Annotated in this window: 45 protein-coding genes; 33 read left to right on the forward strand and 12 right to left on the reverse strand. The window is 72.7% G+C overall.

From position 1 onward, the window contains the following. Positions 1–158 precede the first annotated feature (158 nt). The 3 genes from ACIRB4_RS23295 to ACIRB4_RS23305 are packed head-to-tail and all read right to left on the reverse strand — an operon-like array spanning position 159 to position 4,577. On the reverse strand, positions 159–1,154 hold the full coding sequence (locus tag ACIRB4_RS23295; protein ID WP_403294031.1) for a serine/threonine-protein kinase: 996 nt from the start codon (positions 1,152–1,154) through the stop codon (positions 159–161). Further along, the gene (locus ACIRB4_RS23300; RefSeq protein ID WP_403294033.1) at positions 1,154–1,843 is read right to left on the reverse strand and encodes a hypothetical protein; all 690 of its coding nucleotides are present in this window, start codon (positions 1,841–1,843) and stop codon (positions 1,154–1,156) included. The genes ACIRB4_RS23295 and ACIRB4_RS23300 overlap by 1 nt, the downstream gene beginning before the upstream one ends. Before the next feature lie 34 nt (positions 1,844–1,877). Beyond that, positions 1,878–4,577 (reverse strand): FHA domain-containing protein, encoded by a 2,700-nt coding sequence (locus ACIRB4_RS23305; RefSeq protein WP_403294036.1) that lies wholly within the window; start codon positions 4,575–4,577, stop codon positions 1,878–1,880. 89 nt (positions 4,578–4,666) lie between these two features. Here ACIRB4_RS23305 and ACIRB4_RS23310 point away from each other — a divergent pair, with 89 nt between their 5' ends. From ACIRB4_RS23310 to ACIRB4_RS23320, 3 genes are all read left to right on the forward strand, one after another. Continuing rightward, positions 4,667–5,293: a TetR/AcrR family transcriptional regulator gene (locus tag ACIRB4_RS23310; RefSeq protein ID WP_403294037.1), complete on the forward strand. Its 627-nt coding sequence runs from the start codon at positions 4,667–4,669 to the stop codon at positions 5,291–5,293. A gap of 166 nt (positions 5,294–5,459) precedes the next feature. Then, positions 5,460–6,131, forward strand: a complete 672-nt coding sequence (locus ACIRB4_RS23315) for a ThuA domain-containing protein (RefSeq protein WP_403294039.1) — start codon at positions 5,460–5,462, stop codon at positions 6,129–6,131. A 138-nt stretch (positions 6,132–6,269) separates the two neighbouring features. Then, positions 6,270–7,661 carry an NADP-dependent succinic semialdehyde dehydrogenase gene (locus tag ACIRB4_RS23320; RefSeq protein ID WP_403294040.1) on the forward strand — a complete coding sequence of 464 codons (1,392 nt, stop codon included), beginning with the start codon at positions 6,270–6,272 and terminating at the stop codon, positions 7,659–7,661. Between the two features lie 57 nt (positions 7,662–7,718). Here the strand turns inward: ACIRB4_RS23320 and ACIRB4_RS23325 are convergent, their stop codons facing one another. Both ACIRB4_RS23325 and ACIRB4_RS23330 read right to left on the reverse strand, forming a co-directional pair. Further along, the gene (locus ACIRB4_RS23325; RefSeq protein ID WP_403294041.1) at positions 7,719–8,738 is read right to left on the reverse strand and encodes a PHP domain-containing protein; all 1,020 of its coding nucleotides are present in this window, start codon (positions 8,736–8,738) and stop codon (positions 7,719–7,721) included. 48 nt (positions 8,739–8,786) lie between these two features. Beyond that, positions 8,787–10,865, reverse strand: a complete 2,079-nt coding sequence (locus tag ACIRB4_RS23330; RefSeq protein ID WP_403294042.1) for a SpoIIE family protein phosphatase — start codon at positions 10,863–10,865, stop codon at positions 8,787–8,789. 255 nt (positions 10,866–11,120) lie between these two features. Between ACIRB4_RS23330 and ACIRB4_RS23335 the strand changes: the two genes are divergently transcribed. Both ACIRB4_RS23335 and ACIRB4_RS23340 read left to right on the forward strand, forming a co-directional pair. Then, positions 11,121–14,480 carry an ATP-binding protein gene (locus ACIRB4_RS23335; RefSeq protein WP_403294043.1) on the forward strand — a complete coding sequence of 1,120 codons (3,360 nt, stop codon included), beginning with the start codon at positions 11,121–11,123 and terminating at the stop codon, positions 14,478–14,480. 8 nt (positions 14,481–14,488) lie between these two features. Beyond that, positions 14,489–14,689, forward strand: coding sequence for a hypothetical protein (locus ACIRB4_RS23340; protein ID WP_356892300.1), 201 nt, complete (start codon positions 14,489–14,491; stop codon positions 14,687–14,689). A 165-nt stretch (positions 14,690–14,854) separates the two neighbouring features. Here the strand turns inward: ACIRB4_RS23340 and ACIRB4_RS23345 are convergent, their stop codons facing one another. Next, a complete protein-coding gene (locus ACIRB4_RS23345; protein ID WP_356892302.1) occupies positions 14,855–15,310 on the reverse strand; it encodes an Lrp/AsnC family transcriptional regulator in 456 nt (151 codons plus the stop codon). 153 nt (positions 15,311–15,463) lie between these two features. Between ACIRB4_RS23345 and ACIRB4_RS23350 the strand changes: the two genes are divergently transcribed. The 3 genes from ACIRB4_RS23350 (at position 15,464) to ACIRB4_RS23360 (ending at position 19,615) form a co-directional block, all read left to right on the forward strand. Beyond that, entirely contained in the window at positions 15,464–16,543 is a 1,080-nt protein-coding gene (locus tag ACIRB4_RS23350) for an asparaginase (RefSeq protein ID WP_403294046.1), read from the forward strand. A 291-nt stretch (positions 16,544–16,834) separates the two neighbouring features. Beyond that, on the forward strand, positions 16,835–18,271 hold the full coding sequence (locus tag ACIRB4_RS23355; RefSeq protein WP_403294047.1) for an aspartate ammonia-lyase: 1,437 nt from the start codon (positions 16,835–16,837) through the stop codon (positions 18,269–18,271). Positions 18,272–18,391: 120 nt separating this feature from the next. Continuing rightward, positions 18,392–19,615: an acyl-CoA dehydrogenase family protein gene (locus tag ACIRB4_RS23360; RefSeq protein ID WP_403294049.1), complete on the forward strand. Its 1,224-nt coding sequence runs from the start codon at positions 18,392–18,394 to the stop codon at positions 19,613–19,615. 30 nt (positions 19,616–19,645) lie between these two features. Here ACIRB4_RS23360 and ACIRB4_RS23365 read toward each other — a convergent pair whose 3' ends face one another. After that, complete coding sequence (locus ACIRB4_RS23365; protein WP_403294050.1) at positions 19,646–20,158, reverse strand: thermonuclease family protein; 513 nt, start codon at positions 20,156–20,158, stop codon at positions 19,646–19,648. 177 nt (positions 20,159–20,335) lie between these two features. On the opposite strand from ACIRB4_RS23365, the gene ACIRB4_RS23370 reads away from it, so the two are divergent. The 7 genes from ACIRB4_RS23370 to ACIRB4_RS23400 all read left to right on the forward strand — a co-directional run bounded on the left by ACIRB4_RS23370 (position 20,336) and on the right by ACIRB4_RS23400 (position 29,432). Continuing rightward, on the forward strand, positions 20,336–21,601 hold the full coding sequence (locus ACIRB4_RS23370; protein WP_403294051.1) for a hypothetical protein: 1,266 nt from the start codon (positions 20,336–20,338) through the stop codon (positions 21,599–21,601). A 59-nt stretch (positions 21,602–21,660) separates the two neighbouring features. Beyond that, positions 21,661–22,113: a hypothetical protein gene (locus tag ACIRB4_RS23375; RefSeq protein WP_403294052.1), complete on the forward strand. Its 453-nt coding sequence runs from the start codon at positions 21,661–21,663 to the stop codon at positions 22,111–22,113. 101 nt (positions 22,114–22,214) lie between these two features. Then, on the forward strand, positions 22,215–24,479 hold the full coding sequence (locus tag ACIRB4_RS23380) for a tetratricopeptide repeat protein (protein ID WP_403294054.1): 2,265 nt from the start codon (positions 22,215–22,217) through the stop codon (positions 24,477–24,479). Between the two features lie 48 nt (positions 24,480–24,527). Next, on the forward strand, positions 24,528–26,066 hold the full coding sequence (locus ACIRB4_RS23385; protein ID WP_403294056.1) for a phytoene desaturase family protein: 1,539 nt from the start codon (positions 24,528–24,530) through the stop codon (positions 26,064–26,066). A 167-nt stretch (positions 26,067–26,233) separates the two neighbouring features. After that, on the forward strand, positions 26,234–27,271 hold the full coding sequence (gene tdh / locus ACIRB4_RS23390) for an L-threonine 3-dehydrogenase (RefSeq protein WP_403294313.1): 1,038 nt from the start codon (positions 26,234–26,236) through the stop codon (positions 27,269–27,271). Between the two features lie 48 nt (positions 27,272–27,319). Beyond that, complete coding sequence (locus ACIRB4_RS23395; RefSeq protein ID WP_403294057.1) at positions 27,320–28,519, forward strand: glycine C-acetyltransferase; 1,200 nt, start codon at positions 27,320–27,322, stop codon at positions 28,517–28,519. A 4-nt stretch (positions 28,520–28,523) separates the two neighbouring features. After that, positions 28,524–29,432, forward strand: coding sequence for a LysR family transcriptional regulator (locus tag ACIRB4_RS23400; protein WP_403294059.1), 909 nt, complete (start codon positions 28,524–28,526; stop codon positions 29,430–29,432). A gap of 128 nt (positions 29,433–29,560) precedes the next feature. On the opposite strand, the gene ACIRB4_RS23405 is transcribed toward ACIRB4_RS23400, so the two are convergent. Further along, on the reverse strand, positions 29,561–31,384 hold the full coding sequence (locus tag ACIRB4_RS23405) for a serine hydrolase (RefSeq protein ID WP_403294061.1): 1,824 nt from the start codon (positions 31,382–31,384) through the stop codon (positions 29,561–29,563). 170 nt (positions 31,385–31,554) lie between these two features. Here ACIRB4_RS23405 and ACIRB4_RS23410 point away from each other — a divergent pair, with 170 nt between their 5' ends. From ACIRB4_RS23410 to ACIRB4_RS23420, 3 genes are all read left to right on the forward strand, one after another. Beyond that, positions 31,555–32,664, forward strand: coding sequence for an NAD(P)H-dependent flavin oxidoreductase (locus ACIRB4_RS23410; RefSeq protein ID WP_403294062.1), 1,110 nt, complete (start codon positions 31,555–31,557; stop codon positions 32,662–32,664). Then, on the forward strand, positions 32,661–34,235 hold the full coding sequence (locus ACIRB4_RS23415; protein WP_403294064.1) for an acyl-CoA synthetase: 1,575 nt from the start codon (positions 32,661–32,663) through the stop codon (positions 34,233–34,235). Before ACIRB4_RS23410 ends, ACIRB4_RS23415 begins: the two co-directional genes overlap by 4 nt. A 68-nt stretch (positions 34,236–34,303) precedes the next feature. After that, positions 34,304–35,410, forward strand: a complete 1,107-nt coding sequence (locus ACIRB4_RS23420) for a calcium:proton antiporter (RefSeq protein WP_403294066.1) — start codon at positions 34,304–34,306, stop codon at positions 35,408–35,410. Here ACIRB4_RS23420 and ACIRB4_RS23425 read toward each other — a convergent pair. Further along, positions 35,400–37,787, reverse strand: a complete 2,388-nt coding sequence (locus ACIRB4_RS23425) for a penicillin acylase family protein (protein WP_403294067.1) — start codon at positions 37,785–37,787, stop codon at positions 35,400–35,402. The genes ACIRB4_RS23420 and ACIRB4_RS23425 overlap by 11 nt on opposite strands. Positions 37,788–37,953: 166 nt before the next feature. On the opposite strand from ACIRB4_RS23425, the gene ACIRB4_RS23430 reads away from it, so the two are divergent. Further along, positions 37,954–39,489, forward strand: coding sequence for a fatty acyl-CoA synthetase (locus ACIRB4_RS23430; protein ID WP_403294069.1), 1,536 nt, complete (start codon positions 37,954–37,956; stop codon positions 39,487–39,489). Here the strand turns inward: ACIRB4_RS23430 and paaK are convergent. Continuing rightward, a complete protein-coding gene (paaK, locus tag ACIRB4_RS23435; protein ID WP_403294071.1) occupies positions 39,477–40,769 on the reverse strand; it encodes a phenylacetate--CoA ligase PaaK in 1,293 nt (430 codons plus the stop codon). The two genes, ACIRB4_RS23430 and paaK, sit on opposite strands and share 13 nt — an antisense overlap. Before the next feature lie 308 nt (positions 40,770–41,077). Here paaK and ACIRB4_RS23440 point away from each other — a divergent pair, with 308 nt between their 5' ends. The 6 genes from ACIRB4_RS23440 to ACIRB4_RS23465 all read left to right on the forward strand — a co-directional run bounded on the left by ACIRB4_RS23440 (position 41,078) and on the right by ACIRB4_RS23465 (position 47,820). Continuing rightward, positions 41,078–42,508 carry a family 2B encapsulin nanocompartment shell protein gene (locus ACIRB4_RS23440; protein ID WP_403294073.1) on the forward strand — a complete coding sequence of 477 codons (1,431 nt, stop codon included), beginning with the start codon at positions 41,078–41,080 and terminating at the stop codon, positions 42,506–42,508. 46 nt (positions 42,509–42,554) lie between these two features. After that, complete coding sequence (locus ACIRB4_RS23445; protein WP_403294075.1) at positions 42,555–43,985, forward strand: family 2 encapsulin nanocompartment cargo protein terpene cyclase; 1,431 nt, start codon at positions 42,555–42,557, stop codon at positions 43,983–43,985. A 55-nt stretch (positions 43,986–44,040) separates the two neighbouring features. Next, a complete protein-coding gene (locus tag ACIRB4_RS23450; protein WP_403294076.1) occupies positions 44,041–44,898 on the forward strand; it encodes a geranyl diphosphate 2-C-methyltransferase in 858 nt (285 codons plus the stop codon). Between the two features lie 226 nt (positions 44,899–45,124). Then, the gene (locus ACIRB4_RS23455; RefSeq protein WP_403294078.1) at positions 45,125–46,348 is read left to right on the forward strand and encodes a cytochrome P450; all 1,224 of its coding nucleotides are present in this window, start codon (positions 45,125–45,127) and stop codon (positions 46,346–46,348) included. 16 nt (positions 46,349–46,364) lie between these two features. After that, positions 46,365–46,901 (forward strand): cupin domain-containing protein, encoded by a 537-nt coding sequence (locus ACIRB4_RS23460; RefSeq protein WP_403294080.1) that lies wholly within the window; start codon positions 46,365–46,367, stop codon positions 46,899–46,901. Positions 46,902–47,034: 133 nt separating this feature from the next. Further along, positions 47,035–47,820 carry a GNAT family N-acetyltransferase gene (locus ACIRB4_RS23465; RefSeq protein ID WP_403294082.1) on the forward strand — a complete coding sequence of 262 codons (786 nt, stop codon included), beginning with the start codon at positions 47,035–47,037 and terminating at the stop codon, positions 47,818–47,820. Positions 47,821–47,829: 9 nt separating this feature from the next. Here the strand turns inward: ACIRB4_RS23465 and ACIRB4_RS23470 are convergent, their stop codons facing one another. Then, entirely contained in the window at positions 47,830–48,633 is an 804-nt protein-coding gene (locus ACIRB4_RS23470; protein ID WP_403294084.1) for a pentapeptide repeat-containing protein, read from the reverse strand. A 420-nt stretch (positions 48,634–49,053) separates the two neighbouring features. Between ACIRB4_RS23470 and ACIRB4_RS23475 the strand changes: the two genes are divergently transcribed. Both ACIRB4_RS23475 and ACIRB4_RS23480 read left to right on the forward strand, forming a co-directional pair. Then, on the forward strand, positions 49,054–50,229 hold the full coding sequence (locus ACIRB4_RS23475) for a Cmx/CmrA family chloramphenicol efflux MFS transporter (protein WP_403294086.1): 1,176 nt from the start codon (positions 49,054–49,056) through the stop codon (positions 50,227–50,229). A gap of 79 nt (positions 50,230–50,308) precedes the next feature. Beyond that, positions 50,309–50,821 (forward strand): EF-hand domain-containing protein, encoded by a 513-nt coding sequence (locus tag ACIRB4_RS23480; protein WP_403294088.1) that lies wholly within the window; start codon positions 50,309–50,311, stop codon positions 50,819–50,821. Between the two features lie 26 nt (positions 50,822–50,847). Here ACIRB4_RS23480 and ACIRB4_RS23485 read toward each other — a convergent pair whose 3' ends face one another. Then, positions 50,848–52,476 carry an acyl-CoA synthetase gene (locus ACIRB4_RS23485; protein WP_403294089.1) on the reverse strand — a complete coding sequence of 543 codons (1,629 nt, stop codon included), beginning with the start codon at positions 52,474–52,476 and terminating at the stop codon, positions 50,848–50,850. Positions 52,477–52,651: 175 nt separating this feature from the next. Here ACIRB4_RS23485 and ACIRB4_RS23490 point away from each other — a divergent pair, with 175 nt between their 5' ends. From ACIRB4_RS23490 to ACIRB4_RS23515, 6 genes are all read left to right on the forward strand, one after another. After that, positions 52,652–53,452 (forward strand): crotonase/enoyl-CoA hydratase family protein, encoded by an 801-nt coding sequence (locus ACIRB4_RS23490; protein ID WP_403294091.1) that lies wholly within the window; start codon positions 52,652–52,654, stop codon positions 53,450–53,452. Positions 53,453–53,601: 149 nt separating this feature from the next. After that, positions 53,602–54,570, forward strand: a complete 969-nt coding sequence (locus ACIRB4_RS23495) for a Zn-ribbon domain-containing OB-fold protein (RefSeq protein WP_403294093.1) — start codon at positions 53,602–53,604, stop codon at positions 54,568–54,570. After that, on the forward strand, positions 54,567–55,640 hold the full coding sequence (locus tag ACIRB4_RS23500; protein ID WP_403294094.1) for a thiolase domain-containing protein: 1,074 nt from the start codon (positions 54,567–54,569) through the stop codon (positions 55,638–55,640). Before ACIRB4_RS23495 ends, ACIRB4_RS23500 begins: the two co-directional genes overlap by 4 nt. Next, positions 55,633–56,799, forward strand: coding sequence for a thiolase domain-containing protein (locus ACIRB4_RS23505; protein WP_403294096.1), 1,167 nt, complete (start codon positions 55,633–55,635; stop codon positions 56,797–56,799). Before ACIRB4_RS23500 ends, ACIRB4_RS23505 begins: the two co-directional genes overlap by 8 nt. 76 nt (positions 56,800–56,875) lie before the next feature. Further along, positions 56,876–57,118 carry a DUF397 domain-containing protein gene (locus ACIRB4_RS23510; RefSeq protein ID WP_403294098.1) on the forward strand — a complete coding sequence of 81 codons (243 nt, stop codon included), beginning with the start codon at positions 56,876–56,878 and terminating at the stop codon, positions 57,116–57,118. Between the two features lie 48 nt (positions 57,119–57,166). Next, positions 57,167–57,577, forward strand: a complete 411-nt coding sequence (locus tag ACIRB4_RS23515) for an ACT domain-containing protein (protein WP_403294099.1) — start codon at positions 57,167–57,169, stop codon at positions 57,575–57,577. Positions 57,578–57,671: the final 94 nt, after the last annotated feature.

Consider the following 57,671-nt stretch of genomic DNA (forward strand, 5'->3'; position numbering starts at 1 on the left):
AATCCACACCGAACCCGGAAGGCCCTCACCCATTCAAGATCCCTCAGCCGAGACCTGCATCACCCGTCCACAACCTCCCGGGACAGAACACCTAGACCGAGGACAAGCCCTAGACCGAGGGCGCCAAGCCTTCGAGGAACCCCGCCGACCCCGCCCCGCTAGAAGCGCTCCCTGAACACCGGCCGCGCCCACTTCGGCGGCTCCGGCGGAGTCTCGGGCGGGCGCGGGCCGTGCGTCTCCTCCTGGTGTACGGGCCCGGGACCGCCGGCCCGCCGCAGGGACGCCCGTAGCTCGGCCACGAACTCCAGGCACGTCCCGTACCGCTCCTCCGGCGTCTTCGCTAGCGCCTTCGCGAGCACCGCGTCGGCCTCCTCCGGAAGCCCCGGCCGCTCCGCGGACAGCGGTGGCGGCGGATCGTACTGATGGGCCCAGAGCAGCGCCATGTCGTCGTCCCTGCGGAACGGCGGCACGCCCGTCAAGGTCTCGAACACCACACACGCCAGGCTGTACACGTCGCACCGGCCGTCCACCGGCTTCCCCGAGATCTGCTCGGGCGCCACGTAGTCGAGCGTGCCCACGAACTGCCCGACCGTCGTCAGACCGGTCAACGACAGCGACTTCTTCGTCAGACCGAAGTCGGTGAGGTACACATGCTCCGGATGGTCCCGGTCGGTCCCCTCGGCGACCAGGATGTTCCCCGGCTTCACATCGCGGTGCACCAGGTCGTGCGCGTGCGCCGCGTCCAGCGCCGAAGCCACCTGTACGGCGATCCGCCCGGCCTTCGCCGACGGCAGCGCGCCCTCGCGGTCCAGGAGCGCCCGCAGGTCCTGCCCGGCGACGTACCGCATCGCGATGTACAGCACGCCTTCCGTCTCGCCCGCCTCGAAGACGGGCACGATGTGCGGATGGTCGATCGCGGCGGCCACCCGCGACTCGTGCGCGAACCTCTTGCGGAAGGTGTCGTTGCGGGCGAGTTCGGGCGCCAGAAGCTTGAGCGCCACGGTCCGCTCCAGTCTCACGTCCCGCGCCCGGTACACGACCGCCATCCCGCCGCGCCCGATCTCGCCCAGCACCTCGTAGCCGGCGATCCGCTTGCCGATGAGCCCCGACTCGCGGCCGGCGGGCAGGTCCGTGTCGCGGGTGGCCCCGGCCATCAGTTCTCGTCCTCACCCGGCATCGAGAACCGGTCCACCACCTGCGTGGGCGGCGGACCGGCGGGCTCCGCCGCCCGCTGCCCGCCCTCCTGCTCGATCCGCGGCACCACCTGGGTCGGATCGTGCCCTGCGGCCGCGGGGCGTGGCTCCCCGGCCGGGAAGGACGAGACCACCGACGGCGCGGCCGAGGCCGCGTACGTGCCGAGAACGGTCCCGTCGCAGTACACCCACCGCTCGTGCTCGGCGTCGTACAGCCAGAGCGACTCGCCGTCGACCACCATGCCCACCCGCAGTCCGCGCGTACGGCGCCGGAACGACTCACCGTCGACGCGCCCGGCCGCCAGCTCCTCCGCCGCCCGCCGGTAGCGGCCGAGCGACTCCTCGACGCGGGCGATCAGCGGCCGGGGGTCCGCCGTCCTGGCGAGCGGCCGGCGGGCCGCCGGGGGATCCACGGGCACGGAGACAAGCAGCCGGGCGTCGACCCAGGCGGACCAGCCGTTGGAGCACACGATCCGTCCCCAGTCGCCGAGCCGCTCCGCCAGCTCCACCGGCAGGAACGGGTCGAGCGGCTCCGTCGGCAGCCCCGGATCGGGCGCCTCCCAGGCGGGCAGCCCGTCGCGCGGCACGACATGCGTCGGCCGGAAGTCGGAGACGTACTCCGGCACCGGGGGAGTGACCGTGAACCCCATGCGCCACCTGCCTTTCCGAAGCGTTCGAGAAGGGCTACTTCCGCATGATCACCGGCTCGCGGCGGCGCAGCAGCCGGGCGACGACGAACCCCAGGACGAGACAGAGCACCACCAGCATTCCCATGTCGAACACCCACGCGCCCAGGGTGTGGTCGAGCAGCGGATCGGACGTCTTCTCGCTCGGTGCGGTCCGCCCGATGTCGATCGTCGCGCCCATCGCGGCGAACGCCCACCGCGCCGGCACCAGCCACGCCAGCTGCTCCAGGACGAGCGATCCGTGCACGGTCAGCAGCGCCCCGCAGAACACCACCTGCACGATGGCGAGCAGCACGAGCAGCGGCATGGTCACCTCCTCCTTGCGCACCAGGGCGGAGACGAACAGACCGAGCATCATCGCGGTGAAGGAGAGCAGCGCCACCGCCAGCGTCAGCTCCACCAGCGGCGGGAACAGCACACCCTTGCCGTCCGGCACGTTCAGCGGCACACCGATCAGCGCGACCAGGGTGAGCACCACCGCCTGCACGACCGTGATCAGACCCAGGACGATGACCTTCGACAGGAGGTACGCGGAACGCGACAGGCCGACGGCTCTCTCCCGGCGGTAGATCGTGCGCTCCTTGACCAGCTCGCGCACCGCGTTGGCCGCTCCCGTGAGCACCCCGCCGACACAGAGGATGAGCAGCACGTTCATCGTGGACTCGGGGTTGAGGCTGCCCTCGGACAGCGCCCGGGCCATCGCCCCCATCACGAACGGCAGGGCGACCATGATGGCCAGGAACGTGCGGTCGGCGCTGAGCGCGGCCGCGTAGCGGCGTATCAGGGTCCGGAGCTGGGCGCCCCAGCTCTGCGCCTTCGGTGGCGGGCCGGGCTCCGGCGGGGCGCCGGAGCGGGGCAGGGCGGTCCGGTCCATCACGTCGGAGACGTAGCGGCGGTGGAGGTGCGAGGAGCTGTACCGCCCCGCCCAGTCACGGTCGCGCTCGTTCTCGAACGCCTCGAACGCCTCCGGCCACTGCTCGTAGCCGAAGAAGCCGAGGCTCTCGCCGGGCGGCCCGTAGTAGGCGACCCGGCCGCCGGGCGCGAGCACGAGCAGCCGGTCGCAGACGTCCAGGCTCAGCACGCTGTGCGTGACGACGATGACCGTACGGCCGTCGTCGGCGAGCCCGCGCAGCATGTGCATCACCGAGCGGTCCATGCCCGGGTCGAGGCCGGACGTCGGCTCGTCGAGGAAGAGGAGCGAGGGCTTGGTGAGCAGCTCCAGGGCCACGCTGACCCGTTTGCGCTGGCCGCCGGAGAGACTGTGGATGGGCTGGTCCGCCCGCTCGGCCAGACCGAGTTCCCCGATGACCTCCTCGACCCGCGCCCGGCGTTCGGCCCGCGCGGTGTCCTCGGGGAAGCGCAGCTCGGCGGCGTAGCCGAGGGCCCTGCGGACGGTGAGCTGCAGGTGCAGGATGTCGTCCTGCGGGACGAGTCCGATGCGCTGGCGCAGCTCGGCGTAGTCGCGGTAGAGGTCCCGGCCGTCGTACAGGACCGTGCCGCGGTCGGCGGGCCGCTGACCGGTGAGCGCGCCGAGGAGGGTGGACTTGCCCGCGCCGGAGGGCCCGACCACGGCCAGCAGGCACTTCTGTCCGACCGGGAAGGAGACCCCGTCGAGGAGGGTCTTGCGCCCGTGGTCGACGGTGACGGCGAGATCCTGCACGTCGAGGGAGACCTCGCCGGTGTCCGTGAACTCGACGAGCTTGTCCCCGATGAGGCAGAAGGCGGCGTGCCCGATGCCGACGATGTCGTCCGGGGTCACCCGGGCGTCGACGACGGGAGCGCCGTTGAGGAAGGTGCCGTTGTGACTGCCGACGTCGTGGATCCAGTACGTGCCGTCCGCGCGGGCGCGCAGCTCGGCGTGGTGGCGGGAGACGACCAGGTCGTCGATGACGAGGTCGTTGTCGGGGGCGCGGCCGATCCGTACGGTCCGGGTGGGGAGGGGACGGACGGACGTCGGCTGCCGGAACGTTCCGGTGGCGGCGGGGTGCGAGACGGACGAGGGCCGGGGCGGTGTCCGCGGCGGCGCGGGCGCGGGCGGCTCGGGGGCCGGCACCGGCGGGGGTACGGGCGACGGATGCGGCCCCGGTCCCGGCGGCCCGGGCGGCGGTGGCTCGGCCTCGCGAGCGGGGGGCTGGGGCTCGCGTACGGGCGGCGGAGGCTCGCGCCCGGGGGCCGGAGGGCCGGCTTCCTGCACGGGCGGCGGGGGCTCGGGGGCGCGTACGGGGGGCGGTGGCTCGGGGGCGCGTACGGGGGGCGGTGGCTCGGGTTGGCGTACGGGCGGCGGTGGCTCGGGGTCGCGTACGGGGGGTGGCGGCTCCGGCTCCCGTACCGGCCTCGGGGGTGCCGGCTCACGTACCGGCGCCGCGCCGGAGGAGCCGGCGGAGAGGACGGCGCGGGGGCCGTCGCCGGGGTGGGCGAACCGGATGACCGTGCCGGGGCCGACCTCGCGTAGCGCGCGGACGCGGCGGCTGTCCGCGAACGTGCCGTTCGTACTGCCCTCGTCCTCCAGCGTCCAGTGGCCGCCCTCCGCCCGCAGCACCGCGTGGTGCCACGACGCCCGGGCGTCCGCGAGCACGATGTCACTGGTGGGGTCGCGCCCGATGCGGTAGACCCGGCTTGGACTCATCACTGTCGCGTCCCCGTCGATCTCGAGGACCAGCTCGGGTGCGGCGGCGGGCACGACGGGCCGCTCTCCCATGCGTGAATCTTATCCTCCGGAGCCGCTCCGTGCCTGGGCGAGGCGCCGGTATCGTGGGCGGGTCGATCGTGGACAAGGAGGGCCCACCCGTGCCGAAGGGTGTCACCAAGCGTCGGCCCAGGACCCGGGCCGCCCTGCTGAAAGCGGCTCTGGAGACCTTCGCCGAGCACGGTTTCCACGCCACCACCATCGAGCAGATCTGCGAGCGCGCCGGCTACACCCGGGGTGCGTACTACTCGAACTTCGCGAGCAAGGAAGAGCTCTTCCTCGCCCTCTTCGACGAGCACAGCGAGCGGACCGTGCGCCGGCTGGCGGAGGCGGTCGACGCGCTCGCCGCCGAGGAGTACACCCTGGAGCGGGTGGCCGAACTCGCCTCACGCGTCGAGCCCGACGAGCGGGACTGGTACCTGATCAGTACGGAGTTCACCCTGCACGCCATCCGCGATCCGCAGGCGGCCTGGGTTCTCGCCCGCCACGACGCGCGGCTGCGGGCCGAGATCGCCCGCGGCCTTAAGGACGTGCTGCGCCGGGCGGGACGCGAACTGACCGTGGACGCCGACCGGTTCGCCCGCGTCCTGATCGCCCTGCGCGAGGGCGGACTCGCGCAGAGCTACGTCGAGCCCGAGGAGGTACCGCCGGGCAGCCTCGAACGGGACTTCCTCGCCCCGCTGTTGGAGGCGACGACGCGCACCACGCAGGAGAACGACAGGACGTGAGCGAGTCCGTCACCGGCTCGGAGGGCACGGTGCCGCCGTCCTGATCCGCGCGCGGCGCGAGGAGGGTGGACGGGCCTTGCGGAGGGAGAGGGAGCTGGTTACGGTCCTCCACACCGGAGAAAGCGCTTACTCCCTGCTTGCTGCCTCGTGCCCAGGAGCCTGCCTCGTGCCGACAACGGACGTCCTCGTCTACACCCGCACAGCGGGCTACCGCCATGACTCCATTCCGGCCGGCGCGGCCGCCCTCGGGGAACTGGCCCGCGCCGCGGGGTTCGCCGCGGAGCTGACGGAGGACCCGTCGGTGTTCACTCCGGCGCGCCTGGAGCGGTGCGCGGCCGTGGTCTTCCTGTCGACGACCGGCACGGTCCTGACCCCGGAGGCCCGTACGGCCTTCGAGACGTACCTCCGAGGCGGCGGGGGCTTCCTCGCGATCCACGCGGCGGCCAACGCCGAACCGGACTGGCCCTTCTACGGGGACCTCCTCGGCACCCGGTTCGCCGGCCACCCGGAGATCCAGCCGGGCGTCGTGTGCGCGGAGACCCACGACCACCCGGCCATGGCCGCGCCGCCCACGCGGTGGGCGTGGACGGACGAGTGGTACAACTTCACGTCGAACCCGCGAGGAGCGGGCGTACGCGTCCTGGCGACGGCGGACGAATCCACGTACCGAGGCGGCACACTGGGCGCGGACCACCCCCTGGTGTGGTGCCGTGAAGTGGGCCGCGGCCGCGTCTTCTTCACGGCGCTGGGCCACGCCGCCGAGGCGTACGAGGACGACACCTTCCGCGCCCACCTCTCCGGAGCGCTCACCTGGACGACGGTCGCCCGCCACCCCTGACGCCCCGCCCGTCACCTCTGACGGCCACGCCCGACACTCCTGACCGCCCCGCCCTTCACCCCCGCGCACCGCCCCCGATTGCGTCACGCCTCCGCACGCGGGAGGGTTCCCGTGGGGAGGACGGCAGGAGGAGACGACATGGGTATCGCCACCGTGAATCCCACGACGGGCGAAACACTGCGCACCTACGACACCCACGGGCACGAGGAGGTCGAACGCCGCGTCGCCGCCGCGTACGACACGTTCCGGCACTACCGCACCACCTCCTTCTCCGAGCGCGCCCGGCTGATGCGCCGGGCCGCCGATCTGCTCGACGAGGACGCCGAGGACGTCGCCCACACGATGACGACCGAGATGGGCAAGCCGATCGCCGCCGCCCGTGCCGAGGCGGCGAAGTGCACCAAGGCCATGCGCTGGTACGCCGATCACGCCGAGGAGCTCCTCGCCGACGAGCATCCGGCCGAGGCCGACGTCCGCGACTCCGGCGCCGACTCCGCCCGTGTCCACTACCGGCCGCTCGGCACGATCCTCGCCGTGATGCCGTGGAACTTCCCGCTGTGGCAGGTGATCCGGTTCGCCGCGCCCGCGCTGATGGCCGGCAACACCGGCCTCCTCAAGCACGCCTCCAACGTCCCCAGGACCGCCCTCTACCTCGGTGACCTCTTCCGCCGCGCCGGCTTCCCCGAGGGCTGCTTCCAGACCCTGCTCATCGGCTCCGGCTCCGTCGAGGCCGTCCTGCGCGACCACCGGATCGCCGCGGCCACGCTGACCGGCAGCGAGCCGGCGGGCCGCTCGGTCGCCGCGATCGCGGGGGACGAGGTCAAGAAGACCGTCCTGGAGCTCGGCGGCAGCGACCCGTACATCGTCATGCCCTCCGCCGACCTGACGCGGGCCGTGAAGACCGCCGTCACCGCGCGCGTGCAGAACAACGGCCAGTCGTGCATCGCCGCCAAACGGTTCATCGTCCACCAGGACGTCTACGACCACTTCGCCGAACGGTTCACCGCCGCCATGGAGGCCCTGGTCGTCGGCGACCCGCTCGACGAGTCCACCGACGTCGGCCCCCTCGCCACCGAGCAGGGCCGCGACGGCCTGGAGGAGCTGGTCGACGACGCCGTACGGAAGGGCGCCACGGTCCTGTGCGGCGGCGGCCGCCCCGAGGACCGGCCGCGCGGCTGGTTCTACCGCCCCACGGTGCTCACCGGCATCACCCCGGAGATGCGCATCCACCAGGAGGAGGCGTTCGGCCCGGTCGCCACCCTCTATCCCGTGACCGACATCGAGGAGGCCGTCGCCGTCGCCAACGACTCGCCGTTCGGACTCAGTTCGAACGTCTGGACGCGCGACGACGAGGACATCGCGTTCTTCGTGCGCGACCTCCAGGCCGGCGGCGTCTTCGTCAACGGCATGACCGCCTCGCACCCGGCGCTTCCGTTCGGCGGCGTGAAGCGCTCCGGTTACGGCCGTGAGCTCTCCGGCCACGGAATCCGCGAGTTCTGCAATGCGACCACGGTCTGGCAGCGCTCCTGATCTTGGTGGCGCGCGCGCCTGACGACTCCCGGCGCGATCCCGAACGGCTCGGGCCCCTCATTCCCCTCGGGTCCAGGCCAGCAGCTCCTCCGCCGACCAGGTGTTGATGACCCGCTCCACCGGGACCCCGCACTCCTCCGCCCGCGCGCACCCGAAGATCTGCCACTCCAACTGCCCCGGCGCATGGGCGTCCGTGTCCACGGCGAAGTGGACGCCCGCCTCCACCGCCAGCCGCAGCAGCCTCCGCGGCGGGTCGAGGCGCTCCGGACGGCTGTTGATCTCCACCGCCGTCCGGGACTCGGCGCACGCGGCGAAGATCCGCTCCGCGTCGAACGTCGACTCCGGCCGCTGCCGCCCTCCGCTCACCAGCCGGCCCGTGCAGTGCCCCAGAACGTCCATGAGCGGATTGCGTACCGCCTTCTCCATCCTCCGCGTCATCGCGGGCGCGGCCATCCGCAGCTTCGAGTGCACCGAGCCGACCACCACGTCGAGCCGTTCGAGGAGCTCCGGTTCCTGGTCGAGCGAGCCGTCCACCAGGATGTCGCACTCGATCCCGGTCAGCAGCCGGAAGGGAGCCCACTCCTCGTTCAGCCGGGCCACCACGTCCAGTTGCTCGCGCAGCCGCTCGGGCGACAGGCCCCGCGCCACCGTGAGCCGCGGCGAGTGATCGGTGAGGACGGCCCAGTCGTGGCCGAGCGCCGCCGCCGTACGCCCCATGTCCTCGATCGTGCTGCCACCGTCCGACCAGTCGGAGTGCAGATGGCAGTCGCCGCGCAGCGCCGCCCGCAGCGTCTCGCCGCCGCCGGCCGACGGGACGGAGCCGGAGACCTCCTCCTCCAGACGCGCCAGATAGGCGGGCACCTGCCCCGCCAGCGCCTCACGCACCACCGCCGCCGTCTTCGGCCCGATGCCCTTGACCGACTCCAGCGTGCCGGCGGCAGCGCGGCTCGCCGCCTCGCCGTCCGCCATCGCCGCGACGGCCGCCGAGGCGGTGCGGAAGGCACGCACACGGTACGAGGGCGCCTGCGAGCGCTCCAGCAGAAAGGCGATCCGGTCCAGCGCCGCCACGGGATCCATCGTGTACCTCCTCCGTCCCCGCTCGTTCCGCCCCTTCACGGGGGCGGGTCAGCCCGGCGACTTCGCCGCCGGCGTGGGCCCCGGTCCGATCTCGCACCACACCGCCTTGCCCTCGCCGCGCGGCTCCACCCCCCACCGGGACGCCAGCGCGTCGAGCAGCAGCAGCCCGCGCCCCGAGGTCGCCGCCTCGCCCGGCGTACGCCGACGGGGCCACGCGCTCGAACGGTCCTGCACCGACAGACGCACCCGCCGCACCGGCTCGGGCAGCACCTCGAGCGTGAGCACAGCGCCTCCCTCCGTGTGCAGCAGCACGTTGACCAGCAGCTCCCCGGTCAAAAGCTCGGCATCGTCGGCCAGTTCGTCCATGTTCCAGTCGCGCAGCGCCTGGCTCACCGCCGCCCGCGCGTCCGAGAGGCCCTGTGGATCGGCCTGGTGGATGTACTGGTGGATGCGCGGGGCCCGTGGCGTACCCGGGTCGGGGCTGCGCCGCAGTACCAGCAGCGCCACGTCGTCCCCCGAGCCCCATCGTTCCCACAGGCGCTCGGAGAGGTGGTCCGCGAGCGCCTCCGCCTGCGGCGGTCCGCTCCTCATGGCCTCGGCGAGCGCCGTGACACCTGTCTCGATGTCGGAGCCCGGCTGTTCCACCAGCCCGTCCGTGTACAGCACCAGCGTCTCGCCCGGTACGAGATCGAGCCGGGTCTCCGGGAACTCCTCGTCCCCGAACACGGTCGCAAGCCCGAGCGGCAGGCCGCCGCGCAGTTTCGGATGCCCGACCCGGCCGTCGGTGTGCCGGATCAGCGGCCCGAGGTGCCCGGCCCGCACGGCGCGTACGGTGCCGCCGGTCAGGTCCACCTGGGCGTAGGTGCAGGTCGCGAACCGATTGGTGTCGAGCTCGGCGAGGAAGCGGGAGGCCCGGGCCAGCACGGTCGAGGGGGCGTGGCCCTCACCCGCGTACGCCCGCAGCGCGATCCGCAACTGGCCCATGATGGCGGCCGCGTGGGTGTCGTGGCCCTGGACGTCGCCCACCACGATGCCGACCCGGCCGCGCGGCAGCGGGATGACGTCGTACCAGTCGCCGCCGACCTGCCGCCCGCTCCACGCCGCGTGGTAGCGGACGGCGATCTCGCCGCCGGTGATCTCCGGGATGCGGCGGGGCAGCATCGTCTCCTGCAGCCCGGTGGCGAGCTCACGCTCCTCGTCGAAGAGAAGGGCGCGCTGGAGGGACTGGGCGACGATCGCGGCGAGGCCGAGCGCGAGATTGCGCTCGTCGGCGTTGAAGGAGGTACGGCCCCGGTAGAACAGCGCCATGCCGCCGAGCGAGCGGGCCTGGGCGACCAGGGGCAGATAGCAGGCGGCCTTGAACCTCAGCTGGCCGACGTACGGCGCGAGCTCGGGGAAGTCCCGCCCGAGGGTGGGGAACGAGGACACGAACCGTGGCCGCCCGCTCAGCACGGCGTCGGCCAGCGGCAGCCCCCGGTCGAGACGGCGGGAACGGAAGTCGTTCAGGACGTCCAGGGACTCCCCGCTGAGCGCGATGATGTTGAGCGAACCGTTCTCCACCAGCCCGAGCGCGAGGCCGTCCGCCCCGAGCCGGGCGAGCCCGCCGGGCCCGGTCAGGGCGGCCGTGACGTCGTCGACGGTCACCGCCCGGGACAGGGCGTGCGTGGTCCGCTCGACGATGCTGGTCTGCACCGCGCGGCGCTTCTCCAGCTCCAGGACGAAGGCGGAGTGGGTGACCTCGGCGGTGGTGTCCCGCACGATGCCGACGATCCGGTGCGCCAGCCCGTCCGCCTGCCGCAGGATCCGCGCCTGTACGTGCGTCCACTGGGGTGTTCCGTCGTCCCGCTCGATCCTGAATTGGGCGGTGTACGAGGACTGGCCGCTGGTGATCGCATGCCGGATCACCGCGTCGAGATCGCCTCGCTCCTCGGGGGCGAGCCGCTGGACGAGCGAGGCGGGCCGCCCGTCGAACCGGTCCGGTTCCAGCCCGAAGACCAGCAGCCCGGCCTCGTCGACATCGATGGTGCCCGTGTCGAGATCCCAGTCGAAGCTGCCGGTGCGATTCATGGCGAGCCGCTCGGTCGGCCCGATCTCGCCACTGCGGGTGCGCCGGTCGTCGTCGGTCATCCTCCCCATTGTCGAACCCGGGTCCCCCCGACGCCATGGCGGCGACACGGCGCGCCGCGGGAGTTTTGACGGGTGCGGTGCTGGTGCTTGCGGGTGCCGGTGCGGGTGCGGCGCTCTGGCCGGCAGGAGCGGGAAGAAGCGGGCAGGAGCGGGCAGGAGCCTGGCGGACGGTACGGGGGCGAACCCGAGGGAGCGGAGTCGGCCCCCCGGCTGGAGAGCGGAGTCGGTACCGCCGCGGGGGAGAATGGGCTGGTGATGCCGTCCTACCGCGTTCTCGGTCCCAGCCAGGCCCTCCGGGCGGACGGCGGTGAGGCCGTCATCGGAGGCGCCCGGCTCCGGTCCCTGGTGGCCGCTCTGGCCGCCGCGGTCGGCCGTGGCGTCGGCACGGGCGAGCTGGTCGCCCGGATCTGGCCGGACACGCCGCCCCAGGACGGTACGGCGGCGCTGCAGGCCCTCGTGGGACGGCTGCGCCGGACCCTGGGGCGGGAGGCCGTGGTGTCGACACCCGGCGGGTACCGTCTCGCCGCCGCCCCGGACGACGTGGACCTGTACCTGTTCGAGCGGCTGGCCGCCGACGGGGCCGCCGCGCTCGGGGCGGGGGAGGCGGAGAAGGCGGCCCGGCTCCTCGACGAGGCGCTCGCCCTGTGGCGGGGGCCGGCGCTCGCCGACCTGCCGGGCCGGGACGACGACCCGCTGGTCGTCCGGACCGAGCAGCGGCACACGCAGGCGCGCCGCGACCGCCTCGCCGCCGACGTGGCCCTCGGCCGGGCCCGGTCCGCCCTCGCCCCTCTGGCCGCCCTCGCCGCCGAGCACCCGCTCGACGAGACCGTTCAGGCCCTGCGTATCCGGGCGCTGCGCGCGGCAGGCCGCGCGGCCGAGGCGCTCCAGGCGTACGACGAGGTCCGTACGGTTCTCGCGGAACGCCTGGGCACCGACCCGGGCCCCGAACTGCGGGAGCTCCACGCGCGGCTGCTCGCCGGTGACGGCGCCGCCGGCCCCGAGCTCGCCCCTCGGCGTCCACTCCTTCCCGCCCGGCTCACCTCCTTCATCGGCCGCGAGAGGGAACTCGCCGCCCTGACCGACGACTTGGCGCACCGAAGGCTCGTCACTCTGCTCGGTCCCGGAGGCGTGGGGAAGACCCGGCTCGCCCTGGAGGCGGCCCAGGCCCAAGGGCGGCCGGAGGAGGTACGGGTCGCCGAACTCGCCTCCGTACGCGAGGGGGCGGACGTTCCCGAGGCCGTGCTGACCGCGCTGGGCGCGCGCGAGACGCAGATGTGGAACGGGGCGGCGGCCGTGGAGACGACCGCGCGCGACCCGCTCGGGCGGCTCGTCGAGCACTGCGCCGCCAGGCGGATGCTCCTCCTGCTCGACAACTGCGAGCATGTCGTGGACGCGGTGGCGGGCCTGGTGGAGCACCTGTTGGCGCGGTGCCCCGGCGTGACGGTGCTCGCGACGGGCCGCGAACCCCTCGGCGTACCGGGGGAGACGGTGCGGCCGGTGGAGCCGCTGACGCCGGACAGCGCCCTGCGGTTGCTGGCGGCGCGGGGCCGGGACGCCCGGCCGGGGTTCGCTCCCGAGGACGATCCCGAGGCGTGCGCGGAGATCTGCAGGCGTCTCGACGGTCTGCCGCTCGCGATCGAACTCGCGGCGGCGCGACTACGGCTCCTGACCCCTCGTCAGATCGTGGACCGGCTCGACGACCGCTTCCGTCTGCTCACCTCGGGCGCCCGCACGGTCCTGCCCCGTCAACAGACCCTCCGCGCGGTCGTCGACTGGTCCTGGGACCTCCTCGACGAGCCGGAACGCGCCGTGCTGCGCCGCCTGTCCGTCTTCACGGGCGGCTGCGACCTCGAAGCGGTGGAGGCGGTGTGCGCGAGCCCCGACACGCGCCACGACCGCGACGACCGCTTGGGCGCCGACGACCTCGACGTCCTCGGCCTGCTCGGTTCCCTCGTCGACAAGTCGCTCGTCGTCGCCGCGCCCGCCGACGGCGGTGCCATGCGCTACCACCTCCTGGAGACGGTCGCCGAGTACGCGGCCGAGCGGCTCGACGAGGCCGGTGACCGGGAGGCCACCGAACGACGCCACCTGGTCCACTACCGGGAGCTCGCCCGCCGCGGCGACGCGCTGCTCCGCGGGCCCGGACAACAGCACTGGCTCCGGTGCTTCGAACGCGAGCACGACAACGTGACCACCGCCCTGCGGACCGCCGTCGCGCTGGGGGAGGAGCAGGAGGCGCTCTGCGTCGTCCTGTCGATGAGCTGGTTCTGGCAGCTCCGTGTCCGCCAGTCCGACGCCCTGACCTGGTCCATGGCGGCCGCCGCCCTCGGCCCCGATCCATTCGCCACGCCGGTGCGTCACGCCGTACCCCTCACCGAGCCCCCCACCGGCGCCCCGCCGCCGTGGAAGGAGGAGCAGCTGTGGGAGGCCCGGCGCGGCTGCCGGCTCGTGGTCCTCGCCTGCGAGGGACCCACCGACCTGGAGCGGCCCGAGACCCGTGAGCGGCTCCGCGCCATCGTCTCCGCCTACCGCCCGGGCATGCCGCAGAACTGTCGCCAGCCGGGCTCCATGTGGTTCTTCGCGCGGCTGATGACGGGCGAGTTCACGAGCCTGGGCGAGACGCTGGAGGCCGCCGTCGACGCCTGCCGTGTCCACGGCGGGGAGTGGGAACTCGCCTTCACGTTCCTGATGCGGGCCAAGTGCCTGGGCAAGCGCCCCGACGACGCCGACCAGGCGCTCACGCTCTTCGAGGCCGTCCAGGACGCGTGGGGCGTCGCCGAGTCCCTCGCCGCCCGAGGCGAGGCGTACGAGCGGGCGGGCCGGCTCGCCGACGCGGCCGCCGACTACGAACGTGCCATGACCGGCGCGGCCCGGCTCGGCGCCCGCACCCAGGTTCCCGTCTTCAAGGCCCGGCTCGCCGACGTACGGCTGCGGCTGGCCATCGACGAGGCCGCGCGCTCGGACGCCGAGCGCCTCCTCGTGGCGGCGGCCGAGGAGGCGGGGGAGTGCGGTACGGAGGCGGTGAGCACGGCCCGGCTCCTGCTCGCCCAGTGCTACGGAAGCTCCGGACGGACGGCGCTCGCCCGCGAACAGCTCCGGCTCGCCGAGCAGGAGTTCAGCGAGGCGACCCCCGACCTCTTCACCGGCGCGGTGCGCGGCGTGCGGGGCTGGCTCGACTGCCTGGACGGTGCCTACGAGGAGGCGGCCGGACAGCTCGCCCGCGCCGTCGAGGCGCTGGAGAAACTGGCCTATCTGGTGGCCCCGTATCTCGTGGTCAGCCAGTTCGCGACGGCCGCCTGGTCCCGGGCCGGTCTCGGCACGCCGGGCTCCGCCGAGGACGGGGCACGGCTCCTCGGGGCGTACGACGCCCTGAGTGCCACCGCCGGCGGCGTCGGTTTCCTGCCCCTCACGGCACGGACCGAGGCGTCCGTCAGGGATCGCGCCGAGCGCGCCCTGCGCGCGGTCCTCGACCCGCGGGCCTTCGCGCGGCGGTACGGGGAGGGCGGCCGTCTGCCGTTGAAGGAGGCCGCCGCGCTGGTGCGAGGCTCCGTGCCACCGGGCCCGGATGCGCGACAGGGCACTGGCCAGGACAATGGCCAGTGCCGGAAGAACTAGGAGGCGGCATGAACGCTGAGTCCGAGAAGACATCTCCGGGGGAGAGCCCGACGCCCGACAGCCTTCTGCATGCCGGGTCGGAGGGCGAGTTCACGGCGGAGGACCTGGTCCTCGCCTCCGGTCGTGACGTGAGTCCGAAGAACCTGGCCTGGGCGGAACGCCGTATGGCGGAGAAGGGCCGCGCTTCCCTGGACGAACTCCTTCCCTAGCCTCACCCCGCCTGAGCCGGGACGCTCCCCTCACGCGGCGGGGCGGCCGGCTCAGGCGGGACGCCTGCGGATCACGGCGCGCGACACGGCGCCGCGGATCACGGCGCGCACCGCGGTGCCGCGCCGCCGAGGCGTTCTCGGCGAGGGTTCGTTCTCGGCGAGGGCTCAGCGGGCGATCGGCAGACCCCGGTCCTCCTTGACGCGCTTCATGATGATCTGCGAATTGACCTCGGTCACGCCCGCCAGTGAGGTCAGGCGCTCGATCCACAGCTGCTCGTACGCGGCCAGGTCGGCGACCGCGATACGCAGCAGGCAGCCGGGGCTGCCGAACAGGCGGTAGGCCTCGATGACGTCCGGGATGTCCTGGAGCGCCTCTTCGAACGCCTGGACCGTGTCGCGGTCACGCCGCACCTCGATCGAGACCAGGACCTCGAAGGCGCGGCCCACGGCCTCCGGCGCGATGACGGCGCGGTAGCCCTGGATCACCCCGTCCTGCTCCAGCTGGCGGACCCGGCGCATGCACGCCGAGGCGCTCAGCCCGATCCGCTGGGCGAGCTCCAGATTGGTGAGCCGCCCATCGTCCTGGAGCTCACGCAAGATGCTTCGATCGATCCGGTCCATCACGCAATCATCGCACCGTGCGCAAGCGTCAGCCGAGCGAACTTCGCAATCGCGTTGCGCGGCGACTGTCCTATTGTTTCGGCGACGACGGGCGGCCGAACAGCTGTACGTCTTCTGGACCACCGCACCACGACCCCACCGAGGCAGACTTCCATGACGCGCGACGACCGGACCCGGCGGATCGTTCTCCTCAGCACCGGCGGAACCATCGCCAGTCGCTGGCAAGGCACCGGTTACGCCGCCGACGCGCCCGGCGACGACGTCCTGGCCACCGCCGCGCTCCCCGAGGGCATCGCCGTCGAGGTCGTGGACCTGTTCAACGTCAACAGCTCCCGTATGACCACCCGCCGTCAGCTCACCCTGCTGCGCGCGGTCCACGAGACGCTGGCCGACCCGGGTGTCGACGGGATCGTGATCACGCACGGCACCGACACCCTGGAAGAGACCGCCTTCCTGCTCGACCTCCACCACGACGACCCGCGCCCGGTCGTGCTGACCGGCGCCCAGCGGCCGCTCGGAACCGCCGACGGCGACGGCCCCGGCAACCTCTGCGACGCCCTGCAGGTCGCCGCGAGCGTGCGCGGCCTCGGCGTGCTCATCGCCTTCGACGGCCTCGTCCACGCCGCGCGCGGCACCGTGAAGACCCAGACGCTCACCGTCGACGCCTTCTCGGACCCCTCCGAGCAGCCGCTCGGCAAGGTCGGCTTCAGCCAGGTCCACATCCAGCGCCTGCCCGACCGCTCCACCCCCCTGCCGCTGCCCAAGGCCGCGTACGCGGCCGAGGACGCGCCGGGGGAGCCGTACGAGACCCTGCCGCGCGTCGACATCGTCACCCACCACTCCGACGGCGACCCGCTGCTCCTGAACGCCGCCGTCGCCGCCGGCGCGCAGGGCGTCGTCCTCGTCGCGACCGGTGCGGGGAACGCCACCCCGGAGATAGCCGCCGCCGTCGCCGACGCGGTGGCCCAGGGCGTCCTCGTCGCCGTGACGACCAGGGTCCCCGCCGGCCCCGTCGCCGAGATCTACACCGGGGGCGGAGCGGTCGACCTCGTCGCGGCCGGCGCGCTGCTCACCGGCACGCTCCGGGCGGGCCAGGCGCGCATCGCGCTCCTCTCGGCGATCCTCGCCGAGACGGACCCGGCGCGCCGCGCCGAGGCGCTCCGTCCCCTTCTCGACGGCCCCGTGCGCCCGGAGCCCGCCCTGGCGGCCGGCGGATCCCGCTTCGCGGGCTGACCGCCTGCCTCGCCAGCCGTACGCCCGACTCGCCCGGGCGTACGCCCGACTCGCCCGGGCCCGACACCGCCGGCCCGGGCCGCACCCACCGGCCCAGCCGCCGGGCCGCGCCGCGCCGCGCCGTACCCGCCGCACCCGCCTGCCCCGCCGCACCGACGGACGGCAGCGCGCCGCGCCTTCTCGGTCACCCGCACCCGCCTCCCCGGCGACACGCCCCCTCGGCCCACCCGCACGCCGCGCCCCGCCCGTCGCCCTCCCCACCTCCGCCCACGAGCAAAGGCCGCCCACGCCATGCAGCCCCACCCCTCCCAGTCCCCCTCCCTCGCCGCCGAGCAGACCCCCACGCGCCGCGAACACGACCTGCTGGGCGACCGCGAGGTGCCGGCCGGCGCGTACTGGGGCATCCACACCCTGCGCGCCCTGGAGAACTTCTCGATCACGGGCACCCCGATCTCCACCAACCCGGAGCTCATCGGAGCGCTCGCCGCCGTCAAGGAGGCCGCGGCCCTCGCCAACCAGGAGCTCGGCCTGCTCCCGGCCGTCAAGGCCGACGCGATCGTCGCCGCCTGCCGGGAGATCCGCGCCGGACGCCTCCACGACCAGTTCGTGGTGGACGTGATCCAGGGCGGCGCAGGTACGTCGACGAACATGAACGCCAACGAGGTCGTCGCCAACCGCGCCCTGGAGCTGCTGGGCCACGCCAAGGGTGACTACCACCGTCTCCACCCCAACGAGGACGTCAACCTCGGCCAGTCCACCAACGACGTCTACCCGACCGCGATCCGCGTCGCGACGATCCGGGCGGCCCATGAACTCCTCGGGGCCATGGCCGTCCTCCAGGACGCCTTCGCCGAGAAGGCCATGGAGTTCCGCGACATCGTCAAGATGGGGCGTACGCAGCTTCAGGACGCGGTGCCGATGACGCTCGGTCAGGAGTTCTCCACGTACGCCGTGATGCTGGACGAGGACCGCGACCGGCTCGCGGAGGCCATCGAGCTGATCCACGAGATCAACCTCGGCGCCACCGCCATCGGTACCGGCCTCAACGCCGCGCCCGGCTACGCCGAGACCGCCCGCCGTCACCTCTCCGAGATCACCGGCCTGCCGCTGGTGACCTCGGCCAACCTGGTCGAGGCGACCCAGGACTGCGGCGCGTTCGTCCAGCTCTCCGGCGTGCTCAAGCGGATCGCCGTCAAGCTCTCCAAGACCTGCAACGACCTGCGGCTGCTCTCCTCGGGCCCGCGAGCCGGACTCAACGAGATCAACCTCCCCGCGGTGCAGGCCGGTTCGAGCATCATGCCCGGCAAGGTGAACCCGGTGATCCCCGAGGTCGTCAACCAGGTCGCCTACGAGGTCATCGGCAACGACATGACCATCACCATGGCGGCGGAAGGCGGTCAGCTCCAGCTCAACGCCTTCGAGCCGGTCATCCTGCACGCCCTCTCCCGGAGCATCACCTCGCTCCGCGCGGCCTGCGTCACCCTCGCCGAGCGCTGTGTCTGCGGGATCACCCCCAACGTCGACACCCTGCGTGCCGCCGTGGAGAACTCGATCGGGCTGGCCACCGCCCTCAGCCCGTACCTCGGCTACACCGCCGCCACGGCGATCGCCCGCGAGGCGCTCGCCACCGGCCGTGGCGTCGCCGAACTCACCCTGGAGCAGGGCCTCCTGCCGGCCGAGCGGATCGCCGAACTCCTCACGCCGGAGTACCTCACCGGCACCCGCTGACGCCTCCACGGAGGCCGTGGGAGGGGCCGGGGCTTCCCCATTTATGGAACACGTTCTACCGTGGCGGCCGTCGCGCGCACCGCACCAGGGCGCCGCCACGGGATGCCACGGGAGGCCCCCATGCACCTCGAGTACACGCCCGCCCAGCACCGCCTTCGCGCGGAGCTGCGCGCGTACTTCGCCGAGCTCGTCCCGGACGACGTCCACGCCTTCCCCCGTGGCCCCAAGGAAACGGGAGGTGCAGCCATCGGGGACGCGGCCGCCCGGAAGCGGTTCTACCGGGAGACCGTGCGAAGGCTCGGCGCCGACGGATGGCTCGGGGTCGGCTGGCCCGTCGAGTACGGCGGTCGCGGCCTCGGCGCCATGGAGCAGTTCATCTTCTTCGACGAGGCCGCCCAGGCCGGTGTCCCGCTGCCGCTGATGTCCTTGAACACCGTCGGTCCGACGATCATGCGGTTCGGTACGGACGAGCAGAAGGAGTACTTCCTCCCCAAGATCCTGTCCGGGGAGATCGACTTCGCCATCGGCTACAGCGAGCCCGACGCGGGCACCGACCTCGCCGCGCTCAGGACCCGCGCCGTGAGGGAGGGCGACGAGGCGACCGGCCACTACACGGTGAACGGCCAGAAGATCTGGACGACCAACGGCGACACCGCCGACTGGATCTGGCTCGCCGTGCGCACCGACCCGGACGCCCCGCCGCACAAGGGCATCACCATGCTGCTCGTGCCGACGACCGACCCCGGCTACTCCTGCACCGTGATCAACACCCTCGCGTCGCACGACACCACCGCCGGCTACTACGAGAACGTCCGCGTCCCCGTCTCCCGGCGCGTCGGCGAGGAGAACAAGGGCTGGCGGCTGATCACCAACCAGCTCAACCACGAGCGCGTCACCCTCGCCGCCCACGGCACCATGGCGATCCGCGCCCTCCACGACGTCCAGCGCTGGGCCGCCGACACCACGCTCGCCGACGGCCGCCGGGTGATCGACCTCGGCTGGGTGCGCCGGAACCTCGCCCGTACACACGCCCGGCTCGACGCGATGAAGCTCCTCAACTGGCAGATGGTGAGCGCCGTGGAGGCCGGAACCCTCGCCCCGCAGGACGCCTCCGCGGTCAAGGTCTACGGCTCCGAGGCCCGCCGCGACGCCTACGCCTGGCTCATGGAGGTCGTCGGCTCGGCCGGCGCCCTCAAGGAGGGCTCGGCCGGCGCGGTCCTCCACGGCGACCTGGAACGCGGCTACCGCTCCGCCGTCATCTTCACCTTCGGCGGCGGCAACAACGAGATCCAGCGCGAGATCATCTCCTGGACCGGCCTGGGCATGCCCCGCGTCCGGCGCTAGGAGGCGTCTAGGAACCGCCTGCCCCGTCCCTCAGTTGGCCGGGCACGCGGACCAGAGACCCGCGCCCGCCCGGCGGGCGGCCGTCTCGGCGTCGCTCATCGTCTTCCAGTGCTTGTCGTTCGGCTCGAACAGCACGGCCTTGGCGTGACCGCTGCGCACCAGGGACTCGTTGACGAAAACCCCGCTCTCGTTCCACACGTAGAGCAGATAGCGGTCGTAACGGTCCTTGAGCTGGACGTCGCTCTCGGTCCGCAGCGTGGTGCCCGGCGGCAGCAGTTCGGCGGTGCGGGCCGTGGCCTGGCGGCTGAAGCAGTCGCCGCGCTCGGGCGTGTCGACCTGGAGCAGGCGCACGCGGGCGATGACACCGTCGGGTACGACCCTGCCAGTGCCGCGTACCTCCAGCGTGTCGCCGTCGACGACGCGGACCACGATCGGCCCGGGCGGGGCGGCCTGGGCGGGGGTGACCGGTGCCAGGACGCCGAGGCTCAGCAGCGCGGTGGCGGAGGCCAGGACGGTCGTCCGCCTGCGGGAGGAAGACTGCATGGCGACCCCTCTCGACGAGGCTCTCCTGTATTCACTACAGCACCGCGGCGGTCGTCACGCGACCGCGCCGAGGCACCGCGCATCCTGGCTCCCGTAACGGTGCTGGCAGACTGTCCGCCGATCCGATCCGATCCAAGACCCGATCCGATCGCGGAGAAAGCACAGGGAGCGACCACGTTGAGCGTCAGCGTCGAGGGACAGATAGACATCGCGGGGCCGGTGGGCAAGCTGCTCCACCGGCGCCCGCTGAAGAACGGCACGGTCATGCAGTCGTTCGGCGTCGAGCCGGTGACGGGTGAGATCTTCGTGATCCAGGTCGCGCAGGGCGGCCTCACCCTCGAGGGAGAGTCGGGGCCCGTCAGCTACGCGGACCGGGTCGCCCACGGCGATCTGTGCGTCACCCGCCTCAGCCAGGCGGGCGCCATCACCGGACACATGTATCTGCGGGGCTTCGGCCACGGCGTCTCCATGGCCGTCGAGAACCGGGGCGGTGTCACCCGCCTGTGGACCGAGACCGCGTCCAAGCCCAACAGCAGCAACGAGGGCTACGGCACGGCGATCACCCACTTCGAGTTCCGTTCCGGCACGGTCCTCGACCACGGCTCCCCGCTCCACGCGACGCCGTACACCCCGGCGGCCGGGGCCACCGGCGTCACCTGCACCATCGACCCCACCACCAACCGACTGATCGTCCGGTTCGGCCTCAGCGGCATGAAGTACGAGTCGTACGACCTGGCCAAGGCGGCGGCCGGTGTGTGGGAGCCGATCGCGCGCATCGCCCAGCCCAACCCCAACGGCGTCTTCCAGGGGTACGCCTCCCTCGGCGGCGTCCTGTACATGCTGGCCGGGCAGGCCATCGGCCCCGACAACCCGTTCCCCGGCAACACGTACCTCACCGCTGTCGACTGGGCCACCGGCGCCGTTCTGGACCAGCACCATGTGCTGGCCGCGCCCGGCCTGGAGTACCGGGAGCCCGAGGGCATGGCCGTGTCGCTGCGCGACGGCGTGCCGCACCTGCACTTCGGTTTCGCGTGCGAGAACCCCGGCCCTCGCACCTGCACCATCATGTCGCTGTCCGGGGCGCCGGAGGTCGACGGCGTGAAGGTGCTCACGGACTGGCAGCCGCTCACCCTGGCCGCCGGTGTCACCGCCGACCAGAACGCTCCCCAGGGCCGGTTGATCTCCCTCGCCGGTACGACGACGCTCCAGCTCAGTGGCGGCGTCAAGGGCACGTTCAGCGCCGACGCGGTCATCGCCACGCTGCCCGACGCGCTGACCCCGAGCATGCCGGCCCGGGCCGGCGTCCCCCGCAACAACCGCGCGAGCCGCTGTGTCGCGCACGCCGAGGCGGAGACCGACCGGCAGCTGCGGCTCTACGGCGGCACCGGCGACAACGTCATCACCTGGGCACAGCTGGACAGTTTCAGCGCCGTCTGGCGCTGACCCTCAGCCCCTCTTCTTCTTCCCCCTCTTCTCACGCCTCGTCAAGGAGTCGATCCACCATGTCGCAGAACCGCCGCAGCCTTCTCGGTGCCGCTCTCGCCCTGCCCGCCGCCCTGACCGTGGGGAGCCTGGCCACCGCCGCCCCGGCGGCCGCCGCCACCGGGGGCGTGGAGGCAGGTGAGTGGGCCGACCTCGTCCTGGAGCCCGGCATCACCCCGCAGACCGGCGCCACCCCGCAGGTCCGCATCCTCACCCTCGCCGGCACCACCTACCTCCAGGCCCGCGGCGCCATCACCTGCAACCTCACCACCGACACCAGGATCGCCACCCTCCCGGCCGGCCTCACCCCGACCTGGTACACGCGCGCCGCCGCGCCCCGCAACAACTCCCAGGGCATCAACGCCTGCCGCTTCGAGATCAGCCCCGCCGGAACGGTGACCATCTTCGGCGCCAACACCGGCAACCCCATCACCTGGGTCCAGTTCGACTCGATCCAGACCGTCTGGCGCTGACACGCGGAACCGCCCCCGCCCCGTACAAACTCCGCAGACGGGCCGCCATACTGGACGGGCCCGGGGAGGGCGTGGCGAATCGACGGGGGCGACAGCACGCGATGGCGGAGACCAGGCTGATCCAGGGCCGCTACCGGCTGCACGACGTGATCGGGCGCGGCGGCATGGGCGAGGTGTGGCGCGCCACCGACGAGTTGCTCGGCCGCCGCGTCGCGGTCAAGTGCCTCAAGCCGCTCGGCCCCCACCGGGACCCCGACTTCACCAGGGTGGTGCGCGAGCGGTTCCGGCGCGAGGCGCGCGTCGCCGCCTCCCTCCAGCACCGCGGGGTCACCGTCGTCCACGACTTCGGCGAGTCCGACGGCGTGCTGTTCCTGGTGATGGAGCTGCTGGAGGGCCACAACCTCAGCCAGCTCCTTGAGGAGAACAAGCAGCATCCGCTGCCGGTCCAGGATGTCGTCGACATCGCCGAGCAGGTCGCCGACGCGCTCGCCTACACCCACCGCCAGGGCATCGTGCACCGGGACCTCAAGCCCGCCAACATCATGAGGCTCGGCGACGGCGCCGTGAAGATCTGCGACTTCGGGATAGCGCGCCTCGGTGCCGACATCGGCTTCACCTCGCGTCTCACCGGCACCGGCATCGCCATGGGGACCCCCCACTACATGTCGCCCGAGCAGATCAGCGGCGGCGAGATCGACCACCGCAGCGACCTGTACTCGCTGGGCTGCGTTCTGTACGAGATCGCCACCGGCGTCCCGCCGTTCGACCTCGACGACGCCTGGGCCGTCCTCGTCGGGCACCGCGACACCCCGCCGGAGCCCTTGCGTACGCGCCGCGCCGAACTCCCCGACTACCTCGACCGGATCGTCCTCGATCTGCTGGCCAAGACACCGGACGGGCGGCCCGCCGACGCCACCGATCTGCGCCGCCGGATCGTCACCGCCCGCACCGGCGGTGTCCCGGTCGTCACCGTCCCCGCCCAGGTCCTCGACACGGCCCCGATGGCGTCCGCCCCGCCCCGACTGCCGCACTGGACGCGGGGCATGACCGCCGGCCACAAGGCGATCACCGGCCCGCTCGCACCACGGGAACCGGCCTACGATCCTGCCGCCGGGCTCACGGGCGCGTGGACCCGCCCCTCCCGCGCTCTTTCGCCGACCGAGCCCCCGCTGCCCGCGGGCCCTGCCCCATCCCCCGAACTGCCCGCGCGCCCCGCCCCGTCCGCCGAACTGATCGCCGTCCTCGCCGGCCGGCACCGTGCCGGACTCGGCCTCGGCCGGCTCGGCCGCTGGGACGAGGCGCGGGACGTGCTCCGCTCCGTTACCGAGGACCGCGAGCGGGCCCTCGGCCCCGACCACGCCGACACCCTCGCCAGCCGCTACGAGTACGCCTTCACGCTCAGCCGGCTCGCCCGCCCGGCCGACGCGCTGCGCGAGTTCGCCCGCGTCGGCGAGGGCCGGGTACGGCTGCTCGGCGTCGACCACCCCGACACGCTCGCCGCCCGCCAGGAGACCGCCTACGTGCTCGGCCGTCTCGGACGGCACTTCGAGGCACACCAGCTGTACGCGGAGGTGCTCGCCTCCCGCGAGCGCACCATGGGACCGGACCATCCCGACACGCTGCGCTGCCGCCACAACCTCGCCTTCAACCTGGGCAGGCTCGGCCGCACCGAGGAGTCGTACCGGATGGCCCGCGAGGTGGCCGAGGCGCGGGCCCGGCTGCTCGGCGCCGAGCACCCCGACACGCTGGTGACCCGTTACGAAGTCGCGTACACCCTGGGGCGGTTGGGCCGCTGGTCCGAGGCGCTGTCCGCCTACCGGGAGGTCACGGCGGCACGCGGCTCCGTCCTCGGCGCCGACCATCCCGACACGCTCGCCGCCCGACACGAGGTCGGGATCTGTCTGGGCCGGCTCGGCCGGGGCGCCGAGGCCGTGGAAATCTTCCGCGACCTCGTGGCGGCCCGCACCCGCGTCCACGGCGCGGACGATCCCGAGACGCTGCGCGCCCGCCACGCGCTTGGCGTCAACCTCGGGCGCACGGCCCGCTGGGACGAAGCCCTCGCGGAGGCGCGGGCCGTCCGCGCCGTCCGCGAGCGCGTCCTCGGCCCGGAGCACCCGGACGCCTTGGTCAGCCTCCGCGAAGTCGCCGTCGCCCTCGGCCGGCTCGACCGCTGGGAGGAGGCCCTGCCGGCCTACCGCCAGGTCGCCGAGGTCCGCGAGCGCGTCCTCGGCGAAACGCACCCCGACACGCTGGCCGGCCGCCACGACGAGGCCCACTGCCTCGAACGCCTCGGCCGGCACGCCGCCGCCGTCGAGCTCTACCGCAAGGTGGCCGCGCTCCGCCACCCCGCCCCGGGGCACGCCTAGCGAGGCCCGCGGGGTTTCGCCGGGAATCTTCGCGTGCTAGCAAGAGACATGACCGCACAGCGCTCGTACGACGCCGTCATCGTCGGCGGCGGCCACAACGGACTGGTCGCGGCCGCCTACCTCGGACGCGCCGGACGTACCGTCCTCGTCCTCGAACGCCTGGACTCCACCGGCGGCGCCGCCGTCTCCACCCGCCCCTTCGCCGGGGTCGACGCCCGCCTCTCCCGCTACTCCTACCTCGTCTCGCTCCTGCCGCCGAAGATCGTGCGCGACCTGGGGCTGCGCTTCGCGCTGCGGAAGCGGTCCATCTCCTCGTACACGCCGAAGGGCGACAGCGGGCTGCTCGTCGGCGGCGGCCCCGACCGCACCCGCGCCTCCTTCGCCGCGCTCACCGGCTCCGACCGCGAGTACGAGGCGTGGCAGGCGTTCTACGGTCGTACGGGCGAGGTCGCCGAGCGCGTCTTCCCCACCCTCACCGAACCGCTGCCCACCCGCGCCGAGCTGCGCGCCCGTGTCGCCGACGAGACGGCGTGGCGGACGCTGTTCGAGGAGCCCATCGGCGCCGCCGTCGAAGAGACCTTCACCGACGACCTCGTACGCGGCGTCGTCCTCACCGACGCGCTGATCGGCACCTTCGCCGACGCCCACGACCCCTCCCTGCTCCAGAACCGCTGCTTCCTCTACCACGTCATCGGCGGCGGGACCGGCGACTGGGACGTCCCCGTCGGCGGCATGGGCGCGCTCACCGACGCCCTCGCGGACGCCGCCCGCGCGGCCGGCGCGGAGATCCGCACCGGACACGAGGCGACCCGCGTCGAGACGGACGGCCGCCGCGCCGAGGTCACCTACCGCACGGCCGACGGGGAGGGCACCGTCGAGGCGGACCACGTGCTGGTCAACGCCTCCCCACAGGCCCTCGCCGCTCTCCTCGGCGAGACGCCCCCGCCGCCCGCGGAAGGCGCCCAGCTCAAGGTCAACATGCTGCTCACCCGGCTGCCGAAGCTCCGGGACCGGTCCGTCGACCCGCGCGAGGCGTTCGCCGGCACCTTCCACATCGCCGAGGGCTACGACCAGTTGGCGAACGCGTACGCCGAAGCCGCCGCCGGCCGGCCACCGAGCACCCCGCCGTCCGAGATCTACTGCCACTCCCTGACCGACCCCACCATCCTCGGCCCCGACCTCGCCGCCCAGGGCTACCAGACCCTGACGCTCTTCGGACTGCACACCCCCGCCCGGCTGTTCGCCGCCGACAACGACACCACCCGCGCCGAACTCCTCAAGGCCACCCTCGCCGAGCTCGACGCCGTCCTCGACGAACCGCTCACCGACTGCCTCGCCCTCGACGCCGACGGCCGCCCCTGCATCGAGGCGAAGACCCCGCTCGACCTCGAACGCGAACTGAGGCTGCCCGGCGGCCACATCTTCCACCGCGACCTCTCCTTCCCCTACGGGGAGGAAGACGCGGGCAGCTGGGGTGTCGAAACCGCCCACGCCAACGTCCTGCTGTGCGGTGCCGGAGCCGTCCGGGGCGGCGGAGTCAGCGGAATCCCCGGCCACAATGCGGCGATGGCGGTGCTCGGACGTTGACCGGCGGCCCGCCCCCACCAGCGGCGTGAAGCTGACCTGCGACCGCGCTTAAGAAAACCTCGATGGACCACGGGCCCGACGTACGGAAGATTCTCCTGCGGGATCTTGGCGCGAAACCGCGCCTCGACCCCCTCACTCACAGGACTCGTACGTCGGGAGCCATGGCATTGAAGGCACTGGTCAAGCAGAAGGCGGAGCCGGGTCTCTGGCTCACGGACGTGCCGGAGCCGGAGATCGGCACCGCGGATGTCCTGATCAAGGTCAAGCGGACCGGTATCTGCGGCACCGACCTCCACATCCGCTCCTGGGACGGCTGGGCCCAGAAGACCATCACCACGCCGCTCACCCTCGGCCACGAGTTCGTCGGCGAGGTCGTCGAGACCGGCCGTGACGTCGCGGACATCAAGGTCGGCGACCTGGTCAGCGGCGAGGGACACCTCGTCTGCGGCAAGTGCCGCAACTGTCTGGCCGGCCGCCGCCACCTCTGCCGCGCCACCGTCGGACTGGGCGTGGGCCGCGACGGCGCGTTCGCCGAGTACGTCGCCCTGCCCGCGTCCAACGTCTGGGTCCACCGGGTGGCCGTCGACCTCGACGTGGCCGCGATCTTCGACCCCTTCGGCAACGCCGTGCACACCGCCCTGTCCTTCCCGCTCGTCGGCGAGGACGTGCTGGTCACCGGCGCCGGCCCGATCGGCATCATGGCCGCCGCCGTCGCCAAGCACGCGGGCGCGCGCAACGTCGTCATCACCGACGTCAGCGAGGAGCGTCTCGACCTCGCCCGCAAGGCGGGCGTCTCGCTGGCCCTGAACGTCGCCGAGCGGACGATCGCCGACGGCCAGCGCACGCTCGGCCTCAAGGAGGGCTTCGACGTCGGCCTGGAGATGTCCGGCAACCCGCGCGCCATGCGCGACATGGTCGCCAACATGACCAACGGCGGCAAGATCGCGATGCTCGGCTTGCCCGCCGAGGACTTCTCGGTCGACTGGGCGAAGATCGTCACCTCCATGATCACCATCAAGGGGATCTACGGCCGCGAGATGTTCGAGACCTGGTACGCGATGTCCGTGCTCCTGGAGGGCGGACTCGACCTCGCCCCCGTGATCACCGGCCGGTACGACTACCGCGACTTCGAGGCCGCCTTCGACGACGCGGCGTCCGGCAAGGGCGGAAAGATCATCCTCGACTGGACCGCGGCCTCGTCCTGAGGGCTCGGTTCACCTCCTCCCGCTACCCCGCTTCCTGAAGGACCCCGAATGTTCTCCTCCGTACGCGACGACCTCCGCACCACCCTCGACGAGATCCGTGCCGCCGGTCTGCACAAGCCCGAGCGGGTCATCGGCACCCCCCAGTCCGCCACCGTCGCCGTCACCGCCGGCGGGCAGCCCGGGGAGGTGCTCAACTTCTGCGCCAACAACTACCTCGGCCTCGCCGACCACCCCGAGGTGATCGCCGCCGCCCACGAGGCGCTCGACCGCTGGGGCTACGGCATGGCGTCCGTGCGCTTCATCTGCGGGACGCAGGAGGTGCACAAGGAGCTGGAGGCGCGGCTGTCCTCCTTCCTCGGCCAGGAGGACACGATCCTCTACTCCTCCTGCTTCGACGCCAACGGCGGCGTCTTCGAGACGCTCCTCGGCCCCGAGGACGCCGTCATCTCCGACGCCCTCAACCACGCCTCCATCATCGACGGCATCCGGCTCTCCAAGGCCCGCCGCTTCCGCTACGCCAACCGCGACATGGCCGACCTGGAGCGGCAGCTCAAGGAGGCGACCGAAGGCGGCGCCCGGCGCAAGCTGATCGTCACCGACGGCGTGTTCTCCATGGACGGTTACGTCGCCCCGCTCGACGAGATCTGCGACCTCGCCGAGCGCCACGACGCCATGGTGATGGTCGACGACTCGCACGCCGTCGGTTTCGTGGGCCCCGGCGGTCGCGGCACCCCCGAGCTGCACGGCGTCATGGACCGCGTCGACATCATCACCGGCACCCTCGGCAAGGCCCTCGGCGGCGCCTCCGGCGGTTACGTCGCCGCCCGCGCCGAGATCGTCGCCCTGCTGCGCCAGCGCTCCCGCCCGTACCTCTTCTCCAACACGCTCGCCCCGGTCATCGCCGCCGCCTCCCTCAAGGTCCTCGACCTCCTGGAGTCGGCCGGCGACCTGCGCGACCGGCTGCGCGCCAACACCGCGCTGTTCCGCTCCCGCATGACCGAGGAGGGCTTCGACATCCTCCCCGGCGACCACGCCATCGCCCCCGTCATGATCGGCGACGCGTCCGAGGCCGGACGGATGGCCGAGCTGCTCCTGGAGCGCGGCGTGTACGTGATCGGCTTCTCGTACCCCGTCGTGCCGCAGGGCCAGGCGCGCATCCGCGTCCAGCTCTCGGCGGCGCACTCCACCGAGGACGTGAACCGCGCGGTCGACGCGTTCGTCGACGCCCGCGCCGCCCTGCGACACTGAGGGCATGATCGAAGCGCGGCGGCTGCACATCCTCCGTGCGGTGGCCGACCACCGCACGGTCACGGCGGCTGCCGCCGCGCTCTATCTGACCCCTTCCGCGGTCTCCCAGCAGCTCGCGGCCCTGGAGCAGGAGACCGGCCACCGGCTGGTCGAGCGCAGCGCCCGCGGGGCGCGGCTCACCCCGGCCGGCGAGATCCTGCTCAACCACGCCAACGCGGTCCTGGCCCAGCTGGAACGCGCCGAGTCCGAGCTCGCCGCGTACGGCTCCGGCGAGGCGGGCACGGTCACGGTGGCGGCCTTCGCCACCGGTATCGGCCTGGTCGTCGCCCCCGCCATCACCGGTCTCGCCCGCACCTCGCCCGGCATCCGGGTGCGGGTGCGGGACGCGGAGGGCGACGAGAGCCTGCTCATGGTCCTGGACCGGCAGGTCGACGTCGCCGTGGCGGTCGAGTACCGAGGAGCGCCGGGGGAGGACGACGCCCGGCTCACCCGCGTACCTCTGTACGCCGAACCCTTCGACGCCGTCCTGCCGGTCGGTCACCGGCTCGCCGCCGACGAGCGGGTCGCCCTCGCCGACCTCGCCAAGGACGCGTGGATCGGCCAGTCCACCGGCAACCCCTGTCATGACGTCACCGTCCTGGCCTGCGAGTACGCCGGTTTCGAGCCCCGCCTGGAGCACTCGTCCGACGACTTCCGCGCCGTCGTCGCGCTGGCCTCGGCCGCTGCCGGTGTGGCGCTCGTGCCGCGTTCGGCGCTGCGCGGGATGGAACTCGACGCCGTCGTCGTCCGGCCGGTCGACGGGGTCGCCCCGACCCGCCGCGTCTTCGCGGCGGTACGGCGCGGAGCGGAGGAGCATCCCTTGATCAGCCCGGTCCTCGCGGCCCTGCGCACGGCGGCCGAGCCGCGCGACTGAGCGGGCGGCCGGACCGGGTCGCCTGAGCCGCCAGGCCACAGCGCGTCGCCCGAGCCGTGCGGCCGGACCTGGACCCCCGAGCCGCGCCGGCCCAGCGATGCGGTCGTGACCGCACGGCCGGTCGAGGCTCAGTCCGCCGATCTGCTCCAGCCCACCGTCTCGATCCGGGCCGCGTCCGACGGCCGCGCCTCGTCGAAGAGCGGCCGGCCGTCGCCGTCCACCACCCGCAGCCCGTCGACGTACACCCCCCGCCCGACATACCGCTGGTCCGTCGCGTACCGCCAGCGCAGACGTACGGAGCCGGGGGCGCGGTCCGGCAGATCGGCCGTCAGGGCGTGCCAGACCCGCCCGGACCAGCCGCTCACCGAGCCGCCCGGGTGCTCTTGCGGCCGCGCGCCTCCGCGTACGGTGGTGAACGGCACCGGCCCCCAGGTCGCGCCGCCGTCCCGTGACGCCTCCAGGAAGGCGGCGTCGGTGACCGGCTCGGTGTCCCACCACAGCGCGCACTCCAGCCGCCGTGCGCCGGTGAGCGGGGGCAGGGTGAGCGTGGCGGTGGCCGCGCTCGCCATCCCCGAGAACCAGGCCGTCCGGCCGCGCGCCGGGCGGACGGGCACCGCGCGGGCCAGGTTGTTCGCGGCGGCGACCCGGGGAGCGGAGCCGGAGCGCCAACTGCGCACGGGGTGGACGGAGTTGCCGAGCACGACCAGGAACGCGTCGGTGGTCGGGTCGAGCACGAGACTGGTGCCGGTGAAGCCGGTGTGCCCGGCCGTGCGCGGGGTGGCCATGGCGCCCATGTACCAGTGCTGGTGGAGTTCGAAGCCGAGACCGTGCTCGTCGCCGGGGAAGGCGGTGTTGAAGTCGGTGAACATCAGCGCGACGGACTCGGGGGAGAGGATGCGGGCGCGGCCGTACGCGCCTCCGTTGAGGAGGGTGCGGGCCAGGACGGCGAGGTCCCAGGCGTGGGAGAAGACTCCGGCATGGCCCGCGACGCCGCCCATGCTGTACGCGTTCTCGTCGTGGACCTCGCCCCACACCATGCCCCGATCGAGGCCCGACCAGGGGAGCCGGGCGTCCTCCGTCGCCGCGATCCCCGGCCTCCAGGAGGGCGGGGGATTGAACCGCGTGCGGCGCATTCCGAGCGGACCGGTGATCTCGTCGTGGAGCAGGACGTCCAGGGGGTGGCCGGTGATCTCCTCCAGGATGAGCTGGAGCGAGATCAGGTTCAGATCGGAGTAGAGGTACCTCGTGCCGGGCGGATGGGCAAGGGTCTCGTTCCACAGCCGCCGCAGCTTCCCCTCCCGCGTCGGCTCCTTGTAGAGCGGGATCCAGGCGCGGAACCCCGAGGTGTGCGTGAGCAGCTGACGGACGTTGACGTCCTGCTTCCCGCCTCCGCCGAACTCGGGCAGGTACGCCGTGACCTTCGCCTCCAGCTCCAGGGCCCCGCGCTCGATCTGCTGGACCGCCAGGATCGAGGTGAAGAGCTTGGAGACGGAGGCGAGGTCGAAGACGGTGTCCTCGGTCATCGCGATGCGCTCGTCGGCGGGCAGTTCGACGCCGGTGTCCGTCTTCTCGTCGTAGCGCGCGTACCGTACGGCCGATCCGATGGCGCGGTGCAGCGCGACCGTCCCGCCCCGTCCGGCGAGCAGTACCGCTCCCGCGTACCAGGGGTGCTCGGGGGAGGGGCCGAGGAACCTCTCGGCGTCGGCGACCAGCCGGTCCAGATGCCCGGGAAGCAGTCCGGCCCGCTCGGCGGTGCCGTGCCGCAGCGTGAGCCGCCCGCCCCCGCCCCCGCCCCCGCCCCCGCCCCCGCCCCCGCCCCCGGGGCTGGCGGCCGCGACGACCCCCGGGATCGAGCCGACCATCACCGCACCTCCCAGAGCCAGCAGTCCGCCGCCGAAAGCGCGGCGACCGACTCCCCGGCCCACCGAACCCGCTGCCGATTCCTCCGTCATCCCTACCCTCTCCCACGCCACTGAAAGAATCCTTCGGGCGCACCCGTATCGCCTGAAACTTTCTTACCGGCGTGGGGGCCCGTCAAGGAAGCGGGCGGCGGCGCAAAGAATCTGACGCGGTATCAGAAAACCTCTTCCCTCGGGCGATCCGCTGCGGCATCCTGCCGCCCATGAAGACGGAGCTGAGCCACAAGCTGGGGATCGAGCACGCCATCTTCGGCTTCACGCCCTTCCCCGCGGTGGCCGCCGCCATCACCAGAGCCGGCGGATTCGGCGTCCTCGGCGCGGTCCGCTACACCGCGCCCGACGACCTCGCCCGCGACCTCGACTGGATGCAGGCCCACACCGAAGGGCTGCCGTACGGCCTCGACGTCGTCATGCCGGCCAAGAAGGTCGAGGGCGTGAGCGAGGCCGATGTGGAGGCGATGATCCCCGAGGGCCACCGGGAGTTCGTCCGTACGACCCTCGCCAAACACGGCGTCCCCGACCTCGCCGAGGGCGAGGCCTCCGGCTGGCGCATCACCGGCTGGATGGAACAGGTCGCTCGCGGCCAGCTCGACGTCGCCTTCGACTACCCCATCAAGCTCCTCGCCAACGCGCTCGGCTCCCCGCCCGCCGATGTCGTCGCCCGCGCCCACGACCACGACGTCCTCGTCGCCGCCCTCGCCGGCAGCGCCCGCCACGCCCGCCACCACGCCGACGCGGGCATCGACATCGTCGTCGCCCAGGGCTACGAAGCCGGGGGCCACACCGGCGAGATCGCCTCCATGGTCCTCACTCCCGAGGTCGTCGACGCCGTCTCACCGCTGCCCGTCCTCGCCGCGGGCGGCATCGGCAGCGGCGAACAGATCGCCGCCGGACTCGCGCTCGGCGCCCAGGGCGTGTGGCTCGGCTCCCTCTGGCTCACGACCACCGAGGCCGAACTCCACTCCCGCGCGCTGACCGCCAAACTCCTCGCCGCCGGCTCAGGGGACACCGTCCGCTCCCGCGCCCTCACCGGCAAACCCGCACGCCAGCTCCGCACCGAGTGGACCGACGCCTGGGACGACCCGGACGGGCCCGGCACCCTCCCCATGCCCCTGCAGGGCCTCCTCGTCGCCGAGGCCGTCTCCCGTATCCAGAAGTACGAGGTCGAGCCGCTGCTCGGCACCCCCGTCGGACAGATCGTCGGCAGGATGAACACCGAACGCGGCGTCCAGCAGGTCTTCGACGACCTCACCCGCGGCTTCGAGCAGGCCGTCGACCGCATCAACCGCATCGCCGGACGGAGCACCCCGTGAGCGAACCGTGGGGGTCCCCCCGGACGAAGTCTGGGGGAGGATTCTGGTCCCAGGCCACCGCCGACCCCTTCCGTACGGTCCTGATCGCCCCGGACGGCGAGGAGTGGACGGCCGGACGGCTGCACGCCGACGTCAACCGGCTGGTCCACGGCCTGCGCGCGGCCGGCCTCGAGCGGGGCGACGCCTTCGCCGTGGTCCTGCCCAACGGCGTCGAGTTCCTCACCGCCCATCTCGCCGCGACCCAGGCCGGGTTCTATCTCGTCCCCGTCAACCACCACCTCGTCGGGCCCGAGATCGCCTGGATCGTCGCCGACTCCGGCGCCAAGGTCCTCCTCGCCCACGAACGCTTCGGGCCCGCGGCGTCGGCCGCCGCCGACGAGGCGAAGCTGCCCCGGACCCACCGCTACGCCGTGGGCCGGGTGGAGGGCTTCCGCCCGTACGCCGCACTCCTCGACGGCTTCCCGGCCTCCCCGCCCGACGGCCGCACCCTCGGCTGGGTCATGAACTACACCTCCGGCACCACGGGCCGGCCGCGCGGCATCCGCCGCCCCCTGCCGGGAAAGCTCCCGGAGGAGACGTACCTCGGCGGGTTCCTCGGCATCTTCGGCATCAAGCCCTTCGACGGCAACGTCCACCTCGTCTGCTCGCCGCTCTACCACACGGCCGTGCTCCAGTTCGCGGGCGCCGCCCTGCACATCGGCCACCCGCTCGTCCTCATGGACAAGTGGACGCCCGAGGAGATGCTGCGGCTCATCGACACCCACCGCTGTACCCACACCCACATGGTCCCGACCCAGTTCCACCGCCTCCTCGCCCTCCCCGAGGAGGTACGGAGCCGGTACGACGTCTCGTCGATGCGCCACGCCATCCACGGCGCCGCCCCCTGCCCCGACCACGTGAAGCGGGCGATGATCGACTGGTGGGGGAGGTGCGTGGAGGAGTACTACGCGGCGAGCGAGGGCGGTGGCGCCTTCGCCACCGCCGAGGACTGGCTGAAGAGGCCGGGCACGGTCGGCCGGGCCTGGCCGATCAGCGAACTCGCCGTCTTCGACGACGACGGCAAGCGGCTGCCGCCCGGCGAACTCGGCACCGTCTACATGAAGATGTCCACGGGCGGCTTCTCGTACCACAAGGACGAGACGAAGACCGCGAAGAACCGCATCGGCGACTTCTTCACCGTCGGCGACCTGGGCGTCCTGGACGAGGACGGCTATCTCTTCCTCCGCGACCGCAAGATCGACATGATCATCTCGGGCGGGGTCAACATCTACCCCGCCGAGATCGAGGCGGCCCTCCTCTCGCACCCGGCCGTCGCCGACGCCGCGGCCTTCGGCATCCCGCACACCGACTGGGGCGAGGAGGTCAAGGCCGTGGTCGAGCCGGCCGACGGGCATGAGCCGGGCGAGGACCTCGCCGCCGACCTCCTCGCCCACTGCGCCCGCCACCTCGCCGGCTACAAACGCCCCCGTACCGTCGACTTCGTCGAGGCCATGCCCCGCGATCCCAACGGCAAGCTCTACAAACGACGGTTGCGCGCCCCGTACTGGGAGGGCCACGAGCGGGCCGTATAGGCGCGTGACGCCTCCTGCCCCGGGGACCTATTGCCGCTGAACGCACCCTTTGTGGCAGTATGCTGATCATGAGTTCGATCGCGGCGAAGTCGGCACGGCAGTGGACCACCTGGGGACCGGTCGTGGCGGCCGTGGCCCTCGGCGTCGCCTGGGGGCGCGAGCTGCCCGGCTTCGCCGTCGCGCTCATCGCGCTCTGTCTGATCGCCGCCGTCCTGGCGGCCGTCCATCACGCCGAGGTCGTCGCCCACCGCGTCGGCGAACCCTTCGGCTCGCTGGTCCTCGCCGTCGCCGTCACGGTCATCGAGGTCGGCCTGATCGTCACCCTCATGGCGGGCGGCGGAGAGAAGACCTCCACCTACGCCCGCGACACGGTCTTCGCGGCCGTCATGATCACCTGCAACGGCATCGTCGGCCTCTCCGTCCTGGTCGGCGCCCTGCGCAACCGCGTCGCCGTCTTCAACGCCGAAGGCTCCGGCGGAGCGCTCGCCACCGTCTGCACCCTCGCCACCATGACGCTCGTGCTTCCCTCGTTCACCACGAGCCAACCGGGTCCCGAGTTCTCCAGCGCCCAGCTGGCCTTCGCCGCCGTCGCCTCGCTCTGTCTGTACGGGGTGTTCGTCGCCGTCCAGACGGTTCGGCACCGTGACTACTTCCTGCCGGTCCCGCCCGGGGGCGAGGACGCGCCGGTGCCGGAGGACGCGCACGCCGAGCCGCCGACCGCACGGCAGACCTGGGTCAGCGTCGGCCTGCTGGTCCTCGCCCTCGTCGCCGTCGTCGGCAACGCCAAACTCGTCTCGCCGACCATCGAGGACGGCGTGGAGTCGGCGGGCCTCCCGAAGGCGGTCGTCGGCGTGGTCATCGCCCTGATGGTGCTGCTGCCCGAGACCCTCGCTGCCGTGCGGGCGGCCCGCAGGGACCGGATGCAGACCAGCCTCAACCTCGCCTACGGTTCCGCGATCGCCAGCATCGGCCTGACGATCCCGGCGATCGCGCTCGCCTCCATCTGGCTGTCCGGGCCCCTGGTGCTCGGTCTCGGCCCCCTCCACATGGTGCTGCTGGTGCTCACCGCCGCGGTGAGCGCCCTGACCGTGGTGCCCGGACGGGCCACTCTCCTCCAGGGCGGCGTCCATCTCTCGATCTTCGCCGCCTTCGTGTTCCTGTCGTTCAGCCCCTGACGCGTACCACCCTCAGCTCAGGCGAGCCGAGGATGTCCTTCTCGCAGAACCGCGACGTCACCCAGCGCTCGCCCGCGTACAGCTCCGTCTGGTCGCTGAAGTGCGGTGAGCGGACGTTGGACGACTGGGAGTACGTCAGCAGGGTGCGGGCCACCGGACAACGGCTGCCGTCCCAGCCCACCGCCTGCACGTGGCTCGTCCCGTGCGCGACCTCCGTGTAGCCGCCGCCCGCCGAATTCCACACCGATTCCGTCTTGTTCCAGATTCCCAGGGCCTCCGTGCCGCCGCTCACCGGGATGCGCTTGCCGCCGCGCACCACGAACTGGTGGGTGCCGAGCGGGGCGTCCAGCGGGATCCGGGCCGCCCGCAGCTCCGCGACCGCGTCGGTGAGCGCCTTCGCAAAGCCGGCCGTGGAGGTGTTCAGGGTGTGCGGGGTACGCACCGGATCGGCGGCCGAGAACGGCACCTTCCACCGCTCCGGGACAGGAACCCCACCGGTGAACCTCCGCCAGAACCGGTCGAAGAGCAGCGCTCCGCGGCTGCCGGTGTCCACCGTGCGGTCCCAGGCACCGATCACCCGGCAGGCCTCCTCGTCCCCGGGAAGCACCGAGGGGCACGCCCGCGCCGCGTCGGCCGCAGCCAGGTCACCGGCGGGAGCCCGGTTGGCGAACTGCTGCGACTGCAGGTCCGCCACCGTCAGCCGACCCCCGGCTGCCATCGCCGCCACGTCCTCGATCCCGCCGCGGGTGCGCAGCGAGCGCGGGGTGCCGATGGTGCCGAAGACCCGTTCGTAGCCGGTCAGCGGCCGGTCGGCGTTGGCCAGCCAGGCACTGTCGTTGGAGTTCGCCGCGTACGGCGCGTTCCGCAGCACCGGCATCTTCGAGGGGCCGAAGACGCCGGGCTGGACGGCGTCCGGGTCCGAGCCGAGCGCGCAGTCGCCCCGCGAGCCGTCGAGGACCGCCACACCGGAGGCCGGGTACGTCGCCCTGCCGAGCGGAGTGGAGCAGCGCCCGGCCAGTTCGTCGGTGATCCGGGGGAGGACCTGGGACTGGGTGAACAGCGAGTTTCCGACAGAGTCCGCGGCGATGGTGTTGACCCACGGCAGCCCCTGGGTGCGGCGCAGCGTGCGGAGGATGTCCTCGGTGGAGCGCGCCTTGCCGAAGCCGAGCGCGGTGTCGGACCCCCGCAGGTTGACGGCGTTGGGGTCGCCCAGGGCATAGGCGGTCGTCGCCGTCCACGGCAGCGGAAGCTGCGGCCCGAGCCCGGTGACCACCGGCCCGTACCGGGTCCAGTACTGCGTACGGGTGACGGTGCCGCCGTCCTTCACCGGGACGGTCACGGTCCGCCGGGTCATCTGCTCCGGCGTGCCGTCGACCAGATAGGAGGTCGGATCGGCGGGGTCCAGCGTCAGCTGGTGAAGGTTCAGCGTGACACCCGTCGCGACCGTGTGGCTCCAGGCCACCCGCTCGTTGAAGCCGATGTTGACGACGGTCGTGCCCAGCAACGAGGCCCCGGAGACGTTGAGTTCGCCGGGGATGGTCTGCTGCGACTGCCAGAATCGGCGGCCGCCCTGCCAGGGGTAGTGCGGGTTGCCGAGCAGCAGTCCGCGCCCGTTCGCCGTCGTACTGCCGTGGAAGGCGACGGCGTTGGAGCCCATGGTGGCGTTCTCGGCCGCGAACAGCTCCCGGGCCGCGGCGGCCGTACGCGCCGGGTCCGGGCCGCTCGTCGAGCCGGGCGCCGCGGTGGCGGGCGGCCGGGCGGCCGTGATGCCGTCGACACCGCGGCCCTGCCCGCCGAGCACGGAGACCGCGAACCCCCGCCGGGCGACGTCGAGCCGGGTGACCGGGCGGACCCAGGCGGCGCCCGCGCAGGCCGGGTCGGTGATCCGGTGGTCTTTGAGCCAGGCGTTGTAACCGGCTGCCCAGCCCCGCATCAGCTCCTTGACCTGACGGCTCGGACCGGACGGGGCGGACCGGTTCAGGAGGGACTCGACCGTGCCCGCGTCCCGTACCCCGCGGAAGTAGAGGTCGCTGGAGAGGTTGGTGGCGGCCGAGGAGAGCGAGCCGTCCGGCGCCCCGTCCGCGCCGAAGTACCGGGAGCGTTCGCCGTTCACGGTCACGAAGCCGTCGGCGAGGGTGCATATCTGGTCGGCGGCCTGCGCCCAGCCGGTGCCGAAGCCGAGGCCGGCGTAGTCCTCGGCGACGATGTGCGGGATGCCGTACTCGGTGTAGCGGATGACCGCCGACAGGCCCCGCTCCGTGGGCCGGTGGTGCCGGCCGCCGGAGTCCGCGACCGCGGCGGCCGGCAGCGAGGCGGTGACGGTGGCGAGGGCCGCGCCGGTGAGAGCCAGCTGTTTCAGACGGGTACGGAGGTTCAACGTTCCTCCCGACAGAGGGGCGTGGACGGCGGATCGGACCATGCACGCAGCCGAGCACCGCACTTGTCAACATCCCGTTCGGTATCCGAGGTTAAAGCCCGCCGCCGCCCACTGGGTATCCACCGGCCCACTTGACCCGCCCCCGGGACGGGCCGAGGATCACGCCATGGAACGACGACACGCCATGGAACGACGGCTTCTCACCCGTACCGTCGACGGCGTCCTGCGGATGAGCGCCCAGCGTGTCCCCGACCGGATCGCCGTACGGTACGCGGACCGCTCCTGGACCTACGCGGAGCTGGACGCGGCCGTGACCACCGCGGCCGCCGTGCTGCGGGAGCGGTACGGGCTGGGCGAGCGCGCCCGGGTCGCGACCTACGGCCACAACTCCGACGCGTATCTGATCGCCTTCCTCGCCTGCTCGCGCGCCGACCTGATCCATGTGCCGGTCAACCACCACCTCACCGGCGAGGATCTGTCGTACATCCTGGAGCAGTCCGGGACTTCCCTGGTCCTCACCGACCCCGGCCTCGCCGACCGCGTCCCGGACGGCTTCGCCCGGAAGGCGCTGCGCGACACGGACGACTCGCTCCTGACGGCGCTCGCCGAGCCGGACACGTACGACACCGACCGCGACGCCCGCGAGTACGTCCAACTGCTGTACACCTCCGGGACCACCGCCCTGCCGAAGGGCGCGATGATGACCCACCGCGCACTCGTCCACGAGTACGCCAGCGCCATCGAGGCGCTCGACCTGCACGAGGACGACAAGCCGGTCCACGCGCTGCCGCTCTACCACTCGGCGCAGACGCACGTCTTCCTGCTGCCCTATCTGGCGGTCGGCGCGGAGAACACCATCGTCGACGGTCCCGACCCGGCCGTGCTCCTCGACCTGATCGAGGCGGGCCGCGCCGACAGCCTCTTCGCCCCGCCGACGGTCTGGATCGGCCTCTCCCAGCACCCGGACTTCGCCGCCCGCGACCTGTCGGGCCTGCGCAAGGCCTACTACGGCGCCTCGATCATGCCCGTGCCGGTTCTGGAGCGGCTGCGCGAACGGCTGCCCGGACTGCGCTTCTACAACTGCTTCGGGCAGAGCGAGATCGGCCCGCTCGCCACCGTCCTCGGGCCCGACGAGCACGAGGGCCGGATGGACTCCTGCGGCCGGCCCGTCCGCTTCGTCGAGGCCAAGGTCGTCGACGAGGACGGCGAGGACGTCCCCGACGGCACACCCGGCGAAGTCGTCTACCGCTCACCGCAGTTGTGCGACGGCTACTGGGGCAAGCCGAAGGAGACCAAGGAGGCGTTCCGCCACGGCTGGTTCCGCTCCGGCGACCTCGCGGTACGCGACGCCGAGGGCTACTTCACCGTCGTGGACCGGGTGAAGGACGTCATCAACTCCGGGGGAGTGCTGGTCGCCTCCCGCCAGGTCGAGGACGTCCTCTACACCCACCCCGGCGTCGCGGAGGCCGCCGTCGTGGGGCTGCCCGACGAGCGCTGGATCGAGGCCGTGACGGCGGTGGTCGTGCCGCGCGGGGAGGTCACCGAGGCCGAACTCCTCGACCACGCCCGGGAGAGGCTCGCCCACTTCAAGGCGCCCAAGCGGGTGGTCCTGGTGGACGAGCTGCCCCGGAACGCGAGCGGGAAGATCCTCAAGCGGGAGCTGCGCGACCGCCTCGCGGCGCGCTCCGATCAGGAGTCCTGAGCCCGCAGGTCCACGATCCGCCTGATCTTGCCCACCGACCGCTCCAGCGTCTCGGGGTCGACCACCTCCACCCCGACGGAGACCCCGATCCCGTCCTTGCACGCCACCGCGATCGCCCGGGCCGCCTCCGCGCGCTGCTCGGGCGTCGCCCCGGGACGGGCCTCGGCGCGCACGGTCAGCGCGTCGAGCCGCCCCTCACGGGTCAGCCGCAGCTGGAAGTGCGGGGCGACCCCCGCCGTACGCAGCACGATCTCCTCGATCTGGGTGGGGAAGAGGTTCACACCGCGCAGGATCACCATGTCGTCGCTGCGGCCGGTCACCTTCTCCATCCGCCGGAACACCCGCGCCGTGCCCGGCAGCAGCCTGGTCAGGTCCCGTGTGCGGTAGCGGATGACGGGCATGGCCTCCTTGGTGAGCGAGGTGAACACCAGCTCGCCCTCCTCCCCGTCCGGCAGCACCTCGCCCGTGAAGGGGTCGACGATCTCGGGATAGAAGTGGTCCTCCCAGATGTGGAGGCCGTCCTTGGTCTCCACGCACTCCTGTGCCACCCCCGGGCCCATGACCTCCGACAGTCCGTATATGTCCACGGCGTCGATGGCGAACCGCTCCTCGATCTCCCGCCGCATCTCCTCCGTCCACGGCTCCGCGCCGAAGATCCCGACCTTGAGCGAGGTGGTACGCGGATCGACGCCCTGGCGCTCGAACTCGTCGAGCAGCGTGAGCATGTACGAGGGCGTCACCATGATGATCTCGGGCTCGAAGTCCTGGATCAGCTGCACCTGGCGGGCCGTCATGCCGCCGGAGGCCGGGACGACCGTACAGCCGAGCCGCTCCGCGCCGTAGTGGGCGCCGAGTCCGCCCGTGAACAGCCCGTAGCCGTAGGCGACATGGACCCGGTGGCCGGGGCGGCCGCCGGCCGCGCGGATCGAGCGGGCCACCACGTCCGCCCAGGTGTCGAGGTCGCCCTCGGTGTAGCCGACGACCGTAGGGCGGCCGGTGGTGCCGCTGGAGGCGTGGAGGCGCCGGACGCGCGACCGGTCGACGGCGAACATGCCGAAGGGGTACTGGTCGCGCAGGTCCGTCTTGGCCGTGAACGGAAAGCGGGCGAGGTCCGCGAGCGAGCGGCAGTCCTGGGGGCGCAGGCCCGCCTTGTCGAAGGACCGCCGGTAGAAGTCCACGTTCTCGTACGCGTGCCGGAGCGTCGCGCGCAGCCGCTCCAGCTGGAGGGCCTCCAGCTCCTCACGCCCGAGTCGCTCGCCCCTGTCCAGCAGCTCCGTCATGCGCCGTACTCCGTCCCGTCCTGTGCCCGCCGCCCGTCCCATGAGTCGGGCGACCGATCATTCGGTCGATGCGTGTCGGCATCAGTAGATCCAGGCGGCCCCCGTCCTTGGCAAGAGGGCGGAACGAGTTGTTCGTACCGCGTACTCCTGCTCGAACGGCGGAGCGCGCGAGGCGCCCGCGGGGGCGCTCCCTCTCGGCCGCGTGCTCCGGGACGGCCGCGCCACGTGCATATGACAGCGGCAACTATGCGTTACATCTGTACGCGCAGAGTGACGAAGGTCGAAGAGTCCCCAGAACGGAGCCCCCCATGTCGGTCGACACAGAGCCGGCGGCCGCCCCGGCGCCCGCCCCCTCCGCCGAGGTACGCCAGGTCCAGATCAGCCTCAGCACGGCGGCGGCGCGCAACCTCGCGACCACCACCAAGTCCGAACCCCAGATGCAGGGCATCAGCTCCCGCTGGCTGCTGCGCAAACTGCCCTGGGTCCACACCCCCGGCGGCGCCTACCGCGTCAACCGGCGGCTCTCGTACGTCGTCGGCGACGGCCGGGTCTCCTTCGTGAAGAGCGGCTCCAAGGTCGAGGTCATCCCGGCCGAGCTCGCCGAACTGCCCCTGCTGCGCGGCTTCGACGACCCGACCGCGCTCGGCGCCCTCGCCGACCGGTTCGTCCAGAAGGAGTACGAGCCCGGCCAGGTGATCGTGCACTCGGGCAAGAAGGCCGACCACGTCTACCTCATCGCACACGGCAAGGTCGAGAAGATCGGCACCGGCAAGTACGGCGACGAGACCCTGCTCGGCCGGCTCGGCGACGGCGACACCTTCGGCGGCCAGATCCTCGCGGGCGACGCCAAGTGGGAGTTCACCGCCAAGGCCGTGACCGGGGTGACGATCCTGGCCCTGCCCCAGACGGCGTACAAGGCCATCGCCGACCAGTACGAGAACCTGCGCGCCCATGTCCAGGGCCTCGGGACCAACGGACACCGCCGACCCACCAACAGGGCGGGCGAGGCCGCCATCGAGCTCAGCGCCGGCCATGTCGGCGAGGCCCTGCTGCCCGGCGCCTTCGCGGACTACGAACCCAGGCCGCGCGAGTACGAACTGAGCGTCGCCCAGACCGTGCTCAAGGTGCACACCCGCGTCGCCGACCTCTACAACCAGCCGATGAACCAGACGCAGCAGCAGCTGCGCCTGACCATCCAGGAGCTCCGCGAGCGCCAGGAGCACGAACTGGTCAACAACCGGGAGTTCGGACTCCTCCACAACACCGACTACGACCAGCGCATCCAGACCCACTCGGGACCGCCCACGCCGGACGACCTCGACGACCTGCTGAGCATGCGCCGAGGCACCCAGTACCTCTTCGCCCACCCCCGGGCCATCGCCGCCTTCGGCAAGGAGTGCAACAAGCGCGGGATCGCCCTCGGCGCCGTGGACGTCGACGGCCACCACATCCCGGCCTGGCGCGGGGTGCCGATCCTGCCCTGCGGCAAGATCCCCGTGTCCGAGCACCAGGTCTCCTCCATCATCGCCATGCGTACCGGCGAGACCAACGAAGGCGTCATCGGCCTGCACCAGACCGGTCTGCCCGACGAGATCGAGCCGGGCCTCAACTGCCGGTTCATGGGCATCGACGAGCGGGCGATCATCTCCTACCTCGTCTCCACCTACTACTCCGCGGCCGTACTGGTCCCCGACGCGATCGGGATCCTGGAGAACGTCGAGGTGCGTCCGCGTGCCTGACCGTCACCGTCCGGCGCGCCGGACGCGCGCGTACGGGGGCTGAGCCGTGTCCGTGCTCTCCCGCAGGGCCGCCGCGGCGGGCTCCCACGACGTGGCGGCGCTGATCGACGCGGTGCTCCGCGACCCGGCACGACCGGGGAGGCCCGAGCTGCTCGGGCCTCCCGAGCCGGCCACGTCGCCCGACCCGCCTCCGCCCCCGCCCTCGTCCGCGCCCTCCGGCGGGAGGCGGCTGAGGGTCGCCGTCACACGGCTCGCGCCGGGCCCCACGGGCCTGGGGACCTCGGCCGCCCGTGTCCTGATCCCACGCTCTCCCGCCTCCGGCGGATCGGCCGCCCCGGGCGGCGAGGCGCCCGCCACGCCCGGTCCCGCCACGTCCGGCCCGGTCGCACCGGCCTCCCGGGTCGCCGCGCTCGGCCGGCCCACCGGTCTCGGCACCTCCGCCGCCCGCCTCGCCGAACGCGTGGGCCCCGGCACGGCCGCCCGGCCCGCCGCCGCGACCCCGGCCACGGGCACGCCCCCGCCCAAGGGCGTGCCGACGCTGTACTGCCCGCCCGCGGCACGCGACGACCCCGCCCTCGGTGAACTGGTCAACGAGCGCCTCGTCCTGTGGGCGGAGGAGGTCGGCATCTACCCCGGCCACCTCGACAAGGTCCGCTCGGCGAACTTCGGCCGCCTGATGATGCTCGCGCACCCCGAGACCGACGACCCGGAGCGGCTCCTCGCGGCGGCCAAGTGCGGTCTGTCCGAATGGGCGGTCGACGACCACATCGTCGACTGCGAGGTGGAGGAGGCCCGGCACGAGGTGCTGGGCCAGCGCCTCGCGATCTGCCACTCGGTGATCGACCAGGCACAGCTTCCGCTGCGCTACGCCCCCCAGCTGGAGGAGGCGGTCCGCAAGGACCCGGTGGCCATGGCCCTGCGCTCCGCCCTGGCCAACCTCGCCGGATTCGCCTCGACGACCCAGGTGCGCCGGCTCCGTCACGAGCTGGCCATCATGTTCGTCGCGTACAACCAGGAAGGCGTCTGGCACACCACCGGGCAGCGGCCGCCGGTCTGGGAGTACCTGACGCACCGCCACGAGAACAGCTTCGTCCCGTGCATGGTCCTGGTCGACGCCATCGCCGGTTACGAGGTGCCGATGGCGGAGTTCTCCGACCCCCGCGTGCGCCGCGTGTTCAACCTGGCCGGCACCGCGACGGTCCTGATGAACGACCTGTACTCGATGGGCAAGGAAGACCCCACGGACTTCAGCCTGCCCATGCTGATCGCCTCAGAGGAGCGGTGCTCCATGGAGGAGGCGGTCGAGCGGAGCGTCCTGATCCACGACGAGCTGATGCACACCTACGAGGCCGAGGCGGCCGCCCTCGCCCGTACCGGCTCCCCGCAGCTGGCCCGCTTCCTCGCCGGAACGTGGGCCTGGGTGGGCGGCAACCGCGAATGGCACGCCGGCAGTGCCCGGTACCGCGGCACGGACTGACGCCGCCCCGACCGTCCCCCCGATCCTCCCCCGAACCACGTAAGGAACCCCGCGCATGACCACGTCCACATCGTCCACCGTGCTGCGAACGCCCTACCAGGAGTCCGTGGCGCGCTACTGGAACACCCATCAGCAGGACCCGGTGAACCTGAGACTCGGCGAGATCGACGGGCTCTACCACCACCACTACGGCATCGGCGACTACGAACCCTCGGTCCTCACCGGCCCGGAGGACACCCGCGACGCCCGGATCATCCAGGAGCTGCACCGCCTGGAGACCGCCCAGGCGGACCTGCTCCTCGACCACCTGGGCGAGCGCACCCCCAGCGACCGGCTCCTCGACGCCGGCTCGGGCCGCGGCGGGACCAGCATCATGGCCGAGCAGCGCTTCGGCTGCCAGGTCGACGGCGTGTCCATCTCCGAGTACCAGGTCGACTTCGCCAACGCGCAGGCGGAGAAGCGCGGCGTCGCCGACCGGGTGAGGTTCCACTTCCGGAACATGCTGGACACCGGCTTCGCCACCGGTTCCCGCCAGGCCGTCTGGACCAACGAGACCACGATGTACGTGGACCTCTACGAGCTCTTCGACGAGTTCTCGCGGCTCCTGGTGCGCGGCGGCCGCTACGTCTGCGTCACCGGCTGCTCCAACGACGTCACCGGTCTGCGCTCCAAGGCCGTCAGCCGTATCGACGAGCACTACACGTGCAACATCCACCCCCGCAGCGCGTACTTCAAGGCGCTCGCGGAGAACGACCTCGTGCCCATCGAGGTCATCGACCTGACCGCCGCCACCATTCCGTACTGGGAGCTGCGGGCGCGGTCCTCCGTGGCCACCGGGATCGAGGACCCCTTCCTCACGGCGTACAAGGAAGGCAGCTTCCACTATCTGATGATCGTCGCCGACCGGGTCTGACCCGTACGGCGCAGTGTGGTGCCCCGGGTGGGCGCCCGGGGTTTCCACCTCATACCCCGTGCCCCACCATGACGGACATGCCCGTTCTGTGCCGTTCCGCTGTCGCAACCCCCCCGGCCACACCCGTGTGCACGGGCTTCCTGATGCCCTCCCACGCCCCCGCGACCGCCGTCGCGGAGACCCCAGAGAGCACCGCCCCCGCCCCCGCACCCGCGAAGGCCGCCCCATGACCACGACCGTCACCCCCGAGTCCGCCGACGTCCCCCAGGTCCACTTCTGGGCCGTGCCCGACCTCACCGGTCTCGACTTCGACCCCCTGCTCGCCCGGCTGCTGCACGAGGACCCGGTCACCCGCGTCCGCCTCCCGCACGGCGAGGGCCACGCCTGGCTCGTCACCCGCTACGAAGACGTCAAGTTCGTCTCCGTCGACCCCCGTTTCAGCCGGCAGGCCGTCTGGGGACGCCAGGTCACCCGACTCGCCCCCCACTTCATCCCGATGGACGGCGCCGTCGGCTTCGCCGACCCGCCCGACCACACCCGGATGCGCCGCGTGGTCGCCCGCGCCTTCAGCGCCCGGGCCCTGCGGTCCCTGCGCGACCACGCGCAGGCCACCATGGACCGCCTGCTCGACGCGGTGGAGGAACACGGCGCCCCCGCCGACCTCATGGCGATGGTCAACCGGCCCTTCCCGCTCGCCATGGTCAGCGAACTGATGGGTGTGCCCGAGGACGACCAGCCGCTGATGGCCCACTGGTCCGACACGATCATCTCCGCCGCCGCAGGCCGCGAGGCGAGCGAGAAGGCCAAGGCCGAGATGGGGCAGTACTTCACCGACCTCATCGGCCGCAGCCACGGCACCGGCAAGGAGACCCTCGTCGCCGTCCTCGCCGACGCCGTCGACGACACGACCCTCGACGAGCACGAGGCCGTCGGCCTCGCCGTCCTCATCCAGATCGGCGGCGCGCACGCGGTACGCAACAACAGCGCCAACATGGTGTACGCGCTCCTCACCCACCCCGACCACCTCGCCCGGCTGCGCGCCGAACCCGACCTGCTGCCCCAGGCCGTCGAGGAGCTCCTGCGCTACATCCCGCACCGCAACGCCGTCGGCCTCTCCCGCATCGCCATGGAGGACGTCGAGGTCGGAGGCGTGCTCATCCCGCGCGGCGACCCCGTCTACGTCTCCTACCTGACCGCCAACCGCGACCCGGACGTCTTCGCCGACCCCGAGCGGCTGGACTTCGACCGCGACTACAACCCCCACGTCGCCTTCGGCCACGGCCCGCACTACTGCCCGGGCTCCGCCCTGGCCCGCATCGAGTCCGAGATCCTCCTCGACTCGCTCTGGAAGCGTTTCCCCGGACTGCGGCTCGCCGTGCCCGAGACGGAGATCCGGTGGCAGCGCGGCGCCCTGATCCGGGGCCCCGAGACCCTGCCGGTGACCTGGTGAAAGGACGTACAGCGGGATGACAGCCATTCAGGCGCGTGACGGGCTCATCGTGCCTCCCGGACACGGGAAGACCCTCACGACCGCCGCGCAACGGGTCACCTTCAAGGTGACCGGAGAACACACGCCGACCGCGTCCACCTTCGAAGTCGAGGTCCCGCCCGGGTTCGACGTCGGCGCGCACACCCACGGCCACAGCGAGGAACTCTTCTACGTCCTCGAAGGGGAGCTGGACGTGCTCGCCTTCGAACCGCTGGTGCGCACCCCCGACCGCTGGCGCGACTGGGAGTCGGCCTCCGGCGAGCGGGCGGTACGGGCCACCCCCGGCACTCTGATACTCGTACCGCCGGGCTGCCCGCACGCCTTCGCCAACCCGACCGGGGAGCCCGCGCGCATGCTGTTCCAGGCGTCCCCGCCCCCGGATCACGAACGGTACTTCGAGGAGCTGATGGAGATCCTGGGCTCCGGAGGAGAGGTCGACCACGCGGCGGTCGAGGAGCTGCGCCGCCGCTACGACATCGAACAGCTCACCCCGCTGCGCCACTCCCCGGTGTAGCGGGAGCGCGATCGCAGCGGCCGGAACCCGGCGAGCGGATCGCGGCCGCCGGAGCCCCGCCGGAGGGCGTTCGCGGCCGCCGGAGCCCCGAAACTCGTTTGCGGGCTCCGGCGGCCGATGCTGGAGTGCCCCCATGGACTCCCTCGATCACGAAGCGGTACGCGCCCTGTACGACCGGCAGCTGCGGCTCGGCGCCCTCCCCGAAGGCCCCGGCGTCCGCGTCGAACGGGACGGCCGGGTCGTACGGCGGACGGGGCCCGCGCACACCTGGAACGGCGTCCTCTGGTCCGGACTCGACGAGACCGACGCCGACGCCGCCATCGCCGGGCAGATCCGCCACTACACCGAGCACGGCCGCAGGTTCGAGTGGAAGGTGTACGGGCACGACGGCCCGGCCGACCTCGCCGAACGGCTTCTCGCCGCCGGGTTCACCGCCGAGGACCAGGAGACCCTGATGGTCGCCGAGACGGCGGCGCTGTCCACCGCCGTGGAGCTGCCCGACGGGGTGGAGTTGCGGCCCGTCACCGACGCGGCCGGGGTCGCGCTCGTGACCGAGGTCCACGACCACGCCTTCGGCGGGGACAGCTCCCCCATCGGCCGGCAGCTCCTCGACCAGCTGGCCACCGCCCCCGACACCGTCGCCGCGGTCCTGGCCATGGCCGGGCGGGAACCGGTCAGCGCCGCACGCCTGGAGCTCTACCCCGGCACCGACTTCGCCGGACTCTGGGGCGGCGGCACGGTCGAAGCCTGGCGGGGCCGGGGCCTCTACCGCGCCCTGGTCGCCTTCCGCACCCGCCTCGCCGCCGAGCGGGGCCACCGCTACGTCCAGGTCGACGCGGCCGACACCAGCCGCCCGATCCTCCAGCGCCTGGGCTTCACGGCCCTCACCACGACCACCCCGTACGTGTATGTGCCGTGACCGATCCGTCTAGGGGGTCCAGTGGGAGGGGCGGTCGAAGCCGGCCGGGAGACGGGTGGCGGCGTTGCCCCGGGCCGCGTTCAGCTGGGGCTGGGTCAGGAAGAGGGCACCGGTCAGATCCGCCCCCGACAGGTCGGCGTCCCGCAGATCGGCGCCGATGAGGTCGGCCAGGGAGAGATCGGCGCCGCTCAGATCGGCCGCGATCAGCAGCGCCCCGCGCAGGTCGGCGCCGCGCAGCTTCGCGCCGCGCAGCCGGGCGCCGATGAGGTCGGCGCCCCGCCGGTTCTTGGCCTTCCCGCCCGCCGCCGCCCGTACCAGCGCGCTGGTCCTCAGCAGCAGCGGGTTCACCTCCGCCCGTACGGGAGCCACGTCCAGCTTCTCCAGCTCCTCCGCCGTGCCCCGGGTGAGCTCCTCGACCCAGGTGAGCGCCGCCCGCAGATCGGGGTGGACCGGACGGGCGGCCGGCAGGGCGAGGGCTTCCGTGAGATAGCGCAGCAGTTCGTGGAGCTGGCGCATCACGGGGAAAACCTCGTACATCCGGCGCGCGCTCTCGGGCGCGTCGCGCCACGAGACCCCGCCGAAGGTGACCTGCGAGACCTTCTGGCCGGCGCCGAAGCAGTCGTACACGGTGCAACCGGAGTAGCCGCTCGGCCGCAGCCGGGTGTGGATCCCGCAGCGGAAGTCCTCCTGGAGGTTCCGGCAGGGGTCGCCGGAGGACTTGTCCGCCGCGAAGTCCGCCGACCTGGCGAAGGGCAGAGCGACGCAGCACAGCCCGAAGCAGTTCGCGCAGTCGCCGCGCAGGGTGTCGGGCATGGTGGTGCTGATCCTTCGTCGCCAGGGGGTGGGTCACCCCACGGTATCGCGCTGTGGGCGAACCCGGTCGCGGTGATCGCGGCGACGGACTTCCAGCTCAACGACCCGGCTCTGCGGGAGTTCGGGGTCGACGGGGTGTCGTCCTCGCGGAAATCCGGTTGATGGCCGGTGGTGCCATGGCTACCGTGCCTCGGGTGACGAGCCCGGAGTCGGACAGAACCGAGCCGCCGGTCCCTCGGCGGCGCCGCGTGGTGTGACCGAGGACCGATCGGGTCCTCGGCCGGCTTCGCCGTGAGTGACCGGCACGTGCTCCGTGCGTCTGGTCCGGTTTCGGCTCTCGTCCCCTGCGACAGGTGACGTGGGCGCGACGTCCAGCGCGCGGATGTTCATGTCCGCACCTCTCACGCTGGAGCCGTTCTCGTGCCCCTGTTCCTCTACGTCCTCGGCCTTGCCGTTTTCGCGCAAGGGACCTCCGAGTTCATGTTGTCCGGCCTCGTACCCGGTATCGCCCACGACCTGTCCGTACCGGTCGGAGCCGCCGCGAGCCTCACCTCCGCCTACGCCGTCGGCATGATTCTCGGAGCGCCGGTGATGGCCGTGCTGAGCGCGCGATGGCCACGCCGTCGCGCGCTGGCGGTCTTCCTGACCGCGTTCGTCGTCGTGCACGTCGTCGGTGCCGTCACGACCGACTTCGCCGTGCTGTTCGCCACCCGCGTCGTCGCCGCGATCGCCAACGCCGGGTTCCTGGCCGTGGCGATGACCGTCGCGAGCGGCGTCGTGGCCCCCGCCAGGCGGGCCCGGGCCACCGCCGTCCTGCTGTCGGGGGTCACGCTGGCGTGTGTCGTCGGCGTACCCGCCGGTGCTCTGCTCGGTGGCTGGGCCGGCTGGCGTTCGGTCTTCTGGGCCGTCGCCGCGCTGTGTCTGCCCGCGCTCGCGCTCGTCCTCCGGTCGGCGCCCGCCGACGCCGCCGGCCGCCACGACGTCTCGGTCGGGCGGGAAGCGCGCACGCTGAGGTCCCGCTCGGTGAGGTCGGCACTGCTCCTCGCGACCCTGGTCAACGCGGCGACCTTCGCGACCTTCGCCTATCTGGCCGTCGTCGCCACCGACGTGGCGCGGCTGCCGGCGGGCGCGGTCCCCGGGCTGCTCGCCGCCTTCGGCGCCGGCGCCTTCGCCGGCGTGCACACAGCGGGTCGTTCCGCCGACGGCCGGCTCGGCCGGGGCATGCTGCTCGCCCTGTGCGCTCTGCCCGCCGGGTGGGCGGTGCTGGCCCTCGCGGGCACGCACGCCGTGCCCCTGTTCCTGCTGACGACCGTCCAGGGCGGCCTGTCGTTCGGGATCGGCTCGGCCCTCGTCCACCGCGTCCTGCGCGTCGCCGCCGACGCGCCCTCGCTGAGTGGCGCCTTCGCCACCGTCGCGCTGAACGCCGGTGCGTTCGTGGGGCCGCTGCTCGCCGGCGCCGTGACGGAGACGACCGGTGACCACCGGGACGCGGTGTGGGTCAGCGCCGCCCTCGCCGCCACGGCGGTCGCCGTCGCGGCCGCCGCCCACCGGGACACGGAGGCAGAAACCGCCGTAACCCCGTCGGCACCCCAGTAGTTGATCTTGTCGCGTCGTCATGGGCGCACCCGGCCCGCCGACCCGGCGGCGGGCCGGGACCACCGGACAGGGAGCCCTCATGGACAGCAGGATCGCCAAGGCCCGCATCTTCGCCATGCTCGACGTCGACGGCGACGGCGTCATCTCCCGGCAGGAGTACCTCACCCGCCCCGAACGGGCGGCGGCCGCGTCGGGACGCGGCGCCGACGACCCGCTCCTCAGCCTCGCGCGCGAGGCCCACGAGCGGGTGTACGCGTCGATGGACGCCGACGGCGACGGCGCGGTGACCTTCGAGGAGTACGCGTCCTGGGCGGGCGCCGACTCCTTCGAGGCGGTCTGCAGGCCCGCGCTCGGGTCGCTGTTCGACCTCGCCGACACCGACGGGGACGGAGCCCTGAACCGGGCCGAGTTCTCCCGGCTGCGGGCGGCGCTCGGCAACCCCGCCGACAACGCCGAGGCGGCGTTCGACGCGCTGGACGCCGACGGCGACGGACGGATCGACCGGGACGCCTACCTGGCCTCCATCCGGGCCTACGTCACCGAGGGCGCGTCCCCCATGGCCGAAGCCCTCCACGGCGTGCCCGCCCGCTGATGTCCGGGCCGTGTCCGGGACGGCCGTCAGCTCCGGTCGCCCTCGGCCGCCGCCACCGACCGCGCCCAGCGGTAGTCCGCCTTGCCGCTCGGTGAGCGCTGGATGCGGTCGGCCAGCACCAGGCGGCGCGGAATCTTGTAGCCGGCCAGCCGGGTGCGGCAGTGGGACTGGACGGTCTCCAGGTCGAGCGGGCGCGCTCCGGCGCGCAGTTGGACCACCGCGGCCACGTGGCTGCCCCACTTCGCGTCCGGTACGCCCGCGACGAGGGCGTCGTAGACGTCGGGGTGGGACTTGAGCGCCTGCTCGACCTCCTCCGGATAGACCTTCTCCCCACCGGTGTTGATGCACTGGGAGCCGCGGCCGAGGACGGTGACGATGCCGTCCTCGTCGACGGTCGCCATGTCGCCGAGCAGCACCCACCGCTCGTCGCCCTTGCGGAAGAAGGTCTCGGCCGTCTTGGCCGGGTCGTTGTAGTAGCCGAGCGGGACGTGGCCGCGCTGGGCGAGACGGCCCGGCACCCCCACCGGCACCGGTTCGTGCGTCGCCGGGTCCACCACCTGGGTCCGGTCGTTGACCTCCAGGCGGAAGCCCTTCTCCGGGCCCGAGTCGTCCGTCGCCCTGCCGTTGGAACCCGATTCCGAGGACCCGAAGTTGTTCAGGAGCAGCACGTTCGGCACGAGCTCCTGGAACTGCGCCCGCACCGTGTCGGACATGATCGCTCCGGACGACGAGACGCTGAACAGCGACGACAGATCCGTACCCTTGAGCGGGCCGTGCAGCGCGTCGACGAGGGGCCTGAGCATCGCGTCGCCCACCAGCGACACGCTGGAGACCCTCTCCTTCTCGATCGTACGGATCACCTCCTCGGGCACGTACTTGCGGTGGAGGGCCACCCGCTGCCCGTAGTTGAAGGCGATGAACGAGGTCAGCGTCGACGTGCCGTGCATCAGCGGGGGAGTCGGGAAGAAGGTGAGCCCGCCGCCCCGCGCCGCCACCCGCTCGGCCAGCTCCTCCGGGCGCTTCACCGGCTCGCCCGCCGGATCGCCGCCGAAGAGCCCGGCGAAGAACAGGTCCTCCTGGCGCCACATGACGCCCTTGGGCATCCCGGTCGTACCGCCGGTGTAGATGATGAAGAGGTCGTCCGCCGAGCGCGGCGGAAAGCCGCGCTCCGGTGAGCCGGCCGCCTCGGCCTCCGCGAACGGCACGCAGTCGAGCGCGGGGGGAGCCGTCCCGGGCGGGGTGCCCACCCGCACGAGGTGCCGCAGCTTCTCCGTCCGCGGCAGCGCGGCCGCGACCCGGTCGGTGAACTCGGCGTCGAAGACGAGCGCCGCCAGATCGGCGTCCCGGTAGAGATAGGCCAGCTCCTCCTCCACGTAGCGGTAGTTCACGTTGACCGGGACGATCCGCGCCTTGAGGCAGGCCAGCACCGTCTGCAGATACTCGACGCCGTTGTAGAGATGCAGGCCCAGATGCTCGCCGGGCCGGATCCCGGAGTCGATCAGATGGTGGGCGAGGCGATTGGCCGCGGCGTCGAGCCGCGCGTAGGTGAGTCTGCGCTCGGAGCCGGTGCCCGGGTGGTCGACGTACACGAGCGCCTCGCGGTCGGGGACCACGTCGACGACCGACTCGAACAGGTCGGCAAGGTTGTACTCCACCGTTCCTCCTGACGCCGCGTCCGTCCTGGCCCGGACTGACCCGGCGGTCATCAGAGCACCGGAGGGCGGAGGTGGGAAGAGCTCCCGCACAAGAAACTGACTGAGTGTCAGAAAACTATTGAACTGGGACCCCGGCTCCTGCAACCTGTTCCAGTCTGGAGACGGGAGAACGTCCATGGGCGGGACCGAACACCTCACCGTGCGGCGCGAAGGCGCCACACTCGTGCTCACACTCAACCGGCCGGAGGCCAAGAACGCGCTCTCACTGTCCATGCTGGTCGGGCTCCACGACGGCTGGCTGGAAGCCGACGCCGACGACACGATCCGCTCCGTCGTGCTGACCGGAGCCGGCGGCTCGTTCTGCGCCGGGATGGACCTCAAGGCGCTGGCGGGCAAGGGAATGGAGGGCGAGCGGTACCGGGACCGGCTCAAGGCCGACCCCGACCTGCACTGGAAGGCGATGCTGCGCCACCACCGGCCCCGCAAGCCGGTGATCGCCGCCGTCGAGGGCCACTGCGTCGCGGGCGGCACCGAGATCCTCCAGGGCACCGACATCCGGGTCGCCGGAGCCTCGGCCACCTTCGGGCTCTTCGAGGTCCGGCGCGGGCTGTTCCCGATCGGCGGGTCGACGGTCCGGCTGCCCCGCCAGATCGCGCGCACCCACGCCCTCGAGATGCTGCTCACCGGCCGTCCCTACAGCGCGGAGGAGGCCGCCCGGATCGGCCTCGTCGGTCGGGTCGTCCCCGACGGCACGGCCCTGGAGGAGGCCCTCGCCATCGCCGAGCGGATCAACGCCTGCGGGCCGCTCGCCGTCGAGGCGGTGAAGGCGTCGGTGTACGAGACCGCCGAGATGACCGAGAGGGAGGGGCTCGCGGCCGAACTCGCGCGCGGATGGCCGATCTTCGAGACCGCGGACGCCAAGGAAGGCGCCCGCGCCTTCGCGGAGAAACGCGAGCCGGTGTACCGGCGGGAGTGACACGGCCCGGCCCTTGCAGCGGCTCGCCACCCGGCCGGGCACAGAGCGGCCCACCCGGCACAGTGGCCCGCTCCTCGCAGCGGTACGCCCGGCACAGCGCGGCCCGCTCCTCGTAGCGGCCCGTCCACCCCACGGAAGGAGCCCCATCCATGACCGCCGCCCCCGCGCCGGACACGCTCCGCGCCCCGCTCGTCGTCGAGTTCCCCTTCACCCGGTCCCTCGGCCCCGTCCAGTCCGCCTTCCTGACCGGACTGCGCGAACGGACCGTCCTCGGGGTGCGGGCGGACGACGGCCGCGTCCTCGTCCCGCCCGTCGAGTACGACCCCGAGACCGCCGCCGAACTACGCCACCTCGTCGAGGTCGGGACCAGCGGCACCGTCACCACCTGGGCCTGGAACCACGAGCCCCGCTCCGGCCAGCCGCTCCCGACCCCCTTCGCCTGGGTCCTCGTCCGCCTCGACGGCGCCGACACCGCACTGCTGCACGCCCTCGACGCCCCCGGGTCCGACTCGGTGCGCACCGGCATGCGCGTGAGGATCCGCTGGGCAGAGAACAGGTCCGGCACGATCACCGACATCGCCTGCTTCGAACCGTACGAGAGCGAACCCGCCGACGAGACACGCGACCACGACGGACGGTTTGCCGACCCCGTCACCGGCATCGTCGCCCCCGCCCGCCTGGACTACATCTACACCCCGGGCCGCGCCCAGACCGGCTACCTCCGCGCCCTCGCCGAGCGCAGGACCGTCGGCGAACGCTGCCCGTCCTGCGCGAAGGTGTACGTCCCGCCCCGCGGCGCCTGCCCCACCTGCGGCATCGCCACCACCGACCGGGTCGAGGTCGGGCCCCGCGGCACCGTCACCACCTTCTGCATCGTCAACATCAAGGCGAAGAACGCCGGGAACGACGCCATCGAGGTCCCGTACGTCTACGCCCACATCGCCCTGGACGGCGCCGGGCTCGCCCTCCACGGCCGGATCGGCGGCATCCCCTACGACCAGGTCCGGATGGGTCTGCGCGTCGAACCCGTCTGGAGCGACGACGGCCGCTTCCCGGACCACTACCGCCCCTGCGGGGAGCCCGACGCCGACTACGACACGTACAAGGAGCTGCTGTGACCACGGACCGCGCCACACCCGACCGGGAGGTGGCGATCGTCGCCTTCGCCCAGACCGACCACCTGCGGCGCACGGACGAACTCTCCGAGGTCGAGATGGTCATGCCGGTCCTCCACGACGTGCTGCGGCGGACCGGATGCAAGACCTCCGACATCGGCTTCACCTGCTCCGGCTCCTCCGACTACCTCGCCGGGCGCGCCTTCTCCTTCACCATGGCACTCGACGGCGTCGGCGCCTGGCCGCCGATCTCCGAGTCCCACGTCGAGACGGACGGCGCGTGGGCGCTCTACGAAGCCTGGGTGAAGCTCCTGACCGGCGCGGCCGACACCGCGCTCGTCTACGCCTACGGGAAGTCCTCCGGCGGCTCCGTACGCGACGTGCTCACCCGGCAGCTCGACCCCTACTACCTCGCCCCCCTGTGGCCCGACTCCGTCGCCCTCGCCGCGCTCCAGGCCCAGGCGCTGATCGACGCCGGGGACACCGACGAGCCCGCCCTCGCCGGCATCGCCGCCCGCAGCCGTCAGGACGCGGCCGCCAACCCGCACGCGCAGCTGCCCGGCGCCCGCCCGCAGGGCGACTACCTCGTCCGCCCCCTGCGCACCGGCGACTGCCCGCCCATCGGCGACGGCGCCGCCGCCGTGATCCTCGCGGCCGGGGACAAGGCCAGGGAGCTGTGCGCCCGCCCCGCCTGGATCCGCGGCATGGACCACCGGATCGAGGCCCACGCGCTCGGCGTGCGCGACCTCACCGACTCGCCCTCCACGCGCCTGGCCGCCCAGCGCGCCGGAGCCTTCGAGCGGCCCGTCGACACGGCGGAGCTGCACGCGCCATTCAGCGCCCAGGAGGTCGTCCTGCGCAAGGCCCTCGACCTCGACGACAGGGTGAGGGTCAACCCGTCCGGGGGCGCGCTCGCCGCCAACCCCGTCATGGCCGCCGGGCTCATCCGGCTCGGCGAGGCCGCCGCCCGCATCCACCGCGGCGCGTCCGACCGCGCCCTCGCCCACGCCACCTCCGGCCCCTGCCTGCAGCAGAACCTGGTGGCCGTCCTCGAAGGAGACCCCCGTGGCTAAGGAACCCGTGGCGATCGTCGGGATCGGCCAGACCAAGCACGTCGCCGCCCGCCGGGACGTCTCGATCGCCGGACTCGTCCGCGAGGCCGCCCTGCGCGCCCTGGAGGACGCCGAGCTGACCTGGGCGGACGTCGACGCCGTCGTCATCGGCAAGGCCCCCGACTTCTTCGAGGGCGTGATGATGCCGGAGCTGTACCTCGCCGACGCGCTCGGCGCCGTCGGCAAGCCGATGCTCCGCGTCCACACCGCCGGATCGGTCGGCGGGTCGACCGCGCTCGTCGCCGCCGACCTCGTGGCCGCCCGCGTCCACCGCACGGTCCTCACCCTCGCCTTCGAGAAGCAGTCCGAGTCCAACGCCATGTGGGGCCTGTCCCTGCCCGTCCCCTTCCAGCAGCCGCTGCTCGCCGGCGCCGGCGGCTTCTTCGCCCCACACGTACGGGCCTACATGCGCCGCACCGGCGCCCCCGACACCATCGGCTCCCTCGTCGCCTACAAGGACCGCCGCAACGCCCTGAAGAACCCCTACGCCCATCTCCACGAGCACGACATCACCCTGGAGAAGGTCCAGGCGTCACCGATGCTGTGGGACCCCATCCGCTACTCCGAGACCTGCCCCTCCTCCGACGGCGCCTGCGCGATGATCCTCACCGACCGGGCCGGCGCCGACCGCGCTCCCCGCCCGCCCGCCTGGGTGCACGGCGGCGCGATGCGCAGCGAGCCGACCCTCTTCGCGGGCAAGGACTTCGTCTCGCCGCGAGCGGGCCGGGACTGCGCCGCCGACGTCTACCGGCAGGCCGGCGTCACCGACCCGCGCCGGGAGATCGACGCCGTGGAGATGTACGTCCCGTTCTCCTGGTACGAGCCGATGTGGCTGGAGAACCTGGGCTTCGCCGCGGAGGGCGAGGGCTGGAAGCTCACCGAGGCGGGGGTGACCGAGCTCGACGGGGACCTGCCCGTGAACCCCTCCGGCGGGGTCCTCTCCACCAACCCGATCGGCGCCTCCGGCATGATCCGCTTCGCCGAGGCCGCGCTGCAGGTACGGGGCAGGGCGGGCGCGCACCAGGTGGACGGCGCGCGCAGGGCGATCGGACACGCGTACGGAGGAGGCGCGCAGTTCTTCTCCATGTGGCTCGTGGCGGACCGGCCCCCCACGGTGTGAGGTCTGTCCGGCCCCCGTGCCGCTCGCTACGCTGAGCCCGGACGACGACCATGCGGGATGCGGGAGGAGCACGGACGTGGCGGAGAGCACCACCACCCAGCACGCCTTCGCGGGCTGGGACAAGCCGGAACTCGACCTCAGCAACGCCGACTGGCGATCGGGCAGCCAGGGCGCGGGAGACGTCCAGATCGCCTTCGTCGAGGGCTTCATCGCGATGCGCAACGGAGGACGGCCGGAGGCCCCGTCGCTGATCTTCTCCCCGGCGGAGTGGCGGGCGTTCGTGGTCAACGCGCGCGAGGGCGAGTTCGACCTGACCTGACGCCCTGTCACGCCCGTCGGTGGTCCCACTCGACCTAGGGTGGTGATCATGAGTGCAGAGCGTGATCTGACCCGGCTCGTTGCCGGGATGCGGCCGGAGCTCAACCCCGGCCGCTATGTCTTCGTCACCGTGGACGGCCCCGTTCCGGCGGGCCTGACCCCGGTCGCCACCGTCGCCGAGAGCGAGGGGCTCACCCTGGTCGTACGCCAGGAGGAGGCCGACCGGGCCGGCCTGGCGTACGACTACGTGGCGGGATGGATCACGCTGCGCGTGCACTCCGCGCTCGACGCCGTGGGGCTGACGGCGGCGGTCGCCCGGGCACTCGCCGACGCCGGGCTGAGCTGCAACGTCGTGGCCGGTTTCCACCATGACCACCTCTTCGTCGAACACGCCAGGGCCGAGGAGTCGTTGGCCGTGCTGCGCCGCCTCGCGGAGCACGCGTCCCACACCTCCGTGTGAGCGCCTCCGGAGGCCGCCGGACGCCACTCTGAGCGATCGCGCGGCCGCGGCAGGTGACCGCCGAGGGGGCCGGCGGACCCGCCGCCGGGGTGCC

Origin of the sequence: Streptomyces sp. NPDC093600 (assembly GCF_044764755.1) — a bacterium.
GTDB lineage: Bacteria > Actinomycetota > Actinomycetes > Streptomycetales > Streptomycetaceae > Streptomyces.

Coding starts and splice junctions, on each gene's coding strand:
- ACIRB4_RS23295 (WP_403294031.1), bottom strand. CDS start 1,154: ATGGCCGGGGCCACCCGCGACACGGACCTGCCCGCCGGCCGCGAGTCG.
- ACIRB4_RS23300 (WP_403294033.1), bottom strand. CDS start 1,843: ATGGGGTTCACGGTCACTCCCCCGGTGCCGGAGTACGTCTCCGACTTC.
- ACIRB4_RS23305 (WP_403294036.1), bottom strand. CDS start 4,577: ATGGGAGAGCGGCCCGTCGTGCCCGCCGCCGCACCCGAGCTGGTCCTC.
- ACIRB4_RS23320 (WP_403294040.1), top strand. CDS start 6,270: ATGGGTATCGCCACCGTGAATCCCACGACGGGCGAAACACTGCGCACC.
- ACIRB4_RS23325 (WP_403294041.1), bottom strand. CDS start 8,738: ATGGATCCCGTGGCGGCGCTGGACCGGATCGCCTTTCTGCTGGAGCGC.
- ACIRB4_RS23330 (WP_403294042.1), bottom strand. CDS start 10,865: ATGACCGACGACGACCGGCGCACCCGCAGTGGCGAGATCGGGCCGACC.
- ACIRB4_RS23335 (WP_403294043.1), top strand. CDS start 11,121: ATGCCGTCCTACCGCGTTCTCGGTCCCAGCCAGGCCCTCCGGGCGGAC.
- ACIRB4_RS23340 (WP_356892300.1), top strand. CDS start 14,489: ATGAACGCTGAGTCCGAGAAGACATCTCCGGGGGAGAGCCCGACGCCC.
- ACIRB4_RS23345 (WP_356892302.1), bottom strand. CDS start 15,310: ATGGACCGGATCGATCGAAGCATCTTGCGTGAGCTCCAGGACGATGGG.
- ACIRB4_RS23350 (WP_403294046.1), top strand. CDS start 15,464: ATGACGCGCGACGACCGGACCCGGCGGATCGTTCTCCTCAGCACCGGC.
- ACIRB4_RS23355 (WP_403294047.1), top strand. CDS start 16,835: ATGCAGCCCCACCCCTCCCAGTCCCCCTCCCTCGCCGCCGAGCAGACC.
- ACIRB4_RS23360 (WP_403294049.1), top strand. CDS start 18,392: ATGCACCTCGAGTACACGCCCGCCCAGCACCGCCTTCGCGCGGAGCTG.
- ACIRB4_RS23365 (WP_403294050.1), bottom strand. CDS start 20,158: ATGCAGTCTTCCTCCCGCAGGCGGACGACCGTCCTGGCCTCCGCCACC.
- ACIRB4_RS23375 (WP_403294052.1), top strand. CDS start 21,661: ATGTCGCAGAACCGCCGCAGCCTTCTCGGTGCCGCTCTCGCCCTGCCC.
- ACIRB4_RS23380 (WP_403294054.1), top strand. CDS start 22,215: ATGGCGGAGACCAGGCTGATCCAGGGCCGCTACCGGCTGCACGACGTG.
- ACIRB4_RS23385 (WP_403294056.1), top strand. CDS start 24,528: ATGACCGCACAGCGCTCGTACGACGCCGTCATCGTCGGCGGCGGCCAC.
- ACIRB4_RS23395 (WP_403294057.1), top strand. CDS start 27,320: ATGTTCTCCTCCGTACGCGACGACCTCCGCACCACCCTCGACGAGATC.
- ACIRB4_RS23400 (WP_403294059.1), top strand. CDS start 28,524: ATGATCGAAGCGCGGCGGCTGCACATCCTCCGTGCGGTGGCCGACCAC.
- ACIRB4_RS23405 (WP_403294061.1), bottom strand. CDS start 31,384: ATGACGGAGGAATCGGCAGCGGGTTCGGTGGGCCGGGGAGTCGGTCGC.
- ACIRB4_RS23410 (WP_403294062.1), top strand. CDS start 31,555: ATGAAGACGGAGCTGAGCCACAAGCTGGGGATCGAGCACGCCATCTTC.
- ACIRB4_RS23420 (WP_403294066.1), top strand. CDS start 34,304: ATGAGTTCGATCGCGGCGAAGTCGGCACGGCAGTGGACCACCTGGGGA.
- ACIRB4_RS23430 (WP_403294069.1), top strand. CDS start 37,954: ATGGAACGACGACACGCCATGGAACGACGGCTTCTCACCCGTACCGTC.
- paaK (WP_403294071.1), bottom strand. CDS start 40,769: ATGACGGAGCTGCTGGACAGGGGCGAGCGACTCGGGCGTGAGGAGCTG.
- ACIRB4_RS23440 (WP_403294073.1), top strand. CDS start 41,078: ATGTCGGTCGACACAGAGCCGGCGGCCGCCCCGGCGCCCGCCCCCTCC.
- ACIRB4_RS23450 (WP_403294076.1), top strand. CDS start 44,041: ATGACCACGTCCACATCGTCCACCGTGCTGCGAACGCCCTACCAGGAG.
- ACIRB4_RS23455 (WP_403294078.1), top strand. CDS start 45,125: ATGACCACGACCGTCACCCCCGAGTCCGCCGACGTCCCCCAGGTCCAC.
- ACIRB4_RS23460 (WP_403294080.1), top strand. CDS start 46,365: ATGACAGCCATTCAGGCGCGTGACGGGCTCATCGTGCCTCCCGGACAC.
- ACIRB4_RS23465 (WP_403294082.1), top strand. CDS start 47,035: ATGGACTCCCTCGATCACGAAGCGGTACGCGCCCTGTACGACCGGCAG.
- ACIRB4_RS23470 (WP_403294084.1), bottom strand. CDS start 48,633: ATGCCCGACACCCTGCGCGGCGACTGCGCGAACTGCTTCGGGCTGTGC.
- ACIRB4_RS23480 (WP_403294088.1), top strand. CDS start 50,309: ATGGACAGCAGGATCGCCAAGGCCCGCATCTTCGCCATGCTCGACGTC.
- ACIRB4_RS23490 (WP_403294091.1), top strand. CDS start 52,652: ATGGGCGGGACCGAACACCTCACCGTGCGGCGCGAAGGCGCCACACTC.
- ACIRB4_RS23495 (WP_403294093.1), top strand. CDS start 53,602: ATGACCGCCGCCCCCGCGCCGGACACGCTCCGCGCCCCGCTCGTCGTC.
- ACIRB4_RS23515 (WP_403294099.1), top strand. CDS start 57,167: ATGAGTGCAGAGCGTGATCTGACCCGGCTCGTTGCCGGGATGCGGCCG.